36 protein-coding genes, 1 tRNA gene, 3 pseudogenes and 1 riboswitch (1 of these 41 only partly in view) are annotated in these 40,615 nt (G+C 71.7%); of the genes and pseudogenes, 21 read left to right on the top strand and 19 right to left on the bottom strand.

The window, feature by feature from the left end:
• Nucleotides 1-168 precede the first annotated feature (168 nt).
• From ABXS69_RS10585 to ABXS69_RS10575, 3 genes are all read left to right on the top strand, one after another.
• Nucleotides 169-1,356 (top strand): Fic/DOC family N-terminal domain-containing protein, encoded by a 1,188-nt coding sequence (locus ABXS69_RS10585; protein WP_366180607.1) that lies wholly within the window; start codon nucleotides 169-171, stop codon nucleotides 1,354-1,356.
• Nucleotides 1,357-1,501: 145 nt separating this feature from the next.
• Nucleotides 1,502-2,812, top strand: coding sequence for an ISL3 family transposase (locus tag ABXS69_RS10580; protein WP_366180606.1), 1,311 nt, complete (start codon nucleotides 1,502-1,504; stop codon nucleotides 2,810-2,812).
• A gap of 81 nt (nucleotides 2,813-2,893) precedes the next feature.
• Nucleotides 2,894-3,646 (top strand): hypothetical protein, encoded by a 753-nt coding sequence (locus ABXS69_RS10575; RefSeq protein ID WP_366180605.1) that lies wholly within the window; start codon nucleotides 2,894-2,896, stop codon nucleotides 3,644-3,646.
• Between the two features lie 37 nt (nucleotides 3,647-3,683).
• On the opposite strand, the gene ABXS69_RS10570 is transcribed toward ABXS69_RS10575, so the two are convergent.
• The 3 genes from ABXS69_RS10570 to ABXS69_RS10560 are packed head-to-tail and all read right to left on the bottom strand — an operon-like array spanning nucleotide 3,684 to nucleotide 5,853.
• Nucleotides 3,684-4,433, bottom strand: a complete 750-nt coding sequence (locus ABXS69_RS10570) for an ABC transporter permease (RefSeq protein ID WP_366180604.1) — start codon at nucleotides 4,431-4,433, stop codon at nucleotides 3,684-3,686.
• 20 nt (nucleotides 4,434-4,453) lie between these two features.
• Nucleotides 4,454-5,275, bottom strand: a complete 822-nt coding sequence (locus ABXS69_RS10565; RefSeq protein WP_366180603.1) for an ABC transporter ATP-binding protein — start codon at nucleotides 5,273-5,275, stop codon at nucleotides 4,454-4,456.
• The gene (locus ABXS69_RS10560; protein ID WP_366180602.1) at nucleotides 5,272-5,853 is read right to left on the bottom strand and encodes a TetR family transcriptional regulator; all 582 of its coding nucleotides are present in this window, start codon (nucleotides 5,851-5,853) and stop codon (nucleotides 5,272-5,274) included. Before ABXS69_RS10560 ends, ABXS69_RS10565 begins: the two co-directional genes overlap by 4 nt.
• Nucleotides 5,854-6,035: 182 nt before the next feature.
• Between ABXS69_RS10560 and nrdF the strand changes: the two genes are divergently transcribed.
• Both nrdF and ABXS69_RS10550 read left to right on the top strand, forming a co-directional pair.
• The gene (nrdF, locus tag ABXS69_RS10555; protein ID WP_366180601.1) at nucleotides 6,036-7,010 is read left to right on the top strand and encodes a class 1b ribonucleoside-diphosphate reductase subunit beta; all 975 of its coding nucleotides are present in this window, start codon (nucleotides 6,036-6,038) and stop codon (nucleotides 7,008-7,010) included.
• 324 nt (nucleotides 7,011-7,334) lie between these two features.
• The gene (locus tag ABXS69_RS10550; protein WP_366180600.1) at nucleotides 7,335-8,141 is read left to right on the top strand and encodes a hypothetical protein; all 807 of its coding nucleotides are present in this window, start codon (nucleotides 7,335-7,337) and stop codon (nucleotides 8,139-8,141) included.
• A 20-nt stretch (nucleotides 8,142-8,161) separates the two neighbouring features.
• Here the strand turns inward: ABXS69_RS10550 and ABXS69_RS10545 are convergent, their stop codons facing one another.
• The 3 genes from ABXS69_RS10545 to ABXS69_RS10535 are packed head-to-tail and all read right to left on the bottom strand — an operon-like array spanning nucleotide 8,162 to nucleotide 11,424.
• Nucleotides 8,162-9,112: a nucleoside hydrolase gene (locus ABXS69_RS10545; protein WP_366180599.1), complete on the bottom strand. Its 951-nt coding sequence runs from the start codon at nucleotides 9,110-9,112 to the stop codon at nucleotides 8,162-8,164.
• A 14-nt stretch (nucleotides 9,113-9,126) separates the two neighbouring features.
• Complete coding sequence (locus ABXS69_RS10540) at nucleotides 9,127-10,437, bottom strand: nucleoside transporter C-terminal domain-containing protein (protein ID WP_366180598.1); 1,311 nt, start codon at nucleotides 10,435-10,437, stop codon at nucleotides 9,127-9,129.
• 42 nt (nucleotides 10,438-10,479) lie between these two features.
• Entirely contained in the window at nucleotides 10,480-11,424 is a 945-nt protein-coding gene (locus ABXS69_RS10535) for a nucleoside hydrolase (protein ID WP_366180597.1), read from the bottom strand.
• Between the two features lie 191 nt (nucleotides 11,425-11,615).
• Between ABXS69_RS10535 and ABXS69_RS10530 the strand changes: the two genes are divergently transcribed.
• The 3 genes from ABXS69_RS10530 to ABXS69_RS10520 all read left to right on the top strand — a co-directional run bounded on the left by ABXS69_RS10530 (nucleotide 11,616) and on the right by ABXS69_RS10520 (nucleotide 14,235).
• Nucleotides 11,616-12,527 (top strand): PfkB family carbohydrate kinase, encoded by a 912-nt coding sequence (locus ABXS69_RS10530; RefSeq protein ID WP_366180596.1) that lies wholly within the window; start codon nucleotides 11,616-11,618, stop codon nucleotides 12,525-12,527.
• 227 nt (nucleotides 12,528-12,754) lie between these two features.
• Entirely contained in the window at nucleotides 12,755-13,387 is a 633-nt protein-coding gene (locus ABXS69_RS10525) for a hypothetical protein (protein ID WP_366180595.1), read from the top strand.
• Nucleotides 13,273-14,235: an amidohydrolase gene (locus ABXS69_RS10520; protein WP_366181593.1), complete on the top strand. Its 963-nt coding sequence runs from the start codon at nucleotides 13,273-13,275 to the stop codon at nucleotides 14,233-14,235. Before ABXS69_RS10525 ends, ABXS69_RS10520 begins: the two co-directional genes overlap by 115 nt.
• A 218-nt stretch (nucleotides 14,236-14,453) precedes the next feature.
• Here ABXS69_RS10520 and ABXS69_RS10515 read toward each other — a convergent pair whose 3' ends face one another.
• Nucleotides 14,454-16,205: a DUF885 domain-containing protein gene (locus tag ABXS69_RS10515; protein ID WP_366180594.1), complete on the bottom strand. Its 1,752-nt coding sequence runs from the start codon at nucleotides 16,203-16,205 to the stop codon at nucleotides 14,454-14,456.
• A 38-nt stretch (nucleotides 16,206-16,243) separates the two neighbouring features.
• Between ABXS69_RS10515 and ABXS69_RS10510 the strand changes: the two genes are divergently transcribed.
• The gene (locus tag ABXS69_RS10510) at nucleotides 16,244-16,906 is read left to right on the top strand and encodes a low molecular weight protein-tyrosine-phosphatase (protein WP_366180593.1); all 663 of its coding nucleotides are present in this window, start codon (nucleotides 16,244-16,246) and stop codon (nucleotides 16,904-16,906) included.
• Between the two features lie 114 nt (nucleotides 16,907-17,020).
• Here the strand turns inward: ABXS69_RS10510 and ABXS69_RS10505 are convergent, their stop codons facing one another.
• The gene (locus tag ABXS69_RS10505) at nucleotides 17,021-18,034 is read right to left on the bottom strand and encodes an alpha/beta hydrolase (RefSeq protein ID WP_366180592.1); all 1,014 of its coding nucleotides are present in this window, start codon (nucleotides 18,032-18,034) and stop codon (nucleotides 17,021-17,023) included.
• A 114-nt stretch (nucleotides 18,035-18,148) separates the two neighbouring features.
• A riboswitch (SAM riboswitch) is annotated at nucleotides 18,149-18,239 on the top strand.
• A gap of 4 nt (nucleotides 18,240-18,243) precedes the next feature.
• On the opposite strand from ABXS69_RS10505, the gene ABXS69_RS10500 reads away from it, so the two are divergent.
• The 3 genes from ABXS69_RS10500 (at nucleotide 18,244) to ABXS69_RS10490 (ending at nucleotide 21,010) form a co-directional block, all read left to right on the top strand.
• The gene (locus ABXS69_RS10500; RefSeq protein ID WP_366180591.1) at nucleotides 18,244-19,317 is read left to right on the top strand and encodes a methionine ABC transporter ATP-binding protein; all 1,074 of its coding nucleotides are present in this window, start codon (nucleotides 18,244-18,246) and stop codon (nucleotides 19,315-19,317) included.
• The gene (locus tag ABXS69_RS10495) at nucleotides 19,314-20,045 is read left to right on the top strand and encodes a methionine ABC transporter permease (RefSeq protein WP_366180590.1); all 732 of its coding nucleotides are present in this window, start codon (nucleotides 19,314-19,316) and stop codon (nucleotides 20,043-20,045) included. Before ABXS69_RS10500 ends, ABXS69_RS10495 begins: the two co-directional genes overlap by 4 nt.
• A 104-nt stretch (nucleotides 20,046-20,149) precedes the next feature.
• On the top strand, nucleotides 20,150-21,010 hold the full coding sequence (locus ABXS69_RS10490; protein WP_366180589.1) for a MetQ/NlpA family ABC transporter substrate-binding protein: 861 nt from the start codon (nucleotides 20,150-20,152) through the stop codon (nucleotides 21,008-21,010).
• Between the two features lie 184 nt (nucleotides 21,011-21,194).
• Here the strand turns inward: ABXS69_RS10490 and ABXS69_RS10485 are convergent, their stop codons facing one another.
• From ABXS69_RS10485 to upp, 3 genes are all read right to left on the bottom strand, one after another.
• Entirely contained in the window at nucleotides 21,195-21,818 is a 624-nt protein-coding gene (locus tag ABXS69_RS10485; protein ID WP_366180588.1) for a hypothetical protein, read from the bottom strand.
• Between the two features lie 34 nt (nucleotides 21,819-21,852).
• Nucleotides 21,853-22,491, bottom strand: a complete 639-nt coding sequence (locus tag ABXS69_RS10480; protein ID WP_366180587.1) for a hypothetical protein — start codon at nucleotides 22,489-22,491, stop codon at nucleotides 21,853-21,855.
• Nucleotides 22,492-22,839: 348 nt separating this feature from the next.
• Nucleotides 22,840-23,478 carry a uracil phosphoribosyltransferase gene (upp, locus tag ABXS69_RS10475; protein ID WP_366180586.1) on the bottom strand — a complete coding sequence of 213 codons (639 nt, stop codon included), beginning with the start codon at nucleotides 23,476-23,478 and terminating at the stop codon, nucleotides 22,840-22,842.
• A 249-nt stretch (nucleotides 23,479-23,727) separates the two neighbouring features.
• Between upp and ABXS69_RS10470 the strand changes: the two genes are divergently transcribed.
• The 3 genes from ABXS69_RS10470 (at nucleotide 23,728) to ABXS69_RS10460 (ending at nucleotide 25,140) form a co-directional block, all read left to right on the top strand.
• Complete coding sequence (locus ABXS69_RS10470; protein ID WP_366181592.1) at nucleotides 23,728-24,159, top strand: nucleoside deaminase; 432 nt, start codon at nucleotides 23,728-23,730, stop codon at nucleotides 24,157-24,159.
• A gap of 156 nt (nucleotides 24,160-24,315) precedes the next feature.
• Entirely contained in the window at nucleotides 24,316-24,900 is a 585-nt protein-coding gene (locus ABXS69_RS10465; protein WP_366180585.1) for a DapH/DapD/GlmU-related protein, read from the top strand.
• Between the two features lie 151 nt (nucleotides 24,901-25,051).
• Nucleotides 25,052-25,140, top strand: a tRNA-Ser gene (locus ABXS69_RS10460).
• Between the two features lie 152 nt (nucleotides 25,141-25,292).
• Here ABXS69_RS10460 and ABXS69_RS10455 read toward each other — a convergent pair.
• Nucleotides 25,293-26,234 (bottom strand): fructosamine kinase family protein, encoded by a 942-nt coding sequence (locus tag ABXS69_RS10455; protein ID WP_366180584.1) that lies wholly within the window; start codon nucleotides 26,232-26,234, stop codon nucleotides 25,293-25,295.
• A gap of 126 nt (nucleotides 26,235-26,360) precedes the next feature.
• Complete coding sequence (locus tag ABXS69_RS10450) at nucleotides 26,361-29,363, bottom strand: ATP-dependent helicase C-terminal domain-containing protein (protein WP_366180583.1); 3,003 nt, start codon at nucleotides 29,361-29,363, stop codon at nucleotides 26,361-26,363.
• 167 nt (nucleotides 29,364-29,530) lie between these two features.
• Here ABXS69_RS10450 and ABXS69_RS10445 point away from each other — a divergent pair, with 167 nt between their 5' ends.
• Entirely contained in the window at nucleotides 29,531-30,382 is an 852-nt protein-coding gene (locus ABXS69_RS10445; RefSeq protein ID WP_366180582.1) for a purine-nucleoside phosphorylase, read from the top strand.
• A gap of 51 nt (nucleotides 30,383-30,433) precedes the next feature.
• Here ABXS69_RS10445 and ABXS69_RS10440 read toward each other — a convergent pair whose 3' ends face one another.
• Together ABXS69_RS10440 and ABXS69_RS10435 are read right to left on the bottom strand one after the other, a co-directional pair.
• Entirely contained in the window at nucleotides 30,434-31,168 is a 735-nt protein-coding gene (locus tag ABXS69_RS10440) for a hypothetical protein (protein ID WP_366180581.1), read from the bottom strand.
• A 100-nt stretch (nucleotides 31,169-31,268) separates the two neighbouring features.
• Nucleotides 31,269-31,580: a DUF4190 domain-containing protein gene (locus ABXS69_RS10435; protein ID WP_366180580.1), complete on the bottom strand. Its 312-nt coding sequence runs from the start codon at nucleotides 31,578-31,580 to the stop codon at nucleotides 31,269-31,271.
• Between the two features lie 320 nt (nucleotides 31,581-31,900).
• Here ABXS69_RS10435 and ABXS69_RS10430 point away from each other — a divergent pair, with 320 nt between their 5' ends.
• Nucleotides 31,901-33,313, top strand: a complete 1,413-nt coding sequence (locus ABXS69_RS10430) for a solute carrier family 23 protein (RefSeq protein ID WP_366180579.1) — start codon at nucleotides 31,901-31,903, stop codon at nucleotides 33,311-33,313.
• Between the two features lie 143 nt (nucleotides 33,314-33,456).
• On the opposite strand, the gene ABXS69_RS10425 is transcribed toward ABXS69_RS10430, so the two are convergent.
• Both ABXS69_RS10425 and ABXS69_RS10420 read right to left on the bottom strand, forming a co-directional pair.
• Complete coding sequence (locus tag ABXS69_RS10425; protein ID WP_366180578.1) at nucleotides 33,457-34,077, bottom strand: LytR C-terminal domain-containing protein; 621 nt, start codon at nucleotides 34,075-34,077, stop codon at nucleotides 33,457-33,459.
• Between the two features lie 81 nt (nucleotides 34,078-34,158).
• Nucleotides 34,159-34,494, bottom strand: coding sequence for a type II toxin-antitoxin system VapB family antitoxin (locus tag ABXS69_RS10420; protein ID WP_366180577.1), 336 nt, complete (start codon nucleotides 34,492-34,494; stop codon nucleotides 34,159-34,161).
• A gap of 516 nt (nucleotides 34,495-35,010) precedes the next feature.
• Here ABXS69_RS10420 and dnaK point away from each other — a divergent pair.
• The 4 genes and pseudogenes from dnaK (at nucleotide 35,011) to ABXS69_RS10400 (ending at nucleotide 39,126) form a co-directional block, all read left to right on the top strand.
• A pseudogene (gene dnaK / locus ABXS69_RS10415) lies at nucleotides 35,011-36,886 on the top strand (molecular chaperone DnaK).
• Nucleotides 36,883-37,526 (top strand): annotated as a pseudogene (gene grpE, locus ABXS69_RS10410) (nucleotide exchange factor GrpE). The pseudogenes dnaK and grpE overlap by 4 nt, the downstream one beginning before the upstream one ends.
• A gap of 122 nt (nucleotides 37,527-37,648) precedes the next feature.
• On the top strand, nucleotides 37,649-38,686 hold the full coding sequence (locus ABXS69_RS10405; RefSeq protein WP_366180576.1) for a J domain-containing protein: 1,038 nt from the start codon (nucleotides 37,649-37,651) through the stop codon (nucleotides 38,684-38,686).
• A complete protein-coding gene (locus tag ABXS69_RS10400; protein ID WP_366180575.1) occupies nucleotides 38,683-39,126 on the top strand; it encodes a helix-turn-helix transcriptional regulator in 444 nt (147 codons plus the stop codon). Before ABXS69_RS10405 ends, ABXS69_RS10400 begins: the two co-directional genes overlap by 4 nt.
• 2 nt (nucleotides 39,127-39,128) lie before the next feature.
• Here ABXS69_RS10400 and ABXS69_RS10395 read toward each other — a convergent pair.
• Together ABXS69_RS10395 and ABXS69_RS10390 are read right to left on the bottom strand one after the other, a co-directional pair.
• Nucleotides 39,129-40,356 (bottom strand): annotated as a pseudogene (locus tag ABXS69_RS10395) (HAMP domain-containing sensor histidine kinase).
• Nucleotides 40,353-40,615, bottom strand: partial view of a response regulator transcription factor gene (locus ABXS69_RS10390; RefSeq protein ID WP_366180574.1) — the end only. It continues 397 nt past the right edge of the window; the window shows 263 of its 660 coding nt (coding positions 398-660); its start codon lies beyond the right edge, outside the window — the gene reads right to left on this strand; its stop codon occupies nucleotides 40,353-40,355. Before ABXS69_RS10390 ends, ABXS69_RS10395 begins: the two are co-directional and overlap by 4 nt.

Below are 40,615 nucleotides of genomic sequence, written 5' to 3'. Positions count from 1 at the left end.
GCCCGACGGCGGTGCCCCGGCTGACGCCGTCGGCGTGGCCCAGCACGGTCTGCATGTCTGTTAACGGACACACCGACACCCCTGATGTCACACAACACCCCGTTGTGTGACATCGAGGGTGTGGATATTTCATGCAACTCCCCTTAGGGTGACATCGTGGATGCCGCGATGTTCAGGAACCCTGCGATGGGGCAGCTCGTCACCATCTCGGGCTCCGACCGCCTGCGCGGTTCGTGGGAGCACAAGGCCTTCGTTCCGACCCCCTTACCTCATGCGGAACCGGAGCTGGGTGGCGCCACGTACCGGGCCGTGGCCGCAGCCGGACGCGCCCTCGCCGCCCTCGACGCCACGGCGCGTCGGCTCCCCAATCCCTACCTGCTGCGTACGCCCTCCTTGCGCCGGGAGGCGCAGGCCACCTCCGCCCTGGAGGGCACCTACGCGCCGCTCGCCGACGTTCTGACCGCCGACGACGAGTCCCCGACCACGGTGGAGATGCGCGAGATCCTTAACTACGTCGACATGGCGAAGACCGGCTTCGAGTGGGTGGACGAGGGGCGTCCCCTGACCCTTGGGCTTGTAGAAGACCTTCAAGGACAGCTGATGCGCGGCACTGCGCTTGAGAGGGAGTCGGGGCGGCTGCGCACCAGCCAGGTTGTCATCGGGCGCCGGGCTGGCGCCGGACGCGATCTGCCCCCTGTTGAGGCGGCGCGATTCGTCCCGGCGCCCCCGGGGGACCAGCTGCGCGCCGGCGTGGAGGACCTGCTTACCTGGGTTGGCACCGACCACAGCGAGCGCATCGACCCGGTAGTTGTCGTCGGCATGGCCCACTACCAGTTCGAGACGCTGCACCCCTTCCGCGACGGCAACGGACGGCTCGGGCGCTACCTCATCGTCCTGACCCTGCTGTGTCACGGCCTGCTGACCGAACCGACGCTGACGGTCTCCCCCTGGTTCGAGGCTCGCCGCGCGCAGTACTACGACGCCCTGCTGCGGGTGAGCACCGACGGAGACTGGGACACCTTCCTCACCTTCTTCGCCCACGGGCTCGCCGACGCCGCCACCACGACCCGCAAGCAGATGCTCGAGCTTGTCGAAGTTCAGGAGGCGTTGCGCCAGCAGGTGCGGGCCTCCCACCTGCGCTCGGCCCGCGCCCAGGACGTCGTCGACCTCGCCGTCGCCCACCCCTCGTTCACGGTCCGCACGGTCGAGCGCGAGACGGGCCTGTCCTACGGCCGGGCCAACTCACTGGTTGGCCAGCTCGTCGAGCTCGGCATCCTCACCGAGCTCAGTGCGCGCTCAAGCTCCCGGCGCTTCACCGCGCCGCAGGTGCTGAGCGTCCTGCTGAGTGGGGCCTGAGGCTCTGGGGCCCGGGCCGCGCGCCCCGCGTTGATAACCGGCTCTTCCCAATTGGGGGTGTAGTGGTGGTGTGTCGGTGGTGGGGTAGGGGTCGAGGTCTTCCGATGATGGGAGTTGTCACACAACCCACTCGAAAGACCTCGACGTGCCTAACGCTACCTTCACTGCGCCTGACCTGACCACTTTCACCGGCTTGGACGACCTTGGTCTTGAGGTGACCGGCCAGGTTGTTGATCCTGAGCGTGCGGTGCTGGCCTGCCGGGTGGTTGAACCCGACCACTGGTGTCGTCGGTGCGGCTTGCAGGGGGTGGCTCGTGACACGGTGACCCGGCGGTTAGCGCATGAGCCCTTTGGGTGGCGGCCCACCACGCTGCTGGTGCGGGTGCGCCGGTACCGCTGCCAGGGGTGTGGGCATGTGTGGCGCCAGAACATGGACCAAGCGGCCCAGCCCAGGGCACGCCTGTCACGGCGTGCCCTGGGCTGGGCGCTGGAGGCGGTGGTGTGCCAGCACCTGACCATATCCCGGGTGGCTCAGGCGTTGGCAGTGTCCTGGGACACGGCCAACGACGCGGTGCTGGCCGAGGCGTACCGGGTGTTGATCAACGATCCCTCCAGGTTCAACGGCGTCAGGGTCATCGGGGTCGATGAGCATGTGTGGCGCCACACGCGTAAGGGCGACAAGTACGTCACCGTGGTCATCGACATGACCCCAGTGCGCGCGGGTAGTGGCCCTGCCCGCCTGCTTGACATGGTTCCAGGCCGCTCCAAGCAGGCGTTAAGGACATGGCTGGCCGGGCGCCCCCAGGCCTGGCGCCAGGGCATCGAGGTGGTTGCCATGGACGGTTTCACGGGGTTTAAGACCGCCACCACCGAGCAGATGCCCCAGGCCACCGCCGTGCTGGATCCCTTCCACGTCGTGCGCCTGGCCGGTGATGCTCTTGACCAGTGCCGCCGGCGCGTTCAGCAACAGCTGCACGGTCACCGGGGTCGGGCCAGCGACCCCCTGTACAAAGCACGTCGTACCCTGCACACCGGCATCGACCTGATGACCCCCAGCCAGCAGGCCCGCCTGGAGGCACTGTTCGCACAAGAGGACCACGCCCAGGTCGAGGCAACCTGGGGCGTGTACCACAAGATGGTCGCCGCCTACCGCCACGGCGACAGGGCCAAGGGCAAGACCCTCATGCAAGAGGTGATCGCCGCCACGTCCTCCGGCGTGCCGCAGGCCCTCAGCGAGGTCCTCACCCTGGGCCGCACCCTCAAAAATCGGGCCGCAGACATACTCGCCTACTTCGACAGGCCCCACACTTCCAACGGCCCCACCGAGGCCCTCAACGGCCGCTTGGAGCACCTACGCGGCACCGCCCTCGGCTTTCGCAACCTCACCAACTACATCACCCGCAGCCTCCTCGAAACAGGCGGATTCAGACCCCACCTACACCCCCAATTGGGATGAGCCGAATATCTTTCTGGGCTTGATGGCGTCACGTCTATTGAGGTTGATGTGAATGCGGAGCTCCTAGAGGATGATCGCTGGATGGTGAATGTGGCACTCAAGGATGATCCTGACCCGGAATCGGTTCTGGCAATTGTTCTTGACGCCCGCAATAAGGTCATCAGTATTGCTGACGCCGACAAGGTTTATATGGATGTCACCTGGGACCAGGGTGCGACAACAGTGGCCTGCCATCTTCTCCTGAATGACGCTGAAAAGGCGGTCCCCGCGGCTGTGGGGGCGGTATCGTCCGACATGGAGAGAGTGAGTTTCTCCGAGGAGTGGATATCGCTCGATTATCGCAGCGTCAAGACTCTTTCGGAAAATTTTGTCTTGCCGTCGACGTCGCCGGTGCTGCAAGTCGGCTCACTGAAGACTGAGCAGGACGTGCTGGTCGGAGGATCGTATTGTTTTGTCTCGCACTTCAGAGGCATTGACCTCACCTCCGTGCCGGTCAAAAATGTGGCGGAGGCTGTTCCTTCGGGACAGCGACCCGGCGCGGTCGTGGACCTGGAGGCGGAGAACAGTGTCAATCAGGCGACTCAGTTGAAAGTGAACGGTCTGGGTGAGTACGGAGCCGGTGTGGACGTGGCGTCCGCGGGCTCGGTTCTGGCCGCGGTTCTTGGCAACCAGGCACTCCAGAGGGTTGAGCTCGGCACCACGGTGAATGACAGCTATGACTCCGAGATCGTTGCCTTCGATATGGAGGCCGGCGCCGCCGTCGGCAGCGGCGAGCCTCCCGAGCAGGGCGCGGCCATCCTGGCCGCAGCGCAACAGGCGGCTGCCTCGTCCTGACGGACGGCAGCCGCTCTCCGGTGCGAAGACGCTTCGGTCAGTCGGCGCCCAGTTGAAGGCGGTCCCAGGAGCGGAGCGTCAGCCAGGCCCCGATCGTGGCGACTGCCAGCGGCCCCATCAGCAGCAGCGCGCTGACGTCCCCGCGGTGTGTGGCCCAGGCAATCGGGATCGACCACGGGGTATAGACCCCGAGCCCGATGCCGGCGGCCAGGTTGGTGACGACGAGGATCACCAGCGTGAGGCCGATCCCGGCCAGGTAGCCGCGCCAGCGGGTCGCCGCCCACATGACCGGCAGGAGGGCGGCGCTGAGCAGCGCCGCGACCAGCATCAGCGTCACGAAGCAGCCGGCAGCCCCCGCCGCTCCGAGGCCGAGCAGCAGCCCCGCTGTCGTCAGCAGCACCGCCTCGCCAGCACCCAGCAGCACCGACCAGGCCAGAGCCGCCGCCATCTTCGCCGTGGCGATGCCGCGCAAGGCGGGCGGAATCGCGAACAGGCCCACAATGGTGCCGTCGGTGAACTCCCGCCCCACACACCAGGACATCACCACGCCCACAGCCAGGAGCGTAGTCGCGCTCACGCTCGTGACCCCGAGCTGGATGTAGCCGTCCCACCCCGGCGAGGTCACCATGGAGGCGGCCTTCCTCCCCAGATCGGTGTCGCCGGCGTGCATCGCCGCGGCGTACCCGCCGGCCGTGGTCACCAGGACCAGGGCGAGGGTGGCGAGTGTCGCCGTGCGCGTCACCGTGGCCCGAGCCAGCTTGCGAGCCTCCAGGCCGATAACGGTCATGAGCATGCTGCGTCCCATCGTCAGGAGGCCTCTCTCCGTCCCCAGGGCCGTCCGGCTCGGGAGGACCACCCCGAGCCGGACTCCGCGGCGGCCCGGTCAGCTGCCAGGACGACGTCGAAGAACGCGCGCTCAAGGTCCAGGCCCTCGGGCCTTCCGGGGTCGCCGGGCGTGATCGTGTCGATGACCCGTCCCCGGTGCAGGACGTCGACCTGGTCGGCGATCCGCGTCAGCTCGTCGAAGTGGTGCCCGGTCACCAGCACCGAGCCGCCACGACCGGTGACCTCCCGCAGGAGCCCCCGGAACCCGACGACGGCGAGCGGGTCGAGTCCGATGGTCGGCTCATCGAGGACGACGAGGTCTGGCTCATGCGCCTGGGCCCCGACCAGCCCCACCTTCTGGCGCGTGCCCAGCGACAGTCGGCGTGCGGGTACGTCGAGCCATTCGCTCAGCGCCAGCACTTCGCTCATCCGCTCAGCGACCCTGACGGCGCGCTCGGGGTCGGCGCCGTGGAGCCGGACGGCAGCCTCAATGTTCTGCCGGGTCGTGAGCTCGGGGTAGGACAAGGACGTCTCCACGAGATGCCCCACCCTGCGCCAGACGCCCCTGGGGCAGGAGGAGATATCGCGTCCGTACAGGAGGACCCGTCCGGTATTGGGGCGCAGCATGCCCAGGATGACGCGCAGAGCCGTGGTCTTCCCGGCGCCGTTGAGACCCACGACGGCGCGGCACTCGCCCTCCGTCATCGACATGCGCAGGTCCCGGAGAACGGGATGTCCTCGAAGGCTGACACTGACGCCCTCAACCGCCAGGGCCGGCGCCACCGGGCGAGCCTCGCCGCTCATGACTCCCCCAGGAGGGTGAGAAGGCCCTGGCTGAGTGCGGCGGCCGCGTCGTCGGCAGAGTCGGCAGAGGTGGCAGAGGCGGTCCTGTCCGCCCAGGCCAGGAGGAGGCTGATGGCGGCCCCCATGGCGGCGCCGGCCGCGGCCCGTGTCGCCGCGTCGTCGACCCCCGGAACGGTCAGTGCCTCGGCGATGGCGCGCTCGGTGTCCTGGCTCGCGGCTCGCACGGCGGCCGACAGCGACGGCGTGCCAGCCGCCAGGCGGATACGGTCCCGGAACTCCCGCGAGGACATCTCCTGGCGCGCCTGCTCCTGGCTCATCGCCGCAACCAGGCCGCGCACCGCCCGGGTCAGCGGCCGCCAACGCTGCGGCTGAGCCCGTACCGCCTCAGCGATGAGCGGATCGAACATGTCCGCCACCACCACGGACTCCTTGGTGGGGAAGTGGCGGAAGAAGGTCATGTGGGAGACCCCGGCGGCCCTGGTGATCGCGGTGACCGGGACGGCGTCGAACCCCTGCTCGGCGAACATCCCCAGGGCGGTGCGCCGGAGCCGGTCGGTGGTTGACGTGCGAGGAGTCATGCAGAAGAGGTTAGTCAGCCACAAAATGTGAGTCAATAACATTGTCGGCCGCACTCCGTGCCGGACGCGTCCCGTCCGCGGGAGCGCGGCGGGCGCCACAGTCGCCGACCGGTCGGGCATCACAGCCGCCCGGCGCCGTCGTCGGTAGCATGAGGGGAGCCGTCAACCTCCGGGAGGAACCCATGCGCGAGCCCATCAAGCTCATCGACCGCGTTCAGGCGATCAACTGGAACCGGCTCGTCGACGACAAGGACCTTGAGGTCTGGGACCGCCTCACCGGGAACTTCTGGCTGCCCGAGAAGGTGCCGCTGTCCAACGACATCCAGTCCTGGGCCACCCTGACCGAGGCCGAGAAGAACATGACCACCCGCGTGTTCACCGGCCTGACCCTGCTGGACACCATCCAGGGAACCGTCGGCGCCGTCTCCCTCATCCCGGACGCCCGCACCCCCCATGAGGAGGCCGTGCTGACGAACATCGCCTTCATGGAGTCCGTGCACGCGCGCTCCTACTCCTCGATCTTCTCCACCCTCATCTCGACGGCGGAGATCGATGAGGCCTTCCGCTGGAGCGAGGAGAACGCGAACCTCCAGCGCAAGGCGCGCATCATCCTCGACTACTACCGCGGCGACGACCCGGAGAAGAGGAAGGTCGCCTCCACCATGCTGGAGTCCTTCCTCTTCTACTCCGGCTTCTACGCCCCCATGTACTGGTCCAGCCACGCCAAGCTCACCAACACCGCGGACCTCATCCGCCTCATCATCCGCGACGAGGCCGTCCACGGCTACTACATCGGCTACAAGTACCAGCTCGCCGTGCGCGAGTCCTCCCCGGAGCGCCAGGCCGAGCTGCGCGAGTACACCCTCGACCTGCTCATGGAGCTCTACGACAACGAGGAGCAGTACACCGAGGACCTCTACGACGAGCTGGGCCTGACCGAGGACGTCAAGAAGTTCCTGCGCTACAACGCCAACAAGGCCCTCATGAACCTGGGCTACGAGGCCCTCTTCCCCGCCGACGCCGTCGACGTCAACCCTGCGATCATCGCCTCCCTGTCGCCCAACGCGGACGAGAACCACGACTTCTTCTCCGGCTCCGGCTCCTCCTACGTGATGGGCACCGCCGAGGCCACCGAGGATGCCGACTGGGACTTCTGAGCCCGTGGGGGGGGGCGGGCGCGCCCGTGAGGCCCCGGCCGACGGCCTCGCCCGTGCGCCCCGTCTACCGCCGATCCCGCCCGGTGGGTAGCGCGATCCATGGCGCGACCAGGCGCGGCGCAGCACGCTTAAGCCATGAGATCGATCGATCGCCGGGCAGGGGCGATCATTCCTGATCGATCTCCATGCGGCATCCGGTCGCACGCCCCTGGGCCGGCCGGGCGAAGGGCGGATCGCGCCGCATGGCACGGGCCGCCCTCTCGTTCGGGCCCGTTGTGACTCCACCCACCAGGCCCGGTCGGCGCGCCCCGCTACCCTGGCCCCATGAGCGACTACCTCGTGGGCCCCGGCGGCGTCGACCCCGCAGGCGAGCCCGCCCCAGCGCCGACGATCCCGCCGCTGCCGGCGCATGTGCGCTTCGGTATCCCCTTCAACGGGGTCGTCCCCCTGTGGTTCGACGGCGACCAGATCGCCTGGTACCGGCCCACCGATGGCACCGACCTCGCCGATGTCCTGGGTCTGGGGCACGTGGAGACCGAGCCTGGGCCCTCCTCCGTGCCCGAGGGGTGGGCTGAGCGCGTCGAGTTCGGGACGCTGGAGGAGGGCGGCCTGCGCCTGCGCGCCGAGGGCCCCACCGGGCGGCGCGCCATCAACGACGCCGGCGCCGGCGTCCTCGTCCCCCTCGGCGGGCCGCTGAGCGTGCCCGAGGCGATGAGCGGGGGCTTCGACACGGCATCCTTCGCCGTCCACATCGCCCGGCTCATGCTGAGGGCGGCTCGCGACGGCGCCATCCTCGTCTTCACCCTGCGCGCTCCTCGAGACCCCGAGGCGCACCACATCCTCTCCGTGCCCTCCGAGGTGGACTCCCAGCGTGTCATGCGCTTCCACCTGGGGACGCTCATGGAGATGGAGGGGGGCGCCTGGAGCAAGGCGGATCGCCGGGGCGGCATGTCGCTGCTCGACCTGTCCATCTCCTACGAGTCCCTCCTGGCCGGCGCCGGTCCCGAGGCCGAGCAGGGCCTGGACGCCGGCCTGCTCATCGAGCTCGCCGAGCCCGTCGTCGCCTGCCTGCTCAAGCCCGGCTTCCCCTTCGCCCTGGGCTGCTCCTACGTGATGCCCCAGCAAGGCTGACCGGCTCCGGGCTGCGCTGCTCAGCGGGCCCGCGCCAGGGCGGTGATGCGGGACATGAACTCGGCGAGGAACCTCTCGGCGTCGACGGCCACGGCCGCCCGGCTCGTCCTCGGGGCGCTCAGGCGCTCCACGTCCCCGATGGTGCGCCCCCGAGTCGGGCCCTCCAGGTCCACCGCGAGGTTGATGGGCAGCATCGTCACCAGGGACGGGTCCACGGCGACGCCGACCGCCAGCGGGTCGTGCAGGCCGCAGCCGCCGAGCCCGGGCGCCGTCGTCTCGTAGGCCCGGATGTAGTAGTCCGTCATATCCGCCAGGAACGCGCCCGCGGCCGTCCCCAGCTCGCGCCAGCGGCGCGTGTGCTCGTAGGTGAGCAGGGTCTGGAGGGTGACGTCGAGGCCGACCATCGTAGCGCTCACCCCCGAGCGCAGGACGGCGTCGGCGGCCTCCGGGTCCTGGCTGATATTCGCCTCCGACCACGGGCTGACATTCCCGCTCACCGTGAGCGCCCCGCCCATGAGCACCACGGTCAGCCGCTCAGCCAGGTCGGGGTCCTTCTTCAGGGAGGCGGCCAGGTTGGTCAGCGGACCCGTGGGCACGTACACGAGGTCCTCCCCGTGGGCGTGGGAGGCCTCGATGATGAAGTCGACGGCGCTCGTCCCCTCCGCGGTGCGGGACGAGGGGGCGAGGGCCACATCGCCCACGCCATTGCGGCCGTGGATGAAGGCGGAGATCTCCATAACCTCGAAGCCGTCGCGGGCCAGGGCGTGGGGCAGGCCAGGGTAGACGGGCACGTGCGGCGCTCCGAGCAGGTCGAGCACCGCCAGGGAGTTGCGCGCCGAGTCCTCCACGAGGACATTTCCGTAGGTGGTGGTGATGCCGATGAGCTCGGCCTCCGGGCTGCCCAGGGCGTAGGCGATCGCCAGGGCGTCATCGATGCCGGTGTCCAGGTCCAGAATGAGCTTGCGGGTCATGGTTCGCTCCTCCCTCACCAGACGAACAGGCCGACCATTGCGGCCGACAGCAGCGAGACGAGGATCCCGGACAGGAGCATCCGGCCCACGCTCTTGGAGATGAGGTCGTTGCGCTCGTTGTCCACCAGGCCCTTGAAGCAGCCGATGATCATTCCCAGCGTCCCGAAGTTCGCGAAGGACGTCAGGAAGACGGTGAGCACCGCCTGGTAGTGGCGCGCGTAGCCGCTGATCTCGGCGCTCACCTGCCCCATGGCCACGAACTCGTTGGTGACCAGCTTGAGGCTCATGATCTGGGACATGTCCCAGGCGGTGGAGGTGTCCAGGCCCAGCAGGAGCGCGGGCGCGTACATGACGACGCCGAGCGCCGACTCCAGGGAGAGCGGCTCCCAGATCGCCCCGAGGATCTTGTCGATGAGGGCGGCCAGGGCCACGAAGGTGATGACGTTGGCGGTGATGATGAGGATGAGCTTGCCCGCGCCCAGGATCGAGTCGCCCAGGAAGGAGAAGAACGGCTCCTTCACAGGTCTGCTCGCCGCGCGTCCCGGGACGCGGCGCAGGAGCCTGGTGGCCGCGCCCGCGCCGCCCTGGGCGCCCTGGGCGCCGTCGGCGTCCCCGGAGTCGCCGACCCCCTCGTAGGTGACGATGATGTCCTCCTCGGGCGGCACGTGGACGGGGTAGAGCATGGAGGTGACGATGAGCGCGTTGAGGCAGTTGAGGGGCACCGCCGTCAGCACGAACTCCGCCGGGACGATCTGGATGTAGGCCGCCAGGATCGAGGCCGTCACGCAGCTCATCGACATCATGGCGATGACGACGTTGCGCGCCGGGCTCATCCGCTGCACCTGCAGCTTGGAGACCGCCAGGGCCTCCGTGTTGCCCAGGAACATCATCTCGATGGAGTAGAAGGCCTCGAACTTGGGCTGGCGGGTGACCGCGCTGAGCCCCCGGCCGATCCACTTGATGAGCCAGGGCAGGAGGCCGATATAGGTGAGGATATCGAAGACGGGCACTACCAGCAGGATCGGCAGCAGGGCGCTGACCACGAAGTTCACGGGCTTCGGGTCCACGCCCTCGGCCCCCACCCAGTTCGTCAGGGCGAAGTTGATGCCCTTCCAGGCCACGGAGACGAGCTCGTTGAAGCCCGCGGCCGCGCCCTTGACGGCTGCGCGACCCCAGGTGAAGCTCGTGAGGACCCAGGCGATCACGAGGTTGAGGGCGGTCAGGATCGCCACGGACTGCCAGGGGATCCTCTTGCGGTCATGGGAGAGCAGCCAGCCCGCCGCCAGGAAGACGGCGAGGCCCAGGACGTTGATGGCCAAGTACATGGATCGGTTCCTTCGAGAGACGTGTTGGTGGGAGGGGACGGGTCAGCCGAGGCGCGCGAGCGCGTCGGCCACGAGCTCCCAGAAGCGCTCGGTGTCCAGTCCCATCCCCACCCGGGTGGTGCAGGCGGGGTCGGAGTCGTTGACGAGCGCGCGCATGTCGGCCACGGTCATCCCGTAGGTCAGCGTCCCGCGCAGCTCGACGTCGATCGGGCAGCGCCTGGTGGGAACGAGGCTCGGGTCGATGACGCGGGCGACGGCGCAGGGGTCGTGCGTGGGCGGATCCGGGAAGGCCTCCTGGTCCCGGTAGGTGGACCGGAAGAAGTCCATGAGCCCGCCGATGGCATCGGCCAGGCGCGGGTTCGCCTCGCACAGGGCCGCCTGGACCTCGGCAGTGCACAGCGCCCGGTGGGTGACGTCCAGCCCGATCATGGTCACGGGCCAGGACTCGTTGAGCACGATCTGGGCGGCCTCGGGGTCGCACAGGACGTTGAACTCAGCCACCGGCGTCGCGTTGCCGACCCCGTAGGCGCCGCCCATGAGGACGATCTCCTTGACCCGCGCGACGATGCGCGGCTCCAGGCGGGCCGCCATCGCGATATTCGTCAGCGGACCCGTGGGGACGATCGTGATCGTCCCGGGCTCACGGCCCATGATCGTCTCGATGAGCCAGTCGACGGCGTGCTGGGCGGCGAGCGGCCGGGACGGCTCGGGCAGGTCGACGCCGTCGAGACCGGTAGCGCCGTGGATGTAGGCGGCGTCAATGGGCTGGCGGATAAGGGGGCGTCGGCAGCCGGCGTGGACGGGCACCTCCGGGCGGCCCGCGAGCTCGCAGACGGCGCGGGCGTTATAGGTGACCTTGTCCAGGCCGTGGTTGCCGCCGATCGTCGTGATGCCGATCAGGTCGACCTCGGGGCTGCCCAGCGCGAGGAGGATCGCGATGGCGTCGTCATGACCCGGGTCGCAGTCGAGGATCATCGTGGTGGCCACATTCGACTCCTTTGTCAGCGTGACTGCCAGGGGGAGCGCGCCGGTCGCGCGCCGGACATGGGGCGAGCGGGTCGGCGCCCCCTGATCAACAGCCGCCCATTCTAGGCCATCGACCATAAGAAAAGGCGGGGATGGCAGGGGAGTGGGCGGTACCCTGATAGCCCGTCCGCCCAAGCGAAGGAGCTCATGCCATGGGGCGCGTCATCGTCGTCGGGTCGATCAACCAGGACATCACCGTCACCGTCGAGCGCTTCCCCGCGCCGGGGGAGACCCTGGCGGGGACGTCCACGAGCTACCGGCTCGGCGGCAAGGGTGCCAACCAGGCCGCGGCCGCCGCGCACGGGGGCGCCGAGGCCCTGCTCGTCGGCCGCGTCGGCGGGGACGCCGCGGGCATCACCCTGCGCGAGGAGCTGCGCGGCCACGGCGTGGACGTGAGCGCGCTGCGCACGGATGAGGAGATCACCACCGGCATCGCGTTCATCACCGTCAGCGCCGCCGGGGAGAACACGATCATCCTCGACGCCGGCGCCAACGCCCGCGTCACCGGCGCGCAGGCAGCCGAGGCGATCGACGCGGGTGCCAACGACGTCGTCGTCCTCCAGGGGGAGATCCCGGCGGCGACCAATGAGGAGATCATCGAATGGGCCCATCGGGCCGGGGCCCGCGTGGTCCTCAACCTTGCGCCCGTCTACCCGATCGCGCCGGAGGCCCTGGCCGGCGTCGATGTGCTCGTGGTCAATGAGACCGAGTGCGGGCTCGTGCTGGGCTCTCCCGCACCCAGCACACCGGAGGAGGCGCTCGCGGCGGCGGCCGCCCTGCGCGAGCGGGGGATCGCGTGCGTGCTCGTCACGCTCGGCGCCGCCGGGGCGGTGTGGGCCTGCGCCGAGGGCAGTGGGTATGCGCCGGCCATTGATCTGGGGCCCGTGGTGGACACGACGGGCGCCGGGGACGCGAGCGTCGGCGTGCTCGCCGCCGCGCTCGCTGCGGGGCACGGCTTCGCCTCGGCCGTGGCCGAGGGGATGCGGGCCGGCTCGACGGCGGTCCTCGCCGCCGGCGCCGCCGCCTCCTACGCGGCCATCGCCCCCGTCTCCCCCGCCCCCTGACCGAGACCGGTCGATATCACGACCGAGACCGGTCGCGGTTCTCAAGCTCCACTCCCGCGCCAGCCCCGCGGGACTGGGCGCCGCCCACGCCCCCGTCCCTCATGAGGCACGCGTGCCCGTTGCGCTTCATAGGGGCGGCCCATGCGATGCCTGGGGCGCAGGGCCGCAGCGGCCGCTGGTAGGGCGCTCCCCTTCAGAAGCGGCGGCGCGCGGCGCATGATGGGGCTATGAGCGCTGATCGACCACCCGCTGACCCCACTGACCGCCCCTCTCACCGCCGTCGAACCGCCCGCGCCGGCCTGCCCGACCTCTCCCAGCCCACCCGGCCCTGCGCCGCCATCCAGGGACTCATGGCCGCCGAGACTGAGGCGCGGCGCCTCGCGGCAGGCCCCGCCCCGGCCCTCGCCGACGGCGTGGGCGCCCCCGCCGTGCTGCGCTCCGCCCTGGCCGATATCGTCGAGCGCCTCGCCCCCGAGATCCTCTCCCTGTCCCACGACCTGCACGCCCATCCCGAGGTCGGCTACCAGGAGCACCATGCGATGGCCGCCGTCGCCGGCCTCCTGCGCGTCCACGGAATCGAGCCCGACCTGGGGGTCTTCGGCATGGAGACCGCCCTCCGCGCGAGCATCGGGCCCGTAGCGCCCGTCGGCGTCGCCGACGGCGTGGCCGACGCCGCAGGAGGCGCGCCGCGTCCTCCCGTCCCGGTACCATCGCGATCCTCGCCGAGTACGACGCGCTGCCGGGCATCGGCCACGCCTGCGGTCACAACGTCATGTGCGCCAACTCCGTGGGGGCCTTCCTCGCCCTGGCCGCCCTCGAGGCCGAGCGCCCCGGGAGCCTGCCGGGCGCCGTCGTCCTGACCACCACCCCCGCCGAGGAGTGCTCCACCGCCAAGGAGGCCCTTGCCCAGGCCGGCATGCTCGACGGCATCGACGCCGCCATCCAGACCCACTCCTACGCCGCCGATGTCACCCACCAGACCTGGCTCGGGCAGCGGCGCCTGCGCGTCACCTACCGCGGCATCCCCGCGCACGCCTCCTCCCAGCCCTTCATGGGCCGCAACGCCCTCGACGCCGCCACTCTCGCGCTGACCGGCATCGGGCTGCTGCGCCAGCAGATCCTGCCCATGGACCGCATCCACGCCGTCGTCGCCCATGGCGGCGACGTCGCCAACATCATCCCCGAGCGCGCCCAGCTCAACGCCTTCATCCGGTCCAAGGATCTGACCACCCTGCGCGACCTCGTGGCCCGGGTGGAGGACGTCTTCCGCGGCGCCGCCCTCATGACAGGCACCGGAGTTGAGATCGCCACGGACCCCCACCCCAATGAGATGCCCGTGCGGGACAACGCCGCCCTCCTGGCCTCCTGGGTGCGCGCTCAGCGCGAGCGCGGGCGCGAGCCCCTGCCCGCCGGTGTTCTGCCCGAGACCATCGCTGCGGGCACGGATTTCGGCAACGTCTCGCAGCGCGTGCCCGGCATCCACCCGCTCATCAAGGTCACCACCGGCGGCGATGTCGCCCTCCACACCCCCGCGATGGCCGCGGCGGCGGGCTCGGCCACCGGTGACGCCGCCTGCCTGGACGGCGCCTACGGGCTCGCCGCCGTGGCCCTCGATTGGCTCCACGACGCCGAGGTGCGAGAGGCCGCCCGGACGGACTTCGAGGACACCGGCGGGGCTGTCGACGTCGCCTCCTTCTGGGACGAGTGAGGGGCGCGTCGGGAGCGGTCGGCACGCTCGCGAGGTGGCTCGCCAGATGAATCGTTGGAATGGCGTGGGTCGTGCTCTCATTGCCGAGTCTCGTACGTGCATTCGACTTCAGAATGCACGTACGAGGTTTTCCGTGAAGCTCACTTCGACGTGATTCCAACGAGAAGTCGATGAACCAGTCCGCCTGAGCGTGTCGACCCCCGGACTCTCGGCTGGCCTCAGGCGACCAGCGCCTCGCGCATGACGTCCAGGCCCACGCTGCCCAGGCGCAGTGCCCTGGCGTGGAAGGCCTTGAGGGAGTCATCGGCCCCTGCCGCGCGCGCCGCCGCCAGCGAGGCGTCCCGCGCCTCCTCCCACAGGCGCTGCCCGACGGCGTAGGACGGCGCCTGCCCCGGCCAGCCCAGGTAACGGTCCAGCTCGAAGCGCAGGAAGGATTCGCCCATCGCGGCATTGGCCCGCAGGAAGGCCCATGCTGAGCCCGCGTCCCAGCGCCCCTCGCCCACACCCGGCAGGGCGGCGAGCTCGGCGGGCCGCTCCTTGCGCAGGTGGACGCCGATGTCCAGCACGACGCGCGCCGCCCGCAGCCGTTGGGAATCCAGCATCCCCATGCGGTCGGCCGGGTCCTCCTGGAAGCCGAGGTCGGCCATGAGACGTTCGGCGTACAGGGCCCAGCCCTCGCCGTGCCCGCTCACCCAGCAGCCGTGGCGCCGCCAGGAATTGAGCTCATCGCGCAGAAGGGTCTGCGTGCCGATCTGGAGGTGGTGGCCCGGCACCCCCTCGTGGAACACCGTGGTGCGCTCCTGCCAGGTCGCGAAGTCCTCCGTCCCGGCCGGAACGGACCACCACATGCGGCCCGGGCGGGAGAAGTCGTCGCTCGGCGCGGTGTAGTAGATGCCGCCGGTGGACGACGGCGCGATCCGGCACTCCAGGGCGCGCAGGGGAGCGGGGATGTCGAACTGGGCGCCGTCGAGCGCCGCGATCGCCGCGTCCGAGGTCTCCTGCATCCAGGCCCGCAGCGCCGCCGTGCCGCGCACCTGCCGCGAGGCGTCGGCGCCCAATCGCTCCAGGGCCTCGGCCACGGTGGTGCCCGGCCCGTAGATTGAGGCCGCGATGGCCCGCTGCTCGGCGTCGATGGCCGCCAGGCGCTCCCGGCCCCACTCGTAGGTCTCGTCCAAGTCGATGCGCGCGCCCAGGAATTCCCGGCTGAATCTCTCGTAGCGCTCGCGGTCCACGGCGTCGTCGCCGGTGGCGAGCGGAGCGATATCGGCGGCAAGCCAGCGGGCCGCCTCGGCGTAGGCGGCGCGGGCCTCGAGCGCGGCCGTCCGCAGGTCCGCGGTGAGGGCGGCGGGCAGGGAGCCGCCGTCGGCGAGGCGCGCCCCCTCGATCAGCGCCGTGAAGGACGACGACGCCTCCCCGGCCTGGTCCTGGGCCTGCTTGATGCAGGCGCGCACCTGCCGAGCAGCGGGTGTGAGCCCGCGCTCGACCGCGACCCGCAGCGACTCGCGGTGCCCGGCGAGCGCCCCTGGCACCGCCCGCAGGGCGGAGGCGAAGTCCTCCCAGTCGCCCGTGGTGGCCATGGGGTGGTTGTCGAAGGTGTCGCGGATCGTCTGGATCGGGGAGGCGATGTTGTTCAGTGCCCGCAGGTCCTCGCCGGCCTCATGCAGCTCGTCCTCGATGCCGAAGCGCTCGCGCATGGCCGCGATCGTCACACGGTCGACGTCGTCGACGGGGGCGGCGGTATCGAGCGCGGACAGGGTCTGAGCGCGCAGATCGGCCAGGGCCGAGAAACCGGCGAGGGAGTAGTCGTCCAGGGCGCCCGCCCGGCCGGGCAGGCCGGAGTAGAGGGCGAACTCGGGGGACAGCGCCGCCAGGCGCTCCGCATAGCGCTCGGCGACGGCGTCGACCGCGGTGGGCGTGCGAGGGGACGTGGGGCGCGCGGGGGTCCCGTGGGACGCGCGGGGATCAGTCATGGGGGAGAGCCTAGAGGCGGACCTGGCACGATCGGGTCATGATCTTGAATCCTACCGGCTCCGTCACCGGCGAGCCCCGCGTCCTGCCCGCCCCGCGCGACCCCGACGGTCCCTACCGGGTCATGATGGTGTGCACGGGCAACATCTGCCGCTCCGCGATGGCGGAGATGGTCCTCCTCGATCGGCTCGGCGCGGCGGGCCTGGTCGGGCGCGTGGAGGTGGCCTCCTCCGGGGTCTCCAGCGAGGAGCGCGGCAACCCGATGGACTCGAGGGCCAGGAGTCTCCTGCTCAGCGACGGCTACGGGGACGGCGGGGGCGCGGTGGCGGCGCGCATCGCCTCGCACCGGGCCCACCGCATCACGGATGCCGAAATCGCGGGATCCGATCTCATCCTGGCGATGACCGCCTCGCATGAGCGCGAGCTGATGCGCCGCGCGCAGCGGGCGGGCGTCATCAGCGACGAGCCGGAGGGGGCCCGGGGCGCGGGGCGGCGCATCCTCATGTTCCGCGAGTTCGACCCTGAGAGCGCGGCGGATCTGGCGGCGATCGCGGAAGGGCTGGTCTCCCGGTCGCGGCTCGACGCGCCCGACCCCTGGTACGGCGGGATGGAGGACTTCGAGGACACCCTGGCGACGATCGAGCGCGTCGTCGACGAGCTCGCCCCCGCCCTGTCCGCCCTCATGCGAGACCGGTTGAAATAACGATCGAGACCGGTCGGTTCCCCACAGGCCCTCCCCGCCCCGCGCGAGCGGAGGAGGGCCTGTGGGCGGAGAACCGGTCTCGTCGTTGTTTTCGACCGGTCTCGCGAGGATGGATCAGCGAGCGGGGCGGGGGAGGCGGGCGCTCAGCCAGCCGGTGAGGGTCGCCAGGTACTCGCCGCGGGCGGGCTCGGGGGAGAGCGCCAGGTCGTGAACCCCGCCGGGGATCTGCCGCACGGTGACATCCTCGCCGAGGAACGGCGCGCGCTCCACCATCTGCGCGACGTCGAGCACCGCGTCCGCCCTCAGCACCGCCTCGCGACCGGCGCCGGGAGCCGCCGACGCGGTCGAGCAGCACAGGAGCACCGGCGCCTCGATCCCCAGGCCATGGCGCACCCGCCGCTGCAGGCGGCGCACGCTCGTGAGGAAGCCCGCTCGCGCCGGCCAACCGGGCGAGGGCTTGAGCGCGAGGTCCCAGTCCCACTCCCCGCCCCATTTGGCGTGCAGGGAGCGGGCGTAGGGGTCGGCCTCGAAGGCGTCCTCGTCATCCGCCTCCGGCGCCGCCGGGTTCGTGATGACCCGCCCCGGCATCCACCGTGACATGAGGTCCACCGCGGCGGTGCCGTAGGAGCGCATGAAGCCCGAGGCGTTGAGATCCAGCCACGGAGAGTTCAGCGTGACGGCCGCGAGCCGTCCCGGGTGGTCCGTCGCCCACAGCACCGCGGACAGCCCGCCCGTGGAGTGAGCGTTGAGGATGACGTCGCCGTGCCCCTTCTCCTCGCGCAGGATCCGCACCGCCTCGGTGATCTCCTCGTCGTAGACGAGCAGGTCCGTGGTGTCGTGCGGGGAGGAGCCCTCGGGCAGATCGGCGCCCGCCCGCCCGCAGCCGCGCATCTCCAGGGCGTAGAACTCGTAGCCCGCCGCATCGAGCGCCGCCGACAGGTGCGTCTGGAAGAAGTAGTCGGTCCGGCCGGGGATGTACAGAACCGCCCGCGCGTGCCGGGCGGCACCGGCATCGCGTTGGTGGACGAGGATCGCGTGATCCGCCCCGGGCGCGGCCTCGGAAGGGGAGACGGGGATGTGGCGCGCCACCCAGGGCTCGCCCAGGAGGTCCGGGATGATCGTGCTCATGAAGGCATCGTAGATCCGGGCGGCCCGTCCCGTTCCGCGCCGCCGTTTCGTGACCTTGGTCCCGGAATCGGTGTCTGGCTTGCGCGCCCGTGACTCGGCTTTATACCGTTCTCCCGACCATCCAGAGCAGTTGAGAGACCTGGCTCGACGACGCTGCAGCAACCCCCTGGGAGGGTGAGGGTGCTTCCGCCAGGACCGATGGAGGACTCATGAGCGATCCAAACCCGGGTACCGAGCCGGTCAAGGCCGACGCCGTCGGCGCGCTCGCCGATGCCGAATCGGCGGACGGCTCGATGATCTCCCTGCGCGACGTCGTCAAGGTCTACACCCTGCGCGACGGCACGCGTGTCCGCGCCCTCGACGGCCTCACCCTCAACGTGCCCGCGGGCTCGATCCATGGGATCGTGGGGACCTCCGGCGCTGGCAAGTCCACGCTCATCCGCTGCCTGACCGCCCTCGAGCCCGTCACGAGCGGCGAGGTGCGCGTCGCCGGCCAGGACATGACCGCCCTGCGGCCCCGCGAGCTGCGGGAGGCCCGCCGCAGGATCGGCATGGTCTTCCAGCACGCCAACCTGCTCGACTCGCGCACGACCGCGCAGAACATCGCTTACCCGCTCGCCCTGGGCGGCGTCGCCAAGGGGGAGCGCCACGAGACGGTCGCCCAGATGCTCGACCTCGTGGGCCTCGCCGACCGCGGCGCCTCCTACCCCAGCCAGCTCTCCGGCGGGCAGAAGCAGCGCGTCGGCATCGCCCGGGCGCTCGCCGACCAGCCCGCCGTGCTCCTGTGCGACGAGCCCACCAGCGCCCTCGATCCCGAGACCACCCGCTCGATCCTCGACCTCATCAAGGACGTGCGTGACCGCCTCGGCGTCACCGTCGTCATCATCACCCACGAGATGAGCGTCGTCCGCCAGGTCTGCGACTCCGTGAGCCTCCTGGAGGCGGGCCGGATCGTGGAGTCCGGGCCGATCGAGGAGGTCGCCTCCGACGTCGACTCGCGCCTGTCGCACGAGCTCGTGCCCGTCCCGGCGGTCCCCGAGGGCTCGCTGGCCGAGGGCGACGCCGTCATCGATGTCGCGCTCACCGCCCACCCGGGCCAGCCCGCCGCCGCGCACCTGCTCGCCATCGCCTCCGAGCACGGGGCGGATGTGGCCGGGGGGGTCTTCGAGACCCTGGGGCGGGCCCAGGTCGGCCGCCTCGCCCTGACCGTCCCCGCCGAGAGGGCCCCCGGCGTCGTCGACGCCCTGGCCGCCGTCGGCGCCACCGCGGAGGTGCGCTCATGATCGCCCTGAATGCCGCTGCCCACCTGGAGCCCCTCGTCGTCCTGCCCGCGGGCGCGCGGGACAAGAGATGGCTGGACAACCCCGCCATCACGGACAAGCTCTGGCCCGCCACCATGGAGACCTTCGAGATGACGCTCATCTCCGGGGCGATCGCGGTGATGCTCGGCCTCCTGCTGGGCCTGGCCCTGGTGACCACGGGAAAGCGCGGCCAGCACGCCAACCGCTTCGTCTACGAGATCCTCTCCCAGGTCGTCAACATCGGCCGCTCGCTGCCCTTCATCATCCTCATGGTGGCGATCCTGCCGCTCACCCGCATGATCGTCGGCTCCTCGCTCGGCTGGCAGGCGGCCTGCGTTCCACTGACCGTGGGGGCCATCCCCTTCTACGCGCGCCTGGTGGAGACCGCCGTCAACAACGTGGAGGCCGGGAAGGTCGAGGCCGCCCTCATGATGGGCGCCTCCGGCAACCAGATCACCTGGGGCGTGCTCGTGCGCGAGGCCCTGCCCACCCTCATCCAGTCGGCGACGGTCACGCTCATCACGCTGCTGGGCTACTCGGCGATGGCCGGGGCAGTCGGTGGCGGTGGGCTGGGCGACCTGGCCGTCCAGTACGGGTTCCAGCGCAATCAGACCGACGTCATGATCGTGACCGTCGTCCTCATCGTCCTCATCGTCGGCGTCATCCAGCTCGTGGGCGACATGCTCAGCCGGCTGGTGGACCACCGCTGAGGCCCCCGCCAGTCGGCACTGAGCGCATTGGCGGCGGCGCGCGCCGCCGGAACACGATCGAACCCGCCCCAGCACCACAGCCCCGCCACCGAAAGGAAACCCCCATGACCACGCTCCTGCCCTCCGCGATCTCCCGGCGCGCCTTCGCCACCGGCGCCCTGGCCACCGCCGTCGCCGCCACCCTGGCCGCCTGCGGCACCGACTCCGAGGGCCAGCCCAAGGGCCTGAAGAAGGACGGCGACACCGTCGTCATCTCCATCGGGGCCACCCCCCAGCCCCACGTCACGATGCTCACGCACATCAAGGAGAACCTCCTGTCCGGCACCGGCATCGACCTGGACGTCAAGGAGATCAACGACTACACGACGCCGAACATCAGCCTCAAAGACGGCTCCATCGCCGCCAACTTCTTCCAGACGCCCAACTACCTCAGGCAGCAGATCGAGGAGCACGGCTACGACTTCGTGGCCATCGCGGACGTTCACGTGGAGCCCATGGGCATCTACTCCAAGAAGGCCACCACGCTCGAGGAGATCCCCGAGGGCGGGCAGATCGTCCTCAACAACGACCCGGCCAACACCGCCCGCGGCCTCAAGCTGCTCGAGGCCGCGAAGCTCATCACCCTCGACCCCGCCGCCAAGCTGCCCACGGACTCCGATGTGACCGGCAACCCGCACAGCTTCACCTTCACGACGGTCGACGGCGCCCAGGTCGCCAACACGATGCAGGACGCCGCCGCCGTGGTCCTCAATGGGAACTACGCCCTCGACGCCGGGCTCAAGCCCGCCGTCGACGCCCTGAGGCTCGAGTCCGTCGACGCCGCCCCGGCGAACCAGCTCGTGGTTCGCTCGGAGGACAAGGACAACGCGGCCCTCAAGAAGCTCGCCGAGATCATGAACTCCGCGGACTTCAAGTCCTACATCGAGAGCACCTGGGCTGACGGCTCCGTTCTCCCGGCCTTCTGATCACCTCCCAGGTCCTCGGCCTCACCGGGGCCCGTGGCTCTCCGGCCCTGGCCCCCACTGACTGGTCCGGCCGCGCGCTCGCGCGGTCGGACCAGTCAGTTCGCCGCGGAGGCGGGCAGGGGCTATCGGGCCGCGGGGCCGCGCCGGGCGGTGGGCCGTCGCGCCGGCGGGATGCCGGCCCCGCTCAGCGCGCGGCGCGGTAGCCGATGAGAGCGCCGGTGGAGGAGTCCCAGCTCACCAGCGCGGTGGGGGAGGTGAGGGTCAGCTCGGAGGTGTCCGCGGAGCCCTCCAGGGCGATGCGCTCACCGGTGCTGGCATCGACCATGACGCGGAAGGCGTCGATCCTCGTGCGCGTCACGTCGGCATCGGCCAGCAGGACGACGGCGCCGGACTCCGAGGATCGCGCGTCGCTCAGGCAGGAGGCCGCCGAGCCCGCCGCGCCGTCGATCGTGGGTGGGGCGAAGGCGCGGCGGCCCGTCATGGTGACCTCGGTGACGCAGTAGCGCGCCGTCGTCGCCGTGCCTAGGGCGCTGGGGTCCGAAGGGTCGGTCATCTCCGCCTTGGCCTGGGCAAGAGTGGGAAGGCGGCGGGGCGGGTAGATGCTGAAGGAGGGGTCCGAGGGGCGCGTTCCCCGCCCGTAGGACTCCAGGTAGGCGCCGGACAGGTCGAAGTTCGTGTAGCGCTCGCCGCTGGCCCTCGGCGTCGAGTGCGCGACGACCCAGCCGTCCACGGCGGGCCTGGGGTAGCCGGAGGCGGTGGCCCCGTCCGGGAGGGCGAGGGGCGTGAGTGCGCCGGAGTCGATGTCCACGACCCCAGTGCCGAGGGAGATGTAGCGGCGCTCCTCATGGATGACGACGCTGCGCGGCTCCCTGGTGGCGGAGTGCCCGCGTGAATCGGTGTCGGCGCCCGGAACGGTCGTGGACCAGAGCTTCTCCCAGGTCGATGGACCAGGCGCGGCACTGGCCGGAGGCGTCGCAGGAGACGGCGATGTCGTCGGCCACGGAGGCGCTCTGGCCACTGCCCCAGGGCGCGGGGGTGGTGGCGCCTGTGGCGAGGTCGTAGAGGGTGGCGCCGTGGACGAGCCACCGATCCGCCCATTGCTGGACGGTCGGCGTGCTGTTGGGCGCGGGAGCCTGGTCGCTCCGGTCGAGGGTGGCGGCCCACGCCCGGGTGGGGGAGCCACCACCCTCACTGATCTTGTAGGCGGTCAGGTTGACGCGGCTGTCGATGGTGTAGACGTGGTCGGCGGAGGCGACGACTTCGGCGCCGACGTTGACGGTGGTCGACCAGGTCCTCACCGCGCCCGCTCGCCATTGATCGGAGGGGTTGGGGACGACGGGGTGGTACTGGTGCTCGGCGTCGCCCAGCGCGGGGATGGTGGGGGAGGCGACGTCGATCTGGGAGGCGTCCGGCGCGGAAGCGAGGCGCCAGCCGGTGCCGACGCCGGTGGCGGCCAGGAGGAGGGCGGAGAGCACGCTCACGGCGGTCCTTCGCCGACGCCGGCCCTGACCGTCACCGCTGCCCATGGCCCGAGCATACTGAGGGGAGTGGCTGGGTGCGACCGGCCTGCGTCACGCTCGCGCGCTCACCGCCCCCAGTAAACCCAGAACGCGACAGTCCCACTCCGCCGTGATTCTCCGGCCACGCGCCGCGCCACCATCATCCAGCCTCCAGGCCATCGCCCACCCGCGACAGGGCGAGCGCCCCGCCACCGGCCAGACTGCGACAAGAAGGTCACGGTCAAGCGCGTTGGATCAGGGACTGAGCCGCACGTCTTCAGCGACTGGCTCGCCAAGCCCGATCTGCCGCGTGGCCCCGAACCCGCCGGCTCAGTCCACGATGCCGTAGAGGCGGTCCCCGGCGTCGCCCAGGCCCGGCACGATGTAGCCCAGCTCGTTGAGGTGGTCATCCACCGCGGCCGTCACCACCGTGACATTCGCGCGGTCCCCGATGGCCTCCTCCAGGTACGTCAGGCCCTCCGGCGCTGCCAGCAGGCACAGGGCCGTCACATCCCGCGCGCCCCGGTCCAGCAGGTAGTTCGTGGCGTCCGTGAGCGTGTGGCCGGTGGCGAGCATCGGGTCGACGATGAAGCACTGGCGCCCCGAGAGGTCATCCGGCAGGCGGTTGGCGTAGGTGTCCACCTCCAGGGTCCGCTCATCACGCTTCATCCCCAGGAACCCCACCTCGGCCGTGGGCAGGAGGCGCGTCATTCCCTCCAGCATTCCCAGGCCCGCCCGAAGGATCGGCACGACGATCGGCCGCGGCGCCGCGATCCGACGGCACTGCGCCACCGCCACCGGCGTGGCGATCTCCACCGGTTCGGTGCGCACATGGCGCGTCGCCTCATAGGCGAGCAGGGTGACGAGCTCGTCCACGAGCTGGCGGAACACCGCGGAATTCGTCGTCCGGTCCCGCAGGACCGCCAGCTTGTGATCGATGAGGGGGTGGTCGACGTCGATGAGATGCATGGGATCAGCCTACGGCGCCCGGGGCGCTGGCGTGGGCGCTGCGGGCCCCGGCTCGACGCCCCGCAGCGAGGAGGGCCAGGACGATCGCGTTGCGGGTGGCGCGGGCGCTCGCGGCGGCGATCTCGCGCCGGTGGGTCCTGCGGCCTGTGGGAGGCTTGGGGCGTGACCGATCGATCCTCGCCCGCGCCCCGTGGCCGCTCCTCGGGCGCCCGGCGCCCGGCGCTCCTGGAGGAGCGCTACGGCGCCGCGATGGACCGCGCGCTCGCCCTCGCGGAGGGGGCCGCGCGGGCCGGGGAGGTGCCCGTGGGCGCCGTCGTCCTCGATGCCGACGGCGAGGTCCTCGCTGAGGCGGCCAACGCGCGCCAGGCCGAGTGCGACCCGACCGCCCACGCCGAGATCCGGGCCCTGCGCGCAGCCGGGAGGGCTCTGGGCGATTCCCACCTGGACGGCTGCTCGCTGGTGGTGACGTTGGAGCCCTGCACCATGTGCGCCGGCGCGATCCAGTTGGCGAGGCTCGCCCGCGTGGTGCTGGCCGCCTGGGAGCCGCGCACCGGGGCCTGCGGCTCGATCCGCGACGTGCTGCGCGACCCCCGGGCGAACCACCGGGTGGAGGTGGTTGCCGGGCTGCGTGCCGAGGTCTCAGCCGCCCTCCTCCAGGACTTCTTCACCCCCCGCCGCTGACCCTCCCCTCCCCTCCCCTCCCCTCCCTTCCCTCGTCGAGACCGGTCGAAAACAGCATCGAAACCGGGCCGTTCTCCACAGGCGGGCGTGTAGAGTCAGCGTGCGCGCCCCGGTGGGCAACAGCGGGGTGGTTGGTCGGCGACTAAGGAGAGCGCGATGAGCGGGGAGATGACCCTCCAGGCCTTCCTGGACCACGTCAACGCCGGCAGGCCCGTGCGCCCTGGAACTCCCGAGGGCGTCTTCCAGGGCGCCTTCGCCGTCGAGACCCAGCGCCTCACGGCCGAGCTCAACTCCGTTTTCCACGATCCCGGCGGGATCCGCGATCTGCTGTCCCGGATCGCCCACCGCCCGGTGCCCGAAACACTGCGGCTCTTCCCGCCCTTCACCACTGACTTCGGCGCCAATACCCACTTCGGCGACGACGTGTTCATCAACTCCGGGTGCCGCTTCCAGGATCAGGGCGGCATTTGGATCGGCGATCGCTGCTTCATCGGGCACGACGTCGTCATGGCGACCCTCGATCACGGCCTCGCCGTCGTCGACCGCGCCACCACCTACCCCGCCCCCATCCGGCTCGGAGACGATGTCTGGGTCGGCGCCAAGGCCGTCATCACCAAGGGCGTGACCGTGGGGGACGGGTCGGTCATCGCCGCGGGCGCCGTCGTCACGCGGGATGTGCCCGCGGGCGCGGTCGTCGGCGGAGTCCCCGCCGTGGTGCTGCGCGAGATCCCGGCTTCCTGAGGCCGCCCGCCGCCTACCGTGACCGGTCTCGCTCCTAACAACGACCGGTCTCGCTCCTATTTTCGACCGGTCTCGGCGAGGGGGCGTGAGGGAGGTCGCAGGGGCGGCCGGTTGGGCGGGAGGCGCACGGGCGTGTACCCTCGACGCCTGAGGTAGCGTGTCCGAGCGGCCGAAGGTGCAGATCTCGAAAGTCTGTGTGGTTCATAGCCACCCTGGGTTCGAATCCCAGCGCTACCGCCAGTGAGTGAGGGCCCCGATCCGCGTGATCGGGGCCCTCACTCGTGGCCCGCCGAGCGCTTCGCGCTGGTCGGGCTCCTGGGGCTCGTTGGTATTGGGGGCTCCGCCGACAGGCGCGGTCCGCGCCAGTCGGCGTGGAGGGCCGCGCCAGCGGCTCACATGTACTGGCGCGCCTGGTTGACCGTCTCCATCCCGTAGCCGCCGCCGAAGAGGAACACGTGGATCATGAGCATGTGCAGGCGGTGCAGTCCCACCCGCTCACGCCACCCGTCGGCCAGTGGTGAGACCTCGTTGTAGGCCCCGATGATCCGCGTGAGATGCGACTGCCCGAACATCCCCAGCGCCGCCAGATCCGTCTCCGCGTGCGCGCCCTGCGCCATCGGGTCGATGAGGACGCCGACGTCGCCCGGCAGGCCGCCGCCCGAACCCGAGCCGGCCGCTGCCGCTCGAGCCGCGCCCCCGGTCAGCCGTGGCCCGAGCCCCGTGCCCGGCGGCGCCCAGTCGGCCTCCCCGACCGGCACCCACAGCACGTTGCCGCACCACAGGTCCCCGTGCGTGCGGGACACCGCGCGCGCCTGCCCCCGTGCCGTCGCTCCCGCCTCGACGAGCGCCGGCTGCGGGGAGTCGAAGACGCCGTCGGCTAGCCGCGAGCAGACCCTCTCCAGCACCCGCGCGCCCTTCTCGCTCAGTGCCCCGGAGTCCCGGCAGTCGGCGATGTAGGCGCCAATGCGGTCCTCGGCGTAGAAGGCTCCCCACGGTCGGCTGATGACCGCCGGATCGGAGGAATCATGGGGGCGCAGCTGGATGCGCGAGCGCCCCATCTGCCCGATTCCGTCCCATCCCGGGGGAGACGCCCCGAAGAACGGGGCGCCTGCCGCGTGGGTGACCGCCAAGGCGCGGCCGAAGGCCTCCGCGGCCTCCGCCGTGGTGCCCCCGTGGCTGAGCCGCGGCTCCTCGATCCACCCCTCGCCCTGCGTCACCGGGACGACGTGCGCGCCGCCGTCGGGCATCGCCTCGGCGAGCCAGCTCAGTCCCTGCGCCTCCACCGCCGTGGAGACCGGGCCCTCATCAACCTTGCGGAACACGCTCGCGCTCATGGGACCAGCCTGGCATGCCCGGGCGCCGACGCGCAGAAGATCGGCGCTAGGCGGGCACTGGCCGCTCAAGCCCCGGTGCCGCGCCCCGCGGGCCGCGGCGGAGCCGCGAGCGAGGGCGCGCCGTCCTCAGGCCCGGGGGCGGCGCCGCCCCGTCCCTCGCGTCGCCGGGGCGGACCACGGGTCCTCCGGCCAGGCGTGCTTCGGGTAGCGCCCGCGCAGCTCGGCGCGCACCTGGGGATACCCCTGGGCCCAGAAGGAGGCGAGGTCGTCCGTCACCGCGACGGGCCTGCGCGCTGGGGAGAGCAGGTGGATGAGCACCGGGACCCGCCTGCCCGCCACGCGCGGCGTGCTCGCCCAGCCGAAGCACTCCTGCACCCGCACCGCCAGCACTGGGCGGGGCAGTGGCTCGCCGTCGTCGCCCGTATAGGACAGGCGGGCATGCGAGCCGGACGGCACCTCCAAGCGCTCCGGGGTGAGCTCATCGAGCTGCGCCGCCTCGGGCCACGGTAGGAGTGCCCGCAGCGCGGACAGAGTGTCCAGCCTCCCCAGATCGAAGCGCCTGCCGCCCGCCACGAGCGTCCGGACGGCCGGCACCAGCCACATCTCGGCGGCACCCACCAGTGATTCGTCGTCCATCGCGGGCCAGGGCTCACCGATCTCGGCGCGTAGCAGCGCCAGGCGGCCGCGCAGCTCGCGCGCCTCGTCGCTCCAGGGCAGGATCCCCAGCCCTTCCTCTCGTACCGCCCGGGCGACGGCGCTTGCGGCCTCGTCCGGGCTCGGCGGCGGGCCGGGAGTGGTGGTCAGGACGATCGCGCCGAGGCGGCGGGCGCGCTCAGCGCGCAGGCGGCCCTCGGCCCACACGGTCCGGACCTCCTCGCTGAGCCGATCCGCGGCGACGGCGAGGGCCACCTCCTCGTCAAGAGGGGCCGCCGCGCGGATGAGGGCATCGCCGCGGCCCGGGGAGCGGTCGACATCGGCCACCGCCAGCCAGCGCGAGGAGACGAGTGGGGAATCCGCGGGCAGGCGCAGGCCCGTGCCGCCCACGCTCGCGTAGGTGACCTCCGCCCGCCCGGGGCTGGGGGCGACGGGGCGCGAAGAGCCGCCAGGCGCGGCCCGACCGCCCGCGCCCGCTGGACCCGGTGAGCCCGCCGAGTCGCGGCGACGCGCGATCCACTCGGGGTGGGCCAGCGCCGCTACCAGCGCCACCGAGTCCTCGGCGCCGCCCACCCCGCCCAGCCTGCTGAGCCTGTCAGGGCTGCCGAGAGCCTGGGCGCTGTCGGTCTTCGGGGCGCTCGGGGCGCCGCGGGAGGCCGGGGCTCGCAGCGCCTCCTGGGCGCCCGCCGCCGCGCCCGAGCCCCTCGTGGCCCCCGCGTCGGCGAGCGCGCTCGTGACCGATCGCTCAAGGCGTGCGGCCTCCTGGCCCCACCGCCCGGCGTCCCGCGTGCCCGTCCGGCGCTCGCGGACCGACCTCGCCAGCGCCGTCAGATCCGCCCCCGGCGCCCGCAGGTCGGAGGTGAGGAGAGCCGCGGCGCGAGCGGCTGGCCGCGCCCCGATCACGCCCGCCGCCACGAGAAGAGCCCGAGCCTCCCGCACCGGCGCCGGGATCGCCGCGACAGCCCGGCCCAGCGGGGTGATCGCGCCCGTGCCCAGTGCCCGGCCTTCGTCGCCACCGCGGCCATCCCCCTCGTCGCCGTCCCACCGACTGGGCTCAAGCAGCCCGAGCGAGACCAGTGCCTCCTCCGCGGCCCGCATCGCCGCCTCCGGCGGTGGATCGACCCATGCCGGCGAGTGCAGTCCCACCCCGCCGGGGGCGCCCCAGGCCGCCAGCTCCAGGGCGAGCCTGGTGAGGTCGGCGGACAGGATCTCCGGGGTGGGGGAGGCCGCCGCGCGCGCCCAGTCCGATGGCGCGCAGCACCGGTAGACCGCGCCCGGCCCCTCGCGGCCGGCGCGCCCCGCCCGCTGAGCCCCCGCTGACCGCGACTCGCCCACCGTGGCCAGCCAGCTCATCGAGCGGGCGACGTCGAGCCGCGGCTCGCGCGCGAGCGTCGAGTCGACGACGATCCGGACCCCCGGCACGGTCAGCGAGGATTCGGCGACATTCGTCGACACGATCACTCGACGCCGCCCCGGCGGGCTCGGCGCCAGCGCCGCGTCCTGCGCCGCCGCGGGAAGCCTCCCGTGCAACGGCAGCGCATCTGCTCCTCCCGCGCTGCCCCCGGCAGCCGGCAGGATCTGGCGCAGGCGGGTGACGACGTCGTCGACCTCCCGAGCGCCGGGAAGGAAGACGAGGGCATCGCCGTCGTGCTCCGTCAGCGCCCGCGCCGTGGTGGCGGCGACATGCGCGAGGAAGTCGCTCGGCACCCCGCGCGGGCCCAGCCGCGCCGTGGTCGTCGGCGGGGGCGCCCAGTGCTCGGCGATGGGGTGGAGCGCGCCGGGCACATCGAGCAGCGGGGCGAGCGCTCCGGCCTCACCCGCTCCGCCGCTGGCGCCCCCGTTGCCCGCGCCCCCAGTCACCCCTCCGAGCAGCTCGCGCAGACGACCCGCGTCCAGCGTTGCCGACATCGCGATGAGAGCGAGGTCCTCGCGCAGCCCCGCGCGCGTGTCGAGCAGCAGCGCGAGGAGGAGATCGGCGTCGAGCGCCCGCTCATGGACCTCGTCGAGGATGACGGCTCCCACGCCCGGCAGGTCCGGCTCGGCCTGGAGGCGGCGCAGGAGGAGACCCGCCGTGACGACCTCGATGCGGGTGGCCGGCCCGGCGCGGCGCTCGCCGCGCACCGCGTAGCCGACGGTTCCCCCGGGCTCCTCGCCCAGCAGGTCGGCCAGGCGCCGCGCGGCGGCCCTTGCGGCCACTCGGCGCGGCTGGGTGACGATGACGCGCCCGACGGCACCGCCCTCCTCGGCGCCGCAGAGCGCCCGCGCCACGAGCGGCGGCACGAGCGTGGTCTTGCCCGTCCCGGGAGGGGCTGTGACGACGACGGCCGACGCCCCGCCGTCGGGAGCGGGGGAGGCCAGCACGGAGCGCAGCCGCGACAACCCGGCCACGACGGGGAGGGCGGGTGGCGAGGCCAGGAGCGCCTCGAGGGCGGCCTGCCCGGGCGCGCCCGGACTCGTGCGGTCGGCCGGTGTCATGGGGGCATTCTCCCCCAGGGCGTCCCGCGGGCCTGGCCGCCTCTCGCCGCTCCGCGCTTGACGCCGCGCCGCCCGGCGGCGCGGCAGCGATGGGTCTCATAGGGCCCTGACAGCATGAACGGGTAGGCTGCCCCCGGAGCATTCGGAGACGACTGGAGGGAGACCCCGTGGCAACGTCCCCGGCCGCCGGAACATGGGACGAGGACCCCGCAGGCGCCTCCATCGTTCTCGCGACGGGCCGCGCCCGCCACGACCTGCTCGTTATCGCCGAGCCCGCGCTCCTGACCGACCTCGACGACGCCTGGGGGCGCCCGTCCTCCCGCGTCCGCCTCTCCTTCCTCCCCGGTGTCTCCGCGCCTGGCTCCTCGGGCCAGGAGGACTCCCTCATGTCCTACGACCGCGGGGGTCTCGGCGTGCTCGTCGCCCGCGGCCGCACCTGCCTGTTCGAGGGCCGCGCCGCCCGCCGCACCACCGCCTTCGCCCGCATCGCCGCGGGCGCCGGCGTTCGCGCCGCCCTCCTCGTGGGCCGCGCCTCCTCACTGGGGTCCCCGCAGCTCGGGGACCTCCTTGCCATGAGTGACCACCTCAGCCTCTCCGGAGCCCCTCTCTTCCCCGCCACGGGCCCCGTCGAGGCCACCTGGGACGAGCCCCTCACGGAGGTCGTCGCCGGTGTCGACGGCGTCAGCGGCAGCGCCGTCGCCGCGCTCGTCCCCGGGCCGGTGCGTCCCGGCCGGGCCGAGGCCGCGGTCCTCGGGGGGCTCGGCGCCGATGTCGTCGTCATGGACACGGTCGCAGAGGCCATGGCCCTGGCGGTGCGGGGGGTCAAGGTGGCGGGCCTGCTCTACGTCGATTCGATCGCGGGCGCGCCCTCGCGCCCGGGCTCGGGCCGTCGTAGCGCCGCCCGGGCGGCAGGCCGCCGCGCCGCCGTCACCCCGCCGGTCGGGATGCCCGTGGCTCACAGGCCCGCTCCCGTTGTCATCTGCGACGTCATCGAGGCTGCCCTGGCCACTCTGGGCTGACCCGCGGGCTCAGCGGATGGGGCGCCCCCGGCCGCGGGCGGCCACCGCCAGTCAGTCCCGGGCGAAGTGCTCGAAGAAGCGCGCGATGATCCGGCCCGCCTCATGCTCCCCGCCGCGCACGCCGCGCAGGAGCTCATCGACCTGACCGGGGTGCCCGTAGCCCGCGTCGATGTAGACGCTCATGCGCTGGGCGAAGCGGTCGGCGTCGAGCTCGGGGTTGAACTGGGTGCCGTAGACCGAGGCGCCCACGCGGAGCATCTGCACGGGGCAGTCGGGGGAGGAGGCGAGCAGCGTCGCGTGCTCGGGCACGCCCGCGGCGCCCTCGTGGTGCCCCACGAGCACGGTGAAGGAGGGTGGCATTCCCTCCAGGAGCGGGTCGTGGCGCCCCTCCTCGGTGAGGAACACCTCCGCTGTGCCCAGGGTCTCCCCGAACTCGGCCGACGTGGTCGTGCCGAGGTGGGCGGCCAGGACTTCCAGGCCGAAACCGGTGGCCAGGACGGGGACCCCCTTGGCCAGGGCGACGGCGAGCAACTCGCTCACCTGCTCCTCGGTGCGCAGCTGGGAGCGGGTTTTGGAGGCCTCGGGGGTGGAGATGTTGTAGGGGCTCCCGCCGATGACGACGCCGGAGACATCCTCGGCGTTGAAGGAGCCGAGGAAGTCGACCTCCTCGAGCAGCACATGGGTCAGGTCCGCGCGGTCGAGCCGGCCCAGGGACAGGAAGGACTCGTACTCGTCCTCGGCAGCGCTGATCTCGGGACGCGTCGACACCATGATGAAGGGCTTCATGCGATCCACCCTAGGCCAGGCCTCGCTACGGGCAGATGTCATGGCCGCGACCCGAACGGGCCGGCGCGAGCCCGGCGCTCCGGGCTCGCGCCGGCCCCGGTCATCCCCTGACGGCCGCGAGGATCACGAGGAGCCACAGCTGCAGGACGGAGGCTGTCGCGCCCACGGCGATGGCCAGGCGCGCGAGGGCCCTGCCCGTGCCGTAGGCACGCCGCAGCCGCCGGAGCGCCCAGATGCCCAGGCCGGTGGCGGCCAGCCCCACCAGGGGGATGAAGGAGAGGATCGCGCACAGGAGCGCCGCCGTGGCGGCGCCGTCGGTGCGCACCGGGGGCGCCTGGTAGCCGGGTCCTGAGAAGATCTGCGCCGGATCGAGGGACTCGGTTCCCGGGAATGGGGGGCGCGGCGAGGTCATGGCGGCATCCTCTCCCCGGCGGGCCGCCGCCCGCATCCTCTCGGCGGAGGAACCCGCGAGCGCCAGCGCGTCGGCCGCGGCGACCGGGCCCGGCGGCATCGGTCTCGCGGGGCCCGAGCCGGGGCGGCCCGACCGGGCGCGGCCCCATTGCGACCGATGCCACCCCGGCGGGGTCCGGGCGCGGTCGGGTCCATGCCCCCGGTGCGCCTATGCTGGAGGCCTGGCAGGGTCCTGCCAGGTCCTGTCGCGAGCGAGCGCTCCCGATCCCATGGGAGGCGACGCCGCTGGCCCTTCCTCAATCCCGCGACAGGAGAAGCGCAGTGCCTTCATCGCCCCCATCGCCCCCATCGTCCTCATCTCCGCTCTTCCGGGGCTGGTCCCTCCATGGTGACGGACGATCCATCACCCCCGGCGCCGTCGTCACCGCGTCGGAGCGCCTCTCATGGCCGCGCACCATCGGCATCGGCATGCAGCACATCGTCGCCATGTTCGGCGCGACCTTCCTCGTGCCCCTCCTGACCGGGTTCGACCCGGCGACGACACTGTTCTTCACCGGGCTGGGAACCCTGCTCTTCCTCGCTGTGACCGCCGGGCGCCTGCCCTCCTACCTGGGCTCCTCCTTCGCCCTCATCGCCCCGATCGCCGCCGTCACCGGCTTCGACGCCCAGGGCGGGACTCCTCTTGACCAGGCCAAGGCCTCGCTCGCCCAGGGCGGCATCATCATGGCGGGCGCCTCCCTGCTGATCATCGGCGTCATCGTCCACTTCGCGGGTGTGGCCTGGATCGACCGCCTCATGCCGCCGATCGTCACCGGCGCCATCGTCTCCCTCATCGGCTTCAACCTGGCCCCTGCGGCCTGGAACAACGTCAAGACCGCCCCTGTGACCGCCGTCGTCACCATCGTGGCGATCCTGCTCATCACCGTCCTGTTCAAGGGGATCATGGGGCGACTGGCGATCCTGCTGGGCGTGCTCGTGGGCTATGCCACCGCGATGATTCGCGGCGAGGTCGACTACTCCGCCATCGACGCCGCCGGCTGGGTGGGCGCCCCGCACTTCCGAGCGCCCACCTTCGACCTCAGCCTCATGGGGCTGTTCGTCCCCGTGGTGCTCGTCCTCATCGCCGAGAACATCGGCCATGTGAAGTCCGTCTCCGCTATGACCGGGGAGAACCTGGACGACCTCACCGGCCGCGCCCTCATCTCCGACGGCCTGTCCACGATCCTGGCCGGTTCCGGCGGCGGCTCGGGAACCACCACCTACGCCGAGAACATCGGCGTCATGGCCGCCACCCGCGTCTACTCCACCGCCGCCTACGTCGTCGCCGCTATCGGCGCGCTGGGCCTGTCGATGCTGCCGAAGTTCGGCGCCCTCATCAACACGATCCCCGCGGGCGTGCTCGGCGGCGCGGCCACGATCCTCTACGGCATGATCGGCATGCTCGGCGTGCGCATCTGGGTGCAGAACCGCGTGGACTTCTCCGACCCGGTCAACCTCAACACCGCCGCCGTCGCGATGGTCGTGGCGATCGCCGACTACACCTGGGTCATCGGTGACATGACCTTCTCCGGGATCGCGCTGGGCTCTGGCGCGGCGATCGTCGTCTACCACTCCATGCGAGCCATCTCGAAGGCGCGGGGCACGAACCTCGAGGAGGTCTCGCCCGCCTCCGCGCCCGCGGGTACCGAGCTGGAGGGCCCCGCCTACTCCCGGCGCAGCGTCAGGAGGAAGTAGCGCGGCGGAGCCAGGCTGGCTCTCGACCGGCCCCTTCCGGGCGCGCCATCCCGGCGCGTCCCCGTGCCATCAACGATCCCGCGCCGCCGCCCGCAGTGGTCCTGCGGGTGGCGGCGCGGGATCGCCGTCGGGGCCGGTGCGGCTCAGTGGGCTGTGGCCAGAGGCTTCTCGGGGACGACCGGCGCGCATGAGGACGGCGCCTGGATCTTCTCCCCGGCGGTGAGGTCGCCGATGGCGTCGGGGGACATGAGACCGGAGTTGTAGTCGGTGCCGATGATCACGGAGACCGAGGTGTCGGTAGGGTCCCGGTTGGTGTCGAGCAGGACGATGACGATGCCTTTGAAGGCGCGCGCCAGGGAGTAGGCGTTGGTGAGCCCCGCCTGGGAGGCGGAGATGGCGACGTCGCCGTTGTAGTCGCCGTCGGGCCAGTCGGAGCGCTCGAGGATCGTCATGCCCGCCTGCTCCAGGGAGTCACCGACGACGCCGGCCAGCCCCGTGTTCTGGGTGCCGTTGTAGACCCTGACCTGGATGGTGGTGAGGTCTGCCGTGGTCGCCCCTGCGGGCGGGCAGGGCTGGGCGACGGCGGTCGCCAAGGCCTTGGGATCGGCTGAGAAGCCTGGGTTGTAGGAGGGGAGCAGCCCCGTGTACACGCCGATGCTGGTCGCGAGGACGATGGCGAGGGCGACCAGTACGCTGCCGATGACGACCTTCTGCCGGTGCTGAAGGTGCCGACGGTACTCAGATCGGGGGTCTGAAGCGCTCATGCTCCCCAGACTAGTGGACCGGCGCCAGGGGCGAGGGCCGTGGTGGTGGGCGGTCCCGCTGCGGGAACGGGCGGGAGGCGGTCAGGACGGCGGGAGCGGGGCCAGGAGTGGGCGTCCCGAATCATCGAGCTCCAGGATCCTGCCGTGGATGATGGTGCGCCCGTGGAGGGCCGCGCGCAGGGCGCGGTGCAGGCCCGTCTCCAGGTAGAGGCCGCCGCGCCAGGACACGATGTGCGCGAACAGATCCCCGTAGAAGGTGGAGTCCTCATCGAGGAGGTCGCGCAGGTCGAGGGTGGCGCGAGTGGTGATGAGCTGGTCAAGCCGCACTTGGCGGGGGGCGATCGTTGCCCACACGCGCTGCTCCCTCGCCCCATGATCGGGGTAGGGGGCGGACTCTCCCACGGCCTTGAAGATCACTGCCTCATGGTAGCGGTTGATCCTGGGGCGCGCTCCGGCACGACAGGGGCCCGCGGCCCCGAGTGGCGATTCTCGGGGCCGCGGGCCCTTCGTTCGTGAGGCTGCTCGACTTCCCTGGTTCCCATGACAGGGGAGGAGACAGCCTCCTTCGTCGAAACGACTGGCGCGGGCTCCCTAGGACCCTCGCCGGTCTCGATGCTCTCGGGTCAACGGGTTCCCCAACCCTCGCGTCGCGCATCGTCCGACGGTAGGGCCATTGAACCCGCGGCACCTGAAAGAATCCTGAAGGCGCGCCTGGGCGTGGCTGAGGACTTGCTGGGGCGTGGCGCGGTCCCGGGTCCGCCGAGTGACGGGCGCCACTGGGGGGATGGGAATAGTTCGCAAGGCTTCAGGGTTGAGTCAGTCAGGCTCAAGGCGGGCGGATGGGAAGTTGACAACGACTGACTCAATCACAATCCTTGAGCGCATACGACTCAACCGGGGGCCCATGTCCCCACGAGCATCAAGGAGCGCCACATGGCACGCGCCGTCGGAATCGACCTCGGAACCACCAACTCCGCCATCGCCGTCCTCGAGGGCGGCGAGCCCACCATCATCCCCAACGCCGAGGGCGGCCGCACCACCCCCTCCGTCGTCGCCTTCTCCAAGTCCGGCGAGGTCCTGGTCGGCGAGGTGGCCAAGCGCCAGGCGGTCACCAACGTCGACCGCACCATCTCCTCGGTCAAGCGCCACATGGGCACTGACTGGACCGTCGACATCGACGACAAGAAGTACACCGCCCAGGAGATCAGCGCCCGCATCCTGGCCAAGCTCAAGGCCGACGCCGAGGCCTACCTCGGTGAGAGCGTCACCAACGCCGTCATCACCGTCCCGGCCTACTTCAACGACGCCGAGCGCCAGGCCACCAAGGAGGCCGGCACCATCGCGGGCCTGACTGTCGACCGCATCGTCAACGAGCCCACCGCCGCGGCCCTCGCCTACGGCCTGGACAAGGGTAAGGAGGACGAGCTCATCCTCGTCTTCGACCTGGGCGGCGGCACCTTCGACGTCTCCCTGCTGGAGGTCGGCAAGGACGAGGACGGCTTCTCCACCATCCAGGTGCGCGCCACCAACGGCGACAACCGCCTGGGCGGCGACGACTGGGACGCCCGTATCGTCGACTGGCTCGTCAAGCGCGTCAAGGACTCCTCCGGTGTCGACCTGTCCAAGGACAAGATCGCCATGCAGCGCCTCAAGGACGCCGCCGAGCAGGCCAAGAAGGAGCTTCTCCAGCGCGATGAGCACCAACATCAACCTTCAGTACCTGTCCATGAGCGAGGCCGGCCCGATCCACCTCGACGAGAAGCTCAGCCGCGCCCAGTTCGAGTCCATGACCGCGGACCTGCTCGAGCGCACCAAGGTGCCCTTCCACAACGTCATCAAGGACGCGGGCGTCGCCCTGTCCGAGATCGACCACGTCGTCCTCGTCGGCGGCTCCACCCGTATGCCGGCCGTCACCGACGTCGTGCGCGAGCTCACCGGCGGCAAGGAGCCCAACAAGGGCGTCAACCCGGACGAGGTCGTCGCCGTGGGCGCCTCCCTGCAGGCGGGCGTCATCCAGGGCGACCGCAAGGACGTCCTGCTCATCGACGTCACCCCGCTCAGCCTCGGCATCGAGACCAAGGGCGGCGTCATGACCAAGCTCATCGAGCGCAACACGGCCATCCCGACCAAGCGCAGTGAGGTCTTCTCCACCGCTGAGGACAACCAGCCCTCCGTGCTCATCCAGGTCTACCAGGGCGAGCGCGAGTTCGCGCGGGACAACAAGCCGCTGGGCACCTTCGAGCTCACCGGCATCGCCCCGGCCCCCCGCGGCATCCCGCAGATCGAGGTCTCCTTCGACATCGACGCCAACGGCATCGTCCACGTCTCGGCCAAGGACCGCGGCACCGGCAAGGAGCAGTCCATGACCATCTCCGGCGGCTCCGCGCTGCCCAAGGAGGACATTGACCGCATGGTCAAGGACGCCGAGGCCCACGCCGCCGAGGACAAGAAGCGCCGCGAGGAGGCCGAGACCCGCAACCTCGCCGAGCAGCAGGCCTACTCCATCGACAAGCTCCTGAACGAGAACAAGGACAAGCTGCCCGCCGAGGTCCACGACGAGGTCAAGACCGCCGTCGACGACCTCAAGAAGGCCCTGGAGGGCACCGACGCCGAGGCGATCAAGACCGCCCAGGAGAAGCTGTCCAGCGTCTCCCAGAAGATCGGCGAGGCCCTGTACGCCTCCGAGCAGGCCGCCGAGGCCGCCGGCTCCGCCCCGGGCGGGGAGTCCGCCGCCGCGGGCGCCGGTGCCTCAGCCGGCGACGAGGACATCGTCGACGCCGAGATCGTCGACGACGAGGAGTCCAAGTGAGCACCGACCCCAGCGCTCCCGAGGGCGACGGCGCGGGCCGCGAGCCCATCGACCCGAGTCTCGCCGAGGCGGTCGAGTCCGCCTTCGAGGGCGTCGACCTCGACGCCGCGCCGGGCGGCGCCACCCAGGCGGCGGGCGGTGACGACCGGGCTGAGTCCTCGAGCGGGAGACGGGGGACCAGCCCGATCCCCTGGCCGAGGCCCGGGCCGAGAGCGCCCGCCTGACCGACGAGCTCGCCCGCGCCCGCGCGGACCTGTACAACCTCCAGCAGGAGTACCAGGGCTTCGTGCGCCGCTCTCGTGAATCGGTGGCGGGCCACCAGGAGGCCGGCGCCGCCGGCGTCGTCGAGGCCCTCATCCCGGTCCTCGACGAGGCCGAGCTCGCCCGCCAGCACGGTGATCTCACCGGTCCCTTCGAGACCACGGTCACCAAGCTCGAGACGATCCTGGCGGACAAGTTCGCCCTGGAGCGCTTCGGCGCCGCGGGCGAGGCCTTCGACCCCACCATCCACGAGGCGCTCATGGCCACCGAGTCCGATGAGGTGAGCGAGCCGACGATCGCCCTCGTCCTCCAACCCGGCTACCGCCTCGGCGAGCGGGTCGTGCGGCCCGCCCGCGTGCAGGTCTCCAACCCGGCCTGAACCAGCGGCGCTGGGCAGGACCGGCGGCGCGGGCCCGTCCCGCCGGGCGGCGCACGAGCCGGCACGAGCGCGCAGCCACAAGGAACGAACCAACGATCACCCCAGTGAGGAGGAGGTGGCCCATGGCCAGCCAGGACTGGATGACCAAGGACTTCTACGCCGTCCTCGGCGTCGCCAAGGACGCCGACTCCACGACCATCAAGAAGGCGTACCGCAAGCTCGCCAAGCAGTACCACCCCGATCGCAACCCAGACGACGCCGTCGCCGCCGAGCGCTTCAAGGAGGTCGGCGAGGCCTACGCGGTCCTGTCCGACGCCAAGGAGCGCGAGCAGTACGACGCCATCCGCAACATGACCGGCGGCGGCGCCCGGTTCACCGCCGGGGGCGCCGGCGGCGGGGGAGGCTTCGAGGACATCCTGTCCTCCATGTTCGGTGGGGGCGGCAATGTCCGCTTCTCCACCGGCGGCGCGGGTGGCGCCGGCGGCGCCGAGCCCGACCTCGACGAGCTCCTGCGCATGTTCGGCGGCACGCCCAGCCCCACCCGGAGGAACGGTCGCCCCGGCGCCTTCAACTTCGGGGGATTCGGGGGCTTCGGCGGCGCGCCGGAGGCCACCAAGGGCCCCGACGTCCTCACCAGCGCGACGCTGTCCCTGCGCGACGTCGTGGCCGGCACAACCGTCGAGCTCACCGCGGACAAGCGCACCATGACCGTGCGCATCCCCGCCGGTGTCCACGACGGTCAGAGGATCCGCCTGGCCGGCAAGGGCCGTCCCGGCAACCACGGGGGCCCCAATGGGGACATGATCGTCACGATCTCCGTGGCCAAGCACCCGGTCTACTCCATCGACGGCGCCAACCTGCGCATGGACCTGCCCGTCTCGCTGGCCGAGGCCGCGCTCGGCGCCGACGTCGAGGTCCCCCTCCTGGACGGGGGCGCCAAGAAGGTCCGAATCAAGCCGGGGACCCCCTCGGGGACGGTCATGCGGATCCCCGGCGCGGGCATCGCCACCGCCAAGCGCACGGGCGACCTGCTCGTCACTGTCGAGGTGGCCGTGCCCAAGAAGCTCTCGAAGGCGGCCAAGAAGGCCCTCCAGGACTTCGACGCGGCCATGGGTGGCACTGACCCGCGCGCCACGCTGAGGGAGGAGGCCGCGAGATGAGCGCCCGGCGAGCCTCGCGGGTCACCGGGCAGGGCCTCGGCTTCCTCGCCGACGACGCGGCCGACCGCGCCGTCTACGTCATCTCCGTGGCCGCCGAGCTCGCCGGCATGCACCCCCAGACCCTGCGCCAGTACGACCGCCTCGGCCTCGTGCGCCCCGCCCGGACGCCCGGGCGGGGGAGGCGCTACTCCCACCACGACGTCGAGCAGCTGCGCCGCATCCAGTCCCTCAGCCAGGAGGGCGTCAACCTGGAGGGCATCGCCCGCATCCTCGCCCTCGAGGCCCGCCTGGAGGGCCTGGAGCGCGAGAACCGCCTCCTGCGGCTGCGTCAGGCGGCGGTCCAGCGGGTCTTCGCCGCCGCCGCCGACGGTGAGGTGCAGGTGCTCGCCGCCGGCCGGCGAGTCCCCGGGGCCGCGGGCCGCTCCGCCGCACAGGCCTAGGCTCAGGGCCGCGGCTCGGACTGTGCCTCCCCGCAGAGAATCTCCAGGACGGCCGTCATCCCGCCTGTGGGGTTCGCGCTCAGGCTCAGCTGGCCGCCGTGGGCGGTAGCCACCGCGGTGACGATGGCCAGGCCCAGGCCGTGCCCCGAGCCCCGGGTGCGGCCCCGGCCCTCGCCGCGCACGAAGGGCTCACGCAGGGAATCGACGCTCTCGGGCGGGGCCTGGGGGCCATCGTTGCGGATCGTCAGCCGCACGCCGTCAGCCAGGTGCGCCATCCCCACCGTGATGCGCCCACCGTCGGTGTTGTAGCGCACGGCGTTGCGTAGCAGGTTGGTCACGCCCTGACGCAGCAGCACCGGGTCGCCGGGGACCCGGGCGGGCAGCAGGTGGGTGGACAGCCTCAGCCCGCGCTCGGCGATCTGCGGGGCGACGAGCCCCAGGGCGTTACGGACCGTCGCCTCCATGTCCACGTCCTCGCGGGCGAGCCTGCCCGACTGGGCGTCCGCCAGGTCCAGCAGGGCGTCGATCGTCTCCCGGTTGGAGCGGTTGGTCTCCAGCACGCGGCCCAGGACCCGGCGCAGGTCCTCGGCTGAGGCGCTCGGGTCGGACAGCGCCACCTCGATCATGGTCTGGGCCGTCGCCAGGGGCGTGCGCAGCTCGTGTGAGGCGTTGGCGGCGAAGCGCCGGTGCGCGCGCAAGGAGCGCTCCAGGGAGGTGAGCATGTGGTCGAAGGTGTCCGCCAGGTCGTGAATCTCGTCATGCGGTCCGACCAGGGCCAGGCGCTGGCTGAGGTCTCCCGAGGCGGCGAGGTTGGCGGCCGTGTTCATTGACGACAGCGGTCGCAGCATCCGCCCCGCGAGGACCCAGCCCACGGTGCCCGACAGCACGACGAGCAGCGCCAGCACGCCGACGGCTGAGCGCATGATGCTGCCGAGCAGCTCGAAGAGGTTCGTGTCGACCTGGGGGCCTCGGCGGTGTGCGCGGCCGGGGGACGGTGACCTTCGTGGGTGCGTTGATATCGATCTGGAGCGCGACGTAGCGGGTGTAGACGCAGGCGACGGCGATGAGCACCACGCCGGCCGCCATCACCAGGCCGGAGTAGGTCAGCGTCAGGCGGGTGCGGATACTCAGCCGCTTGGGGCGGCGCGAGGGCTTCTTCCCGCCCACCTCCGCGGTGCCCTGCTCGGCCGCGTTCCGCCCGTTGTCGGCCACCGCCCCCTGCCCGCTCACGCGCTGAACCGGTAGCCCGCGCCGGGCACCGTCTGGATGACCCACGGCGCGCCGAGCTTGTGGCGCAGGTGGGAGATCGTCACCCGGGTGGAGTTGGTGAAGGGGTCCGCGTTGGCGTCCCACGCCTTCTCCAGAAGCGTCTCGGCGCTGAGGACCCCGCCATCAGCCTCCATGAGGACCTGGAGGACCGCGAACTCCTTGGGGCTCAGGCGGATGAAGTGCCCGTCGCGGGCGACCTCCCGGCGGAAGGGGTCCAGGC

The sequence above is a fragment of the Actinomyces timonensis genome (assembly GCF_040702965.1).
GTDB lineage: Bacteria > Actinomycetota > Actinomycetes > Actinomycetales > Actinomycetaceae > Actinomyces > Actinomyces timonensis_A.
The sequence above is the reverse complement of the archived record's forward strand: the minus strand, read 5'-3'. Positions and strand labels throughout refer to the sequence as shown.

Coding starts and splice junctions, on each gene's coding strand:
- ABXS69_RS10585 (WP_366180607.1), top strand. CDS start 169: ATGTTCAGGAACCCTGCGATGGGGCAGCTCGTCACCATCTCGGGCTCC.
- ABXS69_RS10575 (WP_366180605.1), top strand. CDS start 2,894: ATGGTGAATGTGGCACTCAAGGATGATCCTGACCCGGAATCGGTTCTG.
- ABXS69_RS10570 (WP_366180604.1), bottom strand. CDS start 4,433: ATGACCGTTATCGGCCTGGAGGCTCGCAAGCTGGCTCGGGCCACGGTG.
- ABXS69_RS10565 (WP_366180603.1), bottom strand. CDS start 5,275: ATGAGCGGCGAGGCTCGCCCGGTGGCGCCGGCCCTGGCGGTTGAGGGC.
- ABXS69_RS10560 (WP_366180602.1), bottom strand. CDS start 5,853: ATGACTCCTCGCACGTCAACCACCGACCGGCTCCGGCGCACCGCCCTG.
- nrdF (WP_366180601.1), top strand. CDS start 6,036: ATGCGCGAGCCCATCAAGCTCATCGACCGCGTTCAGGCGATCAACTGG.
- ABXS69_RS10550 (WP_366180600.1), top strand. CDS start 7,335: ATGAGCGACTACCTCGTGGGCCCCGGCGGCGTCGACCCCGCAGGCGAG.
- ABXS69_RS10545 (WP_366180599.1), bottom strand. CDS start 9,112: ATGACCCGCAAGCTCATTCTGGACCTGGACACCGGCATCGATGACGCC.
- ABXS69_RS10540 (WP_366180598.1), bottom strand. CDS start 10,437: ATGTACTTGGCCATCAACGTCCTGGGCCTCGCCGTCTTCCTGGCGGCG.
- ABXS69_RS10530 (WP_366180596.1), top strand. CDS start 11,616: ATGGGGCGCGTCATCGTCGTCGGGTCGATCAACCAGGACATCACCGTC.
- ABXS69_RS10525 (WP_366180595.1), top strand. CDS start 12,755: ATGAGCGCTGATCGACCACCCGCTGACCCCACTGACCGCCCCTCTCAC.
- ABXS69_RS10515 (WP_366180594.1), bottom strand. CDS start 16,205: ATGACTGATCCCCGCGCGTCCCACGGGACCCCCGCGCGCCCCACGTCC.
- ABXS69_RS10510 (WP_366180593.1), top strand. CDS start 16,244: ATGATCTTGAATCCTACCGGCTCCGTCACCGGCGAGCCCCGCGTCCTG.
- ABXS69_RS10505 (WP_366180592.1), bottom strand. CDS start 18,034: ATGAGCACGATCATCCCGGACCTCCTGGGCGAGCCCTGGGTGGCGCGC.
- ABXS69_RS10500 (WP_366180591.1), top strand. CDS start 18,244: ATGAGCGATCCAAACCCGGGTACCGAGCCGGTCAAGGCCGACGCCGTC.
- ABXS69_RS10495 (WP_366180590.1), top strand. CDS start 19,314: ATGATCGCCCTGAATGCCGCTGCCCACCTGGAGCCCCTCGTCGTCCTG.
- ABXS69_RS10490 (WP_366180589.1), top strand. CDS start 20,150: ATGACCACGCTCCTGCCCTCCGCGATCTCCCGGCGCGCCTTCGCCACC.
- upp (WP_366180586.1), bottom strand. CDS start 23,478: ATGCATCTCATCGACGTCGACCACCCCCTCATCGATCACAAGCTGGCG.
- ABXS69_RS10470 (WP_366181592.1), top strand. CDS start 23,728: ATGGACCGCGCGCTCGCCCTCGCGGAGGGGGCCGCGCGGGCCGGGGAG.
- ABXS69_RS10465 (WP_366180585.1), top strand. CDS start 24,316: ATGAGCGGGGAGATGACCCTCCAGGCCTTCCTGGACCACGTCAACGCC.
- ABXS69_RS10455 (WP_366180584.1), bottom strand. CDS start 26,234: ATGAGCGCGAGCGTGTTCCGCAAGGTTGATGAGGGCCCGGTCTCCACG.
- ABXS69_RS10450 (WP_366180583.1), bottom strand. CDS start 29,363: ATGACACCGGCCGACCGCACGAGTCCGGGCGCGCCCGGGCAGGCCGCC.
- ABXS69_RS10440 (WP_366180581.1), bottom strand. CDS start 31,168: ATGAAGCCCTTCATCATGGTGTCGACGCGTCCCGAGATCAGCGCTGCC.
- ABXS69_RS10435 (WP_366180580.1), bottom strand. CDS start 31,580: ATGACCTCGCCGCGCCCCCCATTCCCGGGAACCGAGTCCCTCGATCCG.
- ABXS69_RS10425 (WP_366180578.1), bottom strand. CDS start 34,077: ATGAGCGCTTCAGACCCCCGATCTGAGTACCGTCGGCACCTTCAGCAC.
- ABXS69_RS10405 (WP_366180576.1), top strand. CDS start 37,649: ATGGCCAGCCAGGACTGGATGACCAAGGACTTCTACGCCGTCCTCGGC.
- ABXS69_RS10400 (WP_366180575.1), top strand. CDS start 38,683: ATGAGCGCCCGGCGAGCCTCGCGGGTCACCGGGCAGGGCCTCGGCTTC.